The organism is Streptomyces sp. ADI95-16 (assembly GCF_003721495.1).
In the GTDB taxonomy this organism is placed as follows: domain Bacteria; phylum Actinomycetota; class Actinomycetes; order Streptomycetales; family Streptomycetaceae; genus Streptomyces; species Streptomyces goshikiensis.
Genome location: NZ_CP033582.1, coordinates 54,966 through 110,887, shown reverse-complemented (window position 1 = coordinate 110,887; position 55,922 = coordinate 54,966). Strand labels below are relative to the sequence as shown.

Below are 55,922 nucleotides of genomic sequence, written 5' to 3'. Positions count from 1 at the left end.
GTCCCCGCAAGCCGATTGGCGCTGTCCGACTCCCGGCCCCGGCCCCAGCGACTCCAACGGACACCCTTCTTCGGACAGATGCTGCGGCGATCCTCCACCGCTTCACTCTCGCGCTGTCCTCGCTCCGGCATCTGGGCCAACCGGACCTGCCCCACCATGACGCCTCCTGCCTGGCCTACGCCCACCATGTTCTGCAGCTTGCCTCGGCGGACGGAAGCCCCTCCGCCGAGGAACCCGCGTTCCTGGGCGAAGTAGAGCCGCCCGCAGGTGGTTCCACCCCGCATTACCTGGTGGCCGCGAGCACTCTGTTGCTTGAATGCGCTCTGCTCCAGGTGACGGAGACTGGTATCGCAGACAGCCGCGCCTCGATGGAGTGCGGGGTGGCCGTCGTCCGGAGACTTGGTCACGTCATGCGCGCCATGGAGTTTGGCCGGTGGAATGGCGACCCAGGCTGGAGCGACCGCCGCCGACTTGCTCGCTGGCTCCATGACGAGCTAGGCAACACTCTGGCCGTGGCACTGCACCGCATCGAACTGGGTGAGGGCGACCCCAGCCGGGCCGCCCCCCATCTCGCCGTCGCCAGGAAAGCCCTCGGCGAGGCCGCCCGCGAGAACCGGATCCTGATCGGCGCCTTGCACCGTAGCTCACATACACCTCCGGTCCGTGAGGCCTTGCAGCACTGGCTGGCCGACATGGAGCCGCAGGCCTTGGTCACCATCAAGGTGACGGGCGACGAGACGCTGGCCCCCGAGCTCTGCCGCCGCGAGCTGTTACTCGTCTTACGTGAGGCACTTCGCAACTGCCTCACGCACGCCGGGGCCGAGCGGATCGAGGTCACCGTACGCACCACCCGGCGTTGGCTGTACGCGCGGGTCCAGGACGACGGGGTCGGCTTCGTGGCCGAGCGTGACGTGAGGGAGACGAGCGGCGGACACGGCCTGCAGGGGATGGAGGGACGAATCGAGGACCTGGGGGGCCGGCTGCGCATCGGGAGCAGTCCGGGTGAGGGCACGTACGTCGAGATCCATCTGCCCCTCAGCGTCCGAATATGACAAGGACTCCCGCCATGACCCCCGCCCGCATCGTCCTGGCCGATGACCACAATCTGTTCCGAGAGACACTCGGTGACCTGCTCGAAGCGCAACCCGCCCTCACCGTGGTGGGGCATGCTGCCGACGGGGCCGCGGCCGTGCGGTGTGCCGCCGCCGAGCGCCCCGACCTGTTACTTTTGGACTTCCGCATGCCTCACAGCCGAGGGGCAGGCACGGTCCGCGACATCTTGGACATATCCCCGAGCACGCGGATCCTTTGCCTTTCCGCCTACGCGGAGCCGGGCCTCGTCCACGAGGTCCTGGCCGCCGGCGCCCGCGGCGTCCTGCACAAGGGCATCGACCGGGAAGCACTTCTTATGGCGATAGAGCGGACTCTCGAGGAGGCCGCGCACACCACTGTCCTGGTGCCCAGTCCGGCTGCGGAGGGTTCCGACAGAGAGGCCCTCTCCTCGCGGGAGCGTCAGGTCCTGGTCAGCGTGGCCGCAGCGATGAGCAACCGCCAGATCGCCGACAGTCTCCGCATCACCGAGGGAACGGTCAAACGGCACCTGAACAGCGTCTTCCGAAAGCTCGGAGCCGTGTCGAGGCTCGACGCGGTCAACAAGGCGGTACAAGCGCACATCATTCCATCGCCGACCCTGCCGACGGCGGTGCGCAGTGGTCACTGGGGCCCTGACGCACGGAGCACCACGTCCCCATGACCACTGCGCACACCGGCTTCCCGACCGAGGGGTCAGGCTGAGGGTACGGGCCGCCTGACCACGGCCGCCGCGACTGATCCATCGTGCCCGACGGAAGTGATCAGACCGCAGCTGCCGGATGTCCTCGGCTCGCCACTTGGAGCGTCGGCTTCCCAGTACCCGAGCAGAGCGGCCAACTGGAGTGCGCCGCTCGCACTGTGGGACTCACCCAGCACCTCCTGTACGCGCAGGACATCCGGGTCGTAGCCGGCGAGAGCCCGGCCCCGGCCCCGGGACTCCACCGCAGCCCAGCCCGGCCGGCTGCTCGATCCGCAGGACACGACGCTGATGTCCGCGGGCGTGCACCCGCTCGCGGACAGAGCGTCCCCGATGCAGCGCGCGAGTGCCGCCGAAACAGCCAGCGGTCCCTCGCCCAGCGGGCTGAAAGAGACCTCGCAGGCGGCGAGTTCGGCCAGGTGGGCCGAGCTCCCTGTACCGCCTTCGAGTACGAACACGGCACTGCCCTCACCCACCGAGGCACCTTCGGGAAGGTCACCGCTTCGATACCAGGCCCAGGCGGACTGGGCGCTGAGTTCCTCCACGGCACCGGTCAGAAGGCGCGAGGCCCGACCGGTGGTCAGGGCGTTGCGGGCGTAGCGCAGTGCGGACAGAGCGGAGACGTGTCCGCCGGCCAGCGAGGCATTGAGACCGGTGAAGGAGTGTCGCATGGCCACTTGGCTGGCGCAGTGGTTGAGCAGCAGGCCTGGAAAGAGCGCCGGGCTGACCAGGTAGGGCCGCTCCAACTCGTAGGTATCCCGGAAGAACTCCGAGAACGCCTGCGCGCTGCCGGTGCTGCTGCCGAGCACGACCCCGGTATCCGCGCGCTCCGACTCCCCGACCGGTTCCGGAAGGGCGTCCAGGGCCAGCTCCGAGGCCGTCATTCCCAGGGTGCTGGTCCGGCTCAAGACGCTGAGCCCTTTGCGGCCCAGGTGCTCTCGAGGATTGAAGTCCGGTACGGGAAGTAGCCGCACCGGCGGTGCGGGCTGTCCGGCCAGTACCTCGGCCGCGTCGTCACCCAGTGGCAGCTCCCCGGACCGGACTGCCTCGTACAGCGCCTTGCCACCGATGCCTGCGGCGCTCAGAACGCCGTAGCCAGTGATCCGCACCGCGGGCGCGGCGGTTCTGTTCATTCGGGCCTCCCCAGCATCACGATGGCGTTGTTCCCGCCGAACGCGAACCCATGGTTCTCCACGATCTTCGGATGGGCAGGGCGGGCCTGCCCGGGCACGCAGTCCAGGCCGGGGCCGAGGGCAGGGTCCACCGTCCGGACCGTCGAGGTCGGCGGCAGGAAGCCCTCGTACAGGGCCATGCAACACGCCAGCGCACCGAAGCCGCTGGCCGCGCCCATGGTGTGACCGAGCATCGACTTGATCGAGCTGATCGCGGGAATGCGGTCGCCGAACACCTCGCGGACGGCCGCCACCTCAGTGGAGTCGTTGGCGGATGTCCCCGTGCCGTGGGCGCACACGTAGTCGACCTCGTCCGGCTTCACGCCGGCATCCCGGTGGGCGCGCCGGATGCACTCGGCGATCCCGTCCTGATCGGGCTGCGTGGGGTGTTTGGCATCGCAGGTGATGCCGTAGCCCAACACCTCGGCGTAAATCCGGGCACCGCGGGAGACCGCACTGTCCCACGACTCCAGGATCAGCGCGGCGCCTCCCTCCGCGGTCATGATGCCGCCCCGGTGTTCGTCGAACGGGCGGCACAGGTCCGCGGCGATGGCGCCCAGCCGATGGAAGCCGGCGTGCGTGGCGCGGTTCACCGCGTCGGCACCGCCGACCACCATGACGTCCGCCGCACCACTGCGGATGACGTCGAAGCCGTAGCCGATCGCGTAGTTGCTCGCGGAACAAGCCGTGCCGAAGGTCTGGGCCTCACCGTGCAGGCCCAGCTCCGTGTTGACGGCCGCCGCGATCCGGTCGGCGGAGGCCCGGGAGACGAGCTCTCCGTCGATCCCCTCCAGCCCTCGCTCCAGCCACTGCTCGGTCAGCTCCTGGAAGACCTGAGCCTCTCCGTTGGTGGTGCCCATCGCGCTGCCCGCCCGCGCGGTGGCCAGGGCGTCCGGTTCCCAGCCCGCGTCCTGCGCGGCGAGCCGGGCCGCCGCCGCCGCGAACTGGCTGCTACGGCCCCACTGCGCGGGCTCCAGCACCCTCAGGTGCTCCTCCGGCCGGAAGTCGTGCACCTCGCCGGCCTGCGTGTGGTTGAACCCGGCGCTGTCGAACGACCGGATCTGCGAGATTCCGCTGCGTCCCTCGCGTATGGCCTCGGTGAACGCCCAGGCTCCGATGCCCAGGCTGCTCACCGCTCCGAGGCCGGTGACCGCAACGCGACGCAGCTGTGTCTCAGACACCCGTCGGCTCGGTGACGTGACGCGCTATCAGGGCGTAGGCCGTACCGAGGCTGTCAAGGTCGACGAGCTCCTCCTGCGGAATCTCGATGTGCAGCTGCCGCTCGAAGCGGGAGAACATCTCGATGACGAGCAGAGAGTCGGCCTCGAAGTCCTCGGCGAAGCTGTGCTCCTCCCGGATCTCCTCGGGGCCCACCTCCAGGACGTCCGCGATGATCTCGCGGATGCGGTTGCGAAGCTCCGGGGCAAGTTCCACGGCCAGGTTGCCGGACATGTGAATTCCTTTGCTTTTGAATTCTCGATCGACCAGATGGTTCGGATAGTTCCTTCGGGAAAGGATGCTGCCACAGACTGAGCTGCGGAGAGAAGTCCGTTCGATCGGTTTGCATACAACTTTCATGCCGGTTTGACGTGCATTCGATTTCGGCTGGAAAGAATCAGGTGTCGGGGGGCGGGACCGTCCCGCTGCCGAAACCAGAGGGAGCTCCTCGCATGAGAATGCCCGTGCCCGTAGGTATTGCCTCGGTGGCCCTGTGGCTGCCGGAGCATCAGGACACCGCAGCGAGCGCCGTGGCCGAGCGGAGGGTCGAGGCACGCACAGCCAAAGACCTGGGGAACCCGCGACTCCCTGTCGCCGGGGACATCGCGCCCCCGGAGATGGCTGTGCTGGCAGCTCAGGAAGCCTTGCACGATGCCGGAGTACCGGCGGCCGAGCTGTCGCTGCTGCTGCACGCCTGGATGTACTACCAGGGCCACGACCTGTGGTCACCGCCGCACTACATCGCCCACCAGCTGGGCGCGCATACAGCCGTTCCTGTCGGGATCCAGCAGATCTGCAACGGCGGGGCGGCGGCGCTGGAGCTGGCGGCTGCCCGGATGACGGCCGGGGAAGGGCGGGAATCGGCTCCCCGGCACGCCCTGGTCACGACGGCCGACCGCTTCGCCATGCCCGGCTTCGACCGGTGGCGCAGCGACTACGGCGCCGCCTACGGGGACGCCGCCACAGCGGTGCTGCTGCGCTGGCCGGCCGGCCCGGACGACCTCGTGTTGCGCGCCCTGCACACCGACGCCGCCCCGCATCTGGAGATGATGCACCGGGGTGCGGACCCATTCGCGCACCTGCCCCGCGAGAACTCCGCGGTGGTCGACATGCGCCGGACCAAGCGGGTCTACCTGCGCGAGCACGGCGTCGAGCCGTTCAAGAAGACCAACCGGGAGATGATCCGGCACGTGGTGGCGGGCGCGCTGCGCGACGCCGGGCTCGACGCCGGTGATCCGCGGATCCGTTTCGTGGTGCTTCCCCGGCTGGCTCGCAAGACCCTGGACGACGCGTGGATCCCCTTGCTGCGGGAACTTTTCGACGCGCCTGCCGTGGACTGGGGCTGCGAGACCGGTCACCTGGGTACGGGTGATCTCGCGGCCGGTCTCCACGAGGTGTCGGGCCGTTCCGCCCTCGGCGCCGGAGAGTTCGCACTGCTGCTCAACGCCGGCGCGGGTTTCACCTGGTCGTGCGCCGTGGTCGAGGCGCCGACGCGGCACTGATACGCCGCATGCACAAGGGGCCTGGGGCCGTCCCGAACCTGATCAGGTTCGGGACGGCCCCAGGCCCCTGCGGTCGAACATCCGGGCAGCGCTACTGCGGATAGGTGCGCCACGCTCCGGCCGGGCGGTGCGGCCCCGTACGCCGCCAGCCCGGCGAGGGCGCGGCCGGGAACGCGTCCGCGTGCTCGGCCGGTCCGCTGGGTACCGTCGCCGCGAGACGCAGCAGAATAGCGGTCACCGCGGCGATCTCCTCGGGGGTGGGCTCACCTCGCACCACGCACAGTTGCGGCGCGGGCCTGGCAGTTCTTTGTGTGTCCATGGTCGTTTCCCCTGTCACATCGGCGGGTTGCCGTGCTTGCGCGGGACGAGCTGCTCCTGCTTGGTGCGCAGGACCCGCAAGGCCTCCGCCAGCACGGCGCGGGTCGTACGCGGATCGATCACGTCGTCGACCAGGCCGCGCTCCGCCGCGTAGTACGGATGCATCAGCGCCTCCTTGTACTCCTCGGTCAGCTCGCGCCGTGCCGCCTCCGGGTCGTCGGCTGCGGCGACCGCGCGACGGTGGATGACGTTGACCGCGCCCTCCGCGCCCATCACCGCGATTTCGTTCGTCGGCCACGCGTAGGAGAGATCGCACCCGATCGACCGGGAGTCCATGACGATGTACGCGCCGCCGTACGCCTTGCGCAGAATGACTTGGACCCGGGGAACGGTCGCGTTGCAGTACGCGTACAGCATCTTGGCGCCGTGCCGGATGATGCCGCCGCTTTCCTGGTCGGTGCCCGGCAGGAAGCCGGGCACGTCCACGAGAGTCACCAGCGGGATGTTGAAAGCGTCGCAGGTCTGGATGAAGGAGGCACCCTTCTGGGACGCCTCGATGTCCAGGACGCCCGCCAGGTGCCGCGGCTGGTTCGCGACCACCCCGACGGTCTGGCCGTCGATGCGTGCCAGTACACACAGCAGGTTCGGGGCCCACCGCTCGTGGACCTCCAGGACTTCCCCGTCGTCGACCAGGCGCGCGATCACCTCACGCATGTCGTAAGGCTGGTTGGGGTCGGCCGGCACCAGACGCAGCAGTTCTTCGTCCGGGGTACCCAGGTCCACCGCCGGCTCGGCCGTGGGCGGCAGCTCGCGGTTGTTGGCGGGCAGCAAGGAGATCAGGTACCGCACGTCCTCCAGGCACGAGGCCTCGTCGTCATAGGCGAAGGCCGCCGCACCCGAGACCGCTGCGTGCAGGTCCGCCCCGCCCAGCTCTTCCTGGGTGACCCGCTCGCCTGTGACGGCCTCAACCACGTCGGGTCCGGTGATGAACATCTGCGAGATGCCGCGCACCATGAACACGAAGTCGGTCAGTGCGGGCGAGTAGGTGGCGCCACCGGCACAGGGCCCCAGCATCACGCTGATCTGCGGGATCACTCCTGATGCCCGCACATTGCGGCGGAAGATGCCGCCGTAGCCGGCCAGCGCGGAGACGCCTTCCTGGATACGGGCCCCGGCCCCGTCGTTGAGGCTGACCAGCGGCGCGCCGGCCGCCTCGGCCATGTCCATGATTTTGTGGATCTTCTCGGCGTGGGACTCACCCAGTGACCCGCCGAAGATCCGGAAGTCGTGCCCGAAGGCGAAGACCGTGCGGCCGTGGATCCGCCCCCAGCCGATGACGACGCCATCGGTGTGAGGGCGGCGGTCCTCCAGTCCGAAGCCGACGGCCCGGTGCCGCCGCAGCCCCTCGATCTCCACGAACGTTCCTTCGTCGAAGAGAAGCTCCATACGTTCGTAGACCGTCATCTTGCCGCGGGCGTGCTGTGCCTCGGTGGCGTGCGCCCCGGGACCGCTGCGCACCGCCTGGCCCAGGCGCAGCAGTTCGGCCGTCCGCGCCTCCATGCCGGGCCGTGACGGCTGCGGTATCACCGGAGCCGTGGTGATCGGGCGATCATCCAAAGCGGTCATTGAAAAGCACTCCCATACATTGATGATTTCCGTCGGGGACAGAATGTGCGGCCGCCATCGAAGTTGACTAAAAGGCCGTGATTCCGCACCGTTCGATGCGGATTTCATGGAGCTTCCATGTCGAATGTGAATGATGACCTCAGCCCACCGGACTGAGGAGTTCTCCGCATGACAACGCCGCTCGATGCCGTTCCATCGGCATCCGATCCCGTGCTGACATACATGAGCACCATTGACCGTTCGCTGGTGCACAGAGCAGCCGTCTCGGAGGTGCTCGTCACGGATCTGGTGGCGACCGGAGACGAGACATTCGCGGCCGGGGCGCAGCTTCCGCTTGGCCACGCCTACTTCGGGGACCACCTGAGGGACCCGGTGTCCTACGACTTTCTCCTGCTGCTGGAGGCCGCCCGCCAGGCCGGGGTCGCCGCATCGCACCGGCAGCTGAGCGTCTCCCGTGAAACCGCCTTCCTCGTCCACAACTGGTCGATCGAGCTCGACGACCTCGACGCCCTTACTCCCGGGAGCCGACCTGGCGAGCTGGAGCTGACGGGCACGGTCATTCCGTCGGCGGGCCGCAACGGCCAACTGCGCGGTGTCGGCTCCTCGGTCGCCCTTTCCATCGCCGGGCGCCCCGTCGGCCGCACGCGGATCGACGTGGGCGCGGCCAAGAGCGCGGACTACGGCAAACTCCGTTTCCTCCAGCGCCGGTCGGTACCGCCCCTCACCGCTGAACTCGGCGTGGTGCCGCGGCCGCGGGCGGCAGACACGGCCGGCGTGGGGCGCCGGAGCCCGCTCAATGTCGTGCTGGGCGAGCCGGTTCGCGCGGGTGACACCGTCTCGGCGCTGGTGGAGCCGAGGTTCGAGAACGCCAGCCTCTTCGACCACACCTACGACCACATCCCCGCGATGGTCATCACCGAGGGCGCCCGGCAGCTGGCCCACCTGGCGGGCGCGGCGACCGGCGCCGCCGTCACCCGCTGCGCCGCGGAGTTCACGCGCTTCGCCGAGCTCGACTCCCCCATGATGGCCACCGCCACGTTCGAGCCGGTCGCCGGCACCGCCCACCCCACGGACTACCACGTCGAGTTCCACCAGGAGGACACGGTGGTGGCGCGTGTCTCGCTGTCCTTCGCCCCGGTGTCCTCCTCCGTCACCGCGGAGGCGCTGTGAGCGGCCGCCTGCCTGCCGTGCGCGCGGTGTGGACCGACTTCGGCGGTGTCCTGACCCCGCCGATCAGCCAGGACCTGGAGACCTTCTGCCGCCGTACCAAGATCCCCGCCGGAGCCATGCGCGCGGCCATGACCGCGGTGGCCAAGCCTTTCGGCGGCGACCTGATGGCCCCGCTGGACACTCCACTGATCAGCGAGGACGAGTGGGCCGCGCGGATGAACGCCGAGCTGCTGGGGCGGGGTGTCGACACTGACCTGACTGGCTTCGGCAAGCACTGGTTCGAGGGTCGCGAGACCAACGAGCCGTGGCGTGCCCACCTCGCTGAAGTACGCGCGGCCGGCATCTACGTCGGCATGCTCTCGAACATGCCGCCCGCCTGGGACCCCCTGTGGCGGCAGATGATCTGCCCCGGCGGGTCGGAGACCCTGTTCGACGGACTGGCGCTGTCCTTCGAGATCGGGGCGCGCAAGCCGGACCGGCGGATCTTCAACGTGGCCGCCGAGCTCGCCGGGGTCGCCCCCGAGCAATGCCTCCTGGTCGACGACATCGAGCGCAACTGCGCCGGAGCCGAGGCAGCGGGCTGGCAGTCCATCCACTTCACCACCGCCGAAGCGGCGGCGGAGCAACTCGCCCGCTGTCTGCCGCCGCAGACCACCGCCGGTCCCGCGGCCACCTGAACAGGAGAGTACATGTCACGCACCGTTCTGATCACCGGTGGAAACAGGGGAATCGGACTCAGCATCGCCCGCGCCTTCGCCGACAACGGCGACAAGGTCGCCGTCACCTCCCGCAGCGGCGAAGCCCCCGAGGGCCTGTTCGGTGTCCGCTGCGACGTCACGGACGCCGAATCCGCGCGCCGCGCCGTGGCCGAGGTGGAGGCCCTGTACGGGCCGGTCGCCGTGCTGGTCTCCAACGCCGGCATCACCCGGGACGCCCTCGCCCCGGTGATGAGTGAGGAGGACTTCGAGGACGTTCTCCAGACCAACCTCGTGGGCTCTTTCCGTATGGCCCGCCTGGTGTCCCGCTCCATGATCAGCGCCAAATGGGGACGGATCGTCTTCATCTCGTCGATCATGGGCTTCCTGGGCTCACCCGGCCAGTCCAACTACGCGGCCTCCAAGTCCGGGATGCTCGGCCTGACCCGTTCGCTTGCCTGGGAGCTGGGTTCGCGCAACGTCACCGTCAACATGGTCACCCCCGGCCTCATCGAGACCGAGATGATTGAGAAGGTCACCGACAAGCGCCGCGCGCAGCTGCTCGCCCAGACTCCGCTGCGTCGCACGGGTGCCCCGGAAGAAGTCGCAGAGGTCGTCAAGTTCCTCGCGAGCGACGGCGCGGCCTACGTCACAGGGTCCGCGATCCCGATCGGCGGCGGCATCGGCATGGGGCAGTGAGCTTCGGCCGTCCCCCTGGTTTTCCCACCCCTTCCACCCCTTCCGCTGTTTTCCCAATGAGAGAGGACTCCGTCATGACGGACGAAGAAGTACTGCAGATCGCCGTGGACATGGGCAAGATCTTCAACGACGGGGACGACGAGGTCGCCCGCCGCCTGGTGGCCGCGGACTTCATCGACCACGAGGCCCCGGAGGGCTCGCCGCGCGGCCCCGAGGCGTACGCGAACACCGCGCGCTGGATGCGCAGCGTGTGGGAGAACGCCCGCTGGGAGATCGTCGACTCCTTCGCCAAGGGTGACAAGGCGCTGCTGCGCCTCGTCTTCACCGGCCGGCACGTCACCGACTTCATGGGTGTGCCCGCGACGGGCAAGGAGGTGCGTGTGCAGCACCTGCACGTGTACCGCATAGCCGACGGCCAGGTGGCGGAGCATTGGGCGGTCCGTGACGACCTGGAGCTCTTCCGCCAGATCGGTGCCTGGACCAAGCCGCTGAAGGGGGCTCCCAAGCCCGTTCCGACGGTCTGACCAGCGACTGAACGAGAGGGCGGCATCCGCGTTTGCGCGGATGCCGCCCTCTCGTGTTTTCCGGGGTCAGAAGCGCTTCGGGCCGAGGCCGTTGAGCAGTGCGTCCACCACCGCGGCCGCGAGCGTGTCCGGGTCGGCGGAACTCTCCGCCTGTTCGAGGATCGCCTGCTCGATCAGCGCGTGGTAGACCCGGCGGGCCCAGCCCAGATCGGCGTCCGGCCGCAGCAGGCCTGCCTGCTGCGCCCGCCGCATGAGCAGGTTGCCCTTGGCGAAGATGCGCTCGTGCGCGGCGATGGCGGACGGGTCCCGCAGCTGGGGCTGGCCGACGGTGTACCGCCAGCCGCTCTTGATCTGGATGACGTTCGCGGTGATCTGGTGCAGCGCCACCAGCGGAGGTGCGGTCTCCGGGCGGCCGATGTCGATCGCCTCCTCGACCTGGCGGAAGGCATGGGCGGCCATGGCGTCGATGAGCGCCTCGCGGGATGCGAAGCGACGGTGGACCGTGGTGCGAGCGACGCCGGCGGCCGCCGCGATCTGTCCCAGGCTCGCGGTCGGATCGTCGCCGAGGACGCGCTCGGCCACTTCCAGGATCGTCCGCACGGTGCGCTCAGCGTCCGCGCGCAGCGGGCGCTCTCTCGTTGTCTCCGTCATCTCGTGAACAGCCTCTCCGTCGTCGCCTGCCGTCTCTGGATGCATCTTCTCGGCCAGTCTAGGTGACACCAAAGTGGCAAGACAATGAGAAATTGCATCACGAGTGTTGCATCTAGAGAGTTTCTTGATACTTTTAAGTCGCGAGTCAACGGGAAGTCGCGTCTATCAAGGAGTGGTTGGCATGTCGGAGAACCAGCAGAACTGGACCGAGACGTACGAGTTCGTCGAAGGTTTCCGGGCCTCCGGTCCGACCCACCTGCAGAAGGTCGGCGTACTCAAGACCGGGCCTGCGGACGCCCGCCGTGTTCTGGTTCTGCTGGGTGGCCGCGAGGGCGCTGCGGGCGTCTTCCGGCACACGGCACGCAGCCTCGTCCAGGCCGCTGACGACCTTCAGGTGTGGGCCGTCGACCCCCGCGAACAGAACCTCGCCGACCTCTCCGCCTTCGCCGGCAGCCCCGAGCAGGCCACCGAGTACTACCTGGGCGGCCACTACCAGGTACAGCAAGCCTCCGACTCGCTCTTCGCCGCGCATTGGGGCCTCGAAGTCCTCTTGGAGGACGTACGCCGAGTGGTCCTCGCCGCCTCGGACGGCGGACGGCGCGACGTCGTACTGGGCGGCGTGTCCGTCGGTGCGAGCGCCGCGCTCCTCTACGCGGCCTGGGACTTCGACGGAGCACCTGGCTACCGTGACCTCGCCGGCCTGGCCGTCGTCGACGGCGGGGTGCACAACGCGTACGCCGGCGCCGGCATGGAGTTCGCGCTGCCCCTCGAAGCCGCCAAGGGCTGGCTCGGCGCGATCGAGAGCGGCGCCGTGTTCGAGAACTTCACCAGCAGCACCCTCAGCCTCGGCGACCAGCCCGAATCGGCCGCCATCTGGTTCCAGCTCGCGGCCCAGCACGCGCTCGCCGACCCCGACGCCCCGGCCGTTCTCGCCGACCAGCTGCCCGAGGCGGTCCGCACCGACCGCAAGCTCACCAACGCCGGACTGCTCGGCTGGCTCGTCGATGCCCAGCATGTGCACCCCTCGTACTCGGTGCACGCGGGCCGGCTGGAAGGCACGGGCGCCTGGGTCAATGACGGCCACACGGACCTGAAGACCGTCGTCGAGGCCTTCGCCGGCCCCCGTCCCGGTGCCTGGGTCTGGTACACGCTCAACCGCGTCATGCTCGACCTGGTCGCCGCGATCGACTTCGCCGAGACCGACGTCACCCGCATGCTCGGACTGCGCCTGCCGCACGGCCGGGCCATCGACGTGCCGCTGTACACCTTCCAGTCCGGCCTGACCAACGGCACCACCGGCCAGGCCGCCGCGACCGTCACCGCGAACAGCCGCATCCCCGAGATGTCCCTGCACGCCGACAACGCCCTCACCCACCAGGACGTCGTGTACGCCCGGTGGGAGGACAACCGCTTCCTGCAGACCCTCTCGCAGTTCCTCCGGGAGCTCCCGCGGCGCGCCCACTGATCAGGCGCCCCGCCCCAGATCGGGGCGGCAGGGGCACATCCCCCGCGACCCCTGCCGCCCCTTCCCGACCACCGTGACCAAGGAGAGCTCCGATGGCCGCCGTCGCCACCCCGATCCCGGAGGCACCGCCACGCGCGGGCCTCACCATCCTCGCCCTATGCCTGGCAGTTTTCATCGTCCCGTACGGCCTGAGCAGCGCACCGGTCGCGCTCCCCGCGATCGGTGGGGACCTCGACGCCGGGGTCGTACCGCTCCAGTGGGTCGTCAACGCCTACAACGTGACGGCGGCCAGCTTCATGATGGCGGCCGGTTCGACCGCCGACCGGATCGGCCGCAAGAAAGTGTTCGCCTTCGGCGTGGGCCTCTACGGAGTCTCCGCACTGATGGGCGCGCTCGCGACGAACATCCTGATGCTGAACGTCGCACGAGGCGTCGCCGGCGTTGCCGCGGCCGCCATGATGACCGCCGGTGTTTCCGTCATGGCCAACATGTTCCATGGTCCCGCCCGCGCCAAGGCCTTCGCTTTCGTCGGCGTCACCATCGGAGCCGGGCTCGCACTCGGCCCGACCACCTCGGGTCTCCTCGTCTCCGGTCTGGGCTGGCGCTCCATCTTCTGGGTCCAGTTCGCCATCGCCGCCGCGTCCATGGTCGGCCTCAAGCTCATCCAGGAATCCAAGGACCCCGACGCCAATGCCGTCGACTGGGCCGGCACCGTCACCTTCACCCTCGCCCTGTTCTGCTTCACCCTCGCCATCATCGAAGGTCCGCAGTGGGGCTGGGGCAGCACCGCCGTCCTCGGCTTGCTCGGTGCGTGTGTGCTCCTCCTAGCCGCCTTCGCCGTCGTCGAGCGCCGGCAGCAACACCCCATGTTCGACCTCTCGCTCTTCGCCGAACCCCGCTTCATGGCCGTCAACCTTCTGGCCACGGCCGTCTCCTTCGGTTTCGTCGGCCTGATGGTGCTGCTGCCCTCGTACCTCGTCGGCGCCAACGGCCTCAGCAGCAGTGCGACCGGCCTGACCATGCTCTTGCTCACCGCCCCGGTACTGGCCTTCCCCCTGGTCGCCGGACGGCTGGTCCAAGCCGGCGTCTCGATGCGGCCCATTCTCAGCGGCAGCCTCGCCCTGGTCGCCGCGGGACTGGCGTGGCTGACCCTCGTCCACCCGGGTATCAGCCTGCTCGGCCTGGCCGGGCCCCTGCTCCTGATCGGCATCGGTATCGGCCTCATCTACGGGCTGATGGACGGTGCGGCCGTCAGCACGGTCGCGCCCGCCAAGGTCGGCATGGCGAGTGGCATGTTCAACACCATCCGGCTCGCCTCCGAAGCAGTCGCCGTGGCCGGCATGGTCGCAGCCCTGGTCTCCCTGGTGCAGTCCCGCATCAGCGACGGCCTGGACCGGTTCGCACAGGGAACCGACCTCGACGCCCGCGGTGTCACCGACAGCGTCACCAGCGGAAACCTCGACGGCCCGGTCGCCCAGGTACCGACAGCCTCCCGTGACGCCTTCACCGACTTCCTCGGTCAGGGCTACACCGGCGGCTTCCAGACCGTCCTGTGGGCCACAGTGGCGATCTGCCTCGTCAGCGCCGTCGTCCTGCACCTCATCCTCACCGACCGCCCGGCCGACGAGCCCCCGGCCGCCGTCGACGAACACGCCACCAGGCGCACGGCGGAGCAGGCGCCGGTCTGACAGCCGCACGCCCCAGCCACTGGAACCGCTCGATCGCCCGGTGCGCCCGCACCGGGCGATCCGCGGTCCGGCCCCACGGACCGGACCCACCCAGGAGAAGCCATGCAGCGCACCCCGCAGAGACCCCTCGCCGCCGCCGTCGTCCAGCTCCCCCTGCCCGATACCGCGATCGCCCTGTTCCCGGCAACCCCCGGCGCCGCAGCATCACTGCACGAAGAGGAGCGCCGGCTCCTGCCCCGCCTGCCGTCGGCACGGCGCCCCGGCTTCGTTGCCGGACGCGCGGCGGCGGGCCGCGCCCTCGAACTCCTCGACGTCCAGGGCCCGGTCCTCCGCGACGGGCGACGCCCCCTGTTCCCCCCGGGCGCGCAGGGATCCATCAGCCACGCCACCGGCCCCATCGGGGCATCCATCGCCAGTACGCACCCGGACGTGATCGCCGTCGGGATCGACCTGGAGCGCACGGACCGGCTCGGACGCGGCGCCGACCGGCTGGTCTGCACGATGCGCGAGCGCTCCTGGGTCGCTCGGGCACGCCGGCCCGAAAGCCGCCTCTCCGTCCTATTCTCCGCCAAGGAAGCCATCTACAAAGCCCTGCACGGGATCAGCACCCGGCCACCCGTCTTCCATGACGTGGAGATAGGGCTGGAAGGAGACCGGCTGGACATTCGGCTCGCCCCGGAACTCCTCCAGGAAAACCGTCGGATCGATGGCTGGTTTCAGCTTCTGCCCGGGAAATACGTCCTGGCATCGGTCGCCGTGATATCCGCCACCGGGACGGAATGAAGAATTCCATCCATCATGTCTACATCGTTCGATCGGGTTGAATCAACCTTCGAGTCATTTTCTTGTCATCAAGCCGCAAGGCGTGGAAGTGTTGTCCAAGTATCTGGAGGATAGTCGGTTCACCTGGGGGAATAATGCTTCAATTCAACGTTCTCGGACCACTCGCGATAAAACGCGATGGCCGGGAGATTGCCGTACCGCGGGGCCCGAAAGTCCGACAGTTGCTTTCACTTCTGGTCCTGCATCCCGGAACGGTGGTCTCCCATGAATCTCTCGTCGATGAGCTTTGGAGCAAGGAGCCTCCCAAAACCGCCCTCTCGACGCTCCGCACCCATGTCTATCACCTGCGGAAGATTCTCAGGGAGGAAGGTGGGGGCACCGCCCTTCCGGGACTCCTCCACACCTGGTCCGCCGGCTACGTACTACGGGCAGCCCCGGATCAGGTCGACGCGGAGACCTTCCGCCGGTTCGCCCGAGAGGGAGAAGCACTGCTCAACGCCGGTGAACTGGAAGAGGGCGCGCGCGTGCTCGCCCGCGCGCTGGACCTATGGAGCGGGGGAGTGCTGACGGACGTCATGTGCGGCCCTGTGCTGACCCAGTACGTCCAGCACCTCGAAGAGGTACACATGCGCGTGCTCCAGCAGCGGATCGGCGCCGAAATGCAGCTCGGTCACCACGGCCATCTCGCGGCAGAACTGAAAAGCCTCGTCACCCGGCACCCCCTCAATGAATGGCTGCACGGCCAGCTCATCACCGCGCTCTACCGGAGCGGCCGCAGAGGAGACGCCCTGCAGGCCTATCAGAAGTTGCGGGGAATACTGCAGGAAGAACTCGGACTCGACCCTTCCCGTGCCTTGCAGCATATGCAGCGTGTCATTCTCTCCGGGGTCGACGGTGAAACTATCGCAATGATTCAGAACGGGACACAGCGGTCCTCGTCGACCCTATCCCGCCTACCCCAAGCCGGCTGAGGGAGCCATCGTGCGCAAGGTGCTCATCGCCAACCGTGGCGAAATCGCTGTCCGCGTTGCCCGGGCCTGCCGGGACGCCGGGATCGCCAGCGTAGCCGTCTACGCCGATCCGGACCGGGACGCTCTGCACGTCCGCGCGGCCGACGAAGCTTTCGCGTTGGGCGGTGACACCCCGGCCGCGAGTTACCTGGACATCGCGAAGGTCCTTCAGGCCGCGGCCGATTCGGGTGCCGACGCCATTCACCCCGGATACGGGTTCCTGTCGGAGAACGCCGAATTCGCGCAGGCCGTCCTCGACGCGGGCCTGACCTGGATCGGCCCGCCGCCGCAGGCCATCCGCGACCTCGGTGACAAGGTCGCCGCCCGTCACATCGCGCAGCGCGCCGGCGCCCCGCTGGTCGCCGGCACCCCGGACCCGGTCTCGGGTGCGGAGGAGGTCGTGGCCTTCGCGAAGGAGCACGGCCTGCCCATCGCGATCAAGGCCGCCTTCGGTGGTGGCGGCCGTGGCCTCAAGGTCGCCCGCACCCTCGAAGAGGTGCCCGAGCTCTACGACTCCGCCGTGCGCGAGGCCGTGGCCGCCTTCGGCCGCGGCGAGTGCTTCGTCGAGCGCTACCTCGACAGGCCGCGGCACGTCGAGACCCAGTGCCTGGCCGACTCCCACGGCAACGTGGTCGTCGTCTCCACGCGTGACTGCTCGCTGCAGCGGCGCCACCAGAAGCTGGTGGAGGAGGCTCCCGCGCCGTTCCTGACGGAGGAGCAGAACGCGGAGCTGTACGCCGCGTCGAAGGCGATCCTGAAGGAAGCCGGCTACGTCGGCGCCGGCACCGTCGAGTTCCTCGTCGGCACCGACGGCACGATCTCCTTCCTGGAGGTCAACACCCGCCTCCAGGTCGAGCACCCGGTCACCGAAGAGGTCACCGGCATCGACCTGGTCCGCGAGATGTTCCGCATCGCCGACGGCGAGGAGCTCGGCTACGGGGACCCCGTGCTGCGCGGTCACTCGTTCGAGTTCCGCATCAACGGCGAGGACCCGGGCCGCGGCTTCCTGCCCGCCCCGGGCACCGTCACCCGGTTCGCCCCGCCGTCGGGTCCGGGTGTCCGCCTCGACGCGGGCGTCGAGTCCGGCTCCGTGATCGGCCCGGCGTGGGACTCGCTCCTCGCCAAGCTGATCGTCACGGGCGCCACCCGCGAGCAGGCCCTGCAGCGCGCGGCCCGCGCGCTGGCCGAGTTCGAGATCGAGGGCATGGCCACCGCCGTGCCGTTCCACCGCGCGGTCGTCGTCGACCCGGCGTTCACCTCGGACCCCTTCCGGGTCCACACCCGGTGGATCGAGACCGAGTTCGTCAACGAGATCCCGGCGTTCGCGGCTCCCGCCGTGGACGACGCGGAGGACGAGCCGGGCCGCGAGACGGTCGTCGTCGAGGTCGGCGGCAAGCGCCTCGAAGTCTCCCTGCCGTCCTCGCTCGGCATGACCCTGGCCCGTACGGCCGCCGCCGGCGGCGCCAAGCCGAAGCGCCGCGCCGCGAAGAAGTCCGGCCCGGCCGCGTCGGGCGACACGCTCGCCTCGCCGATGCAGGGCACGATCGTCAAGGTCGCGGTCGAGGAGGGCCAGCAGGTGGCCGCGGGCGACCTGATCGTCGTCCTGGAGGCCATGAAGATGGAGCAGCCCCTGAACGCGCACCGCGCGGGCACCATCGTGGGTCTCACCGCCGAGGTCGGCGCGAGCCTCACCTCGGGCGCCACGATCTGCGAGATCAAGGACTGACACTACCGTCCGGCTAGTAGCCCTAGCCCCACAGCACCCTGTTGGTCTCATTCAGAGGAGCATCATGCCCAGTCACTCCCACAAGGCCGTCCTCCCGGGCCTCCTGGCCCTCGCGACCGCCGCCGTCATGCTGGCGCCCACCGCCACCACCGCGCACGCCGAGCAGAACGCACCCGCCGCCTCGGCCACCACCGCACTGCCCGCCCTGATTCAGGGACCCGGCGAGGCCATTCACCCAGAGGGCTTCACCTGGGACCCGACCCGCAAGACCTTCCTGATCGGCTCCCTGCGCCACGGCACGATCTCCGTGGTCGGCGCCGACGGCATACCCCACACCCTCGTCAGCGACCCCAGCCTTATCGCCACCGGCGGGATCCGCGTCGACGCGGCCCGCAACCGCCTGCTGGCCACCTACGGCGACGTCTACGCCGGCCCGAACGCGCTCCTCAGCGACGGCTCCACCCCCGAGACCCGAGGACGCTACGGCGGCGTCGCCATCTTCAACCTGACCACCGGTGTGCTGGAGAAGCGCGTCGAGCTCAGCCAGTCGCCAGGCCTGCACCTCGCCAACGACCTGGCCCTCGACCCCCAGGGCAACGCCTACGCCACCGACTCGTTCACCGGCACGATCTACAAGGTGACCCCCTCCGGCACCGGCTCCGTCTTCCTGCAGGCCCCGGCCCTCGACGCCGGCTACGAGAACGGCCTGCCCAACGTCGGCGTCAACGGCATCGTGTACCACCCCTCGGGCGCGCTCATCGTGGTCCGATACGACTCTGGTGCCCTCTTCAGGATCCCCCTGAGCAACCCTGAGAACTTCCGCGAGATCAGCCTCAAGGAGCGTATCCCCGGCGCCGACGGTATCGCGCTCGGATCGGACGGCACCCTCTACGCGGCCACCAACACCATCCGATCGAACGGCATCGACGGCCTGTTCAAGCTCCGCTCCCCGGACGGCTGGCGCAGCGCCCAGATCGTGAGCAAGGCCGTCTCCCCCGAGGCTGCCCCGACGACCGTCACCCTCACCCCCTCGGGCGCGTACGTCCTCAGCAGCAATGTCCACATCCTCTTCGGCAGCGGTGGCACGCAGACCCGCGATGGCTTCGCCCTGCGCCGCTTCTGATGGCGCTCGACCTCGGCTTCGAGGGACGGAGCCATCCGCCCACCTCACCCTACGAAGTGGGGCGGGAGAAGATCCGCGAGTTCGCCGAGGCTGTGGGGGACCTCCACCCCGTGTACACCGACACGGAGGCGGCGAGGGCGCTCGGCCACCCCGACGTGATCGGGCCGCCGACCTTCGCGTTCATCCTCACCTTCAAGGCCGTGCGGCGCATCGTCGACGACCCTGAACTCGGCTTCGACTACAGCCGGGTGGTCCACAGCGCGCAGCGGTTCGAGTACACCCGGCCCGTGAGGGCCGGGGACTCCCTCACGGTTACCTCGACCGTCGAGTCGGTCAGAACCCTGGCCGGCAACGACGTCGTGGAGATCCGCGGCGACGTCCACGACGGGGCCGGCGAGCACGTGGTGACCGCCTGGACCAAGCTCGTCTCGCGCGCGACCGACGAGGAGGGATAGACCGTGCGTTCCAAGATCCGCTACGCGGACGTCGAGGCCGGCACCGAACTGCCCCGTCAGACCTTCCACGTGCAGCGCAGCACGCTCGTCCGCTACGCGGGCGCCTCTGGAGACTTCAACCCCATCCACTGGAACGCCCGGTTCGCGGCCGAAGCGGGCCTGCCCGACGTCATCGCGCACGGGATGTTCACCATGGCCGAGGCGGCACGCGTCGTCACCGACTGGGCCGGTGATCCAGGTGCCCTCGTCTCTTACACCGTGCGCTACATCAAACCCGTCGTCGTCCCCGACGACGCCACAGGCGCGCTGATGGAGGTGCGGGCCACTGCCGCGGAGAAGCTCGACGACGAGGCGCGCACCGTACGGGTCGACATCACGGCGACGAGCCAGGGCCACAAGGTCCTCGGCATGGCTCGTGCCGTGGTGCGCCTTGCCTGAGACCGAAGACAACACTGAACGGAGCAGCATGCAACAGCGCCGGCTTGCCGACCGCCTCGAAGTCTCAGCCCTCAGCCTCGGCTGCATGGGCATGAGCGACCACTATGGCCCGGGAGACGACACCGAGTCGACCGCGACGATCCACCACGCGCTCGATCGCGGCATCACCATGCTGGACACGGCCGACATGTACGGCCCGTTCCACAATGAACGCCTCGTCGGGCAGGCGATAGCCGGCCGCCGCGACGACGTGGTCCTGGCCACCAAGTTCGGCATCGAACGCCTACCGGATGGCACCGCCAAGGGCATCAACGGTCGGCCCGACTACGTCCGGGCCGCCTGCAATGCCTCGCTTCAGCGCCTTGGCGTCGACCACATCGACCTGTACTACCAGCACCGCATTGACCCCGCAGTCCCCATCGAGGAGACCTGGGGCGCGATGTCCGAACTGGTGGCCGCCGGAAAGGTCCGGCACCTGGGAATCTCCGAGGCAGCTCCCTCCACCGTGCGCCGGGCCCACGCCGTACACCCGATCACGGCGGGCCAGTACGAGTACTCGCTCTTCACCCGGGATATCGAAACCGAGCTCCTGCCCACCCTGCGCGAACTGGGCATCGGACTCGTCGCCTACGCCCCCATGGGACGCGGACTGCTCACCGGCACCGTCACCGGCCCGGACCAGTTCCCCGCCGACGACGTACGCCGCTTCGCCCCTCGCTTCCAGGAGAGCAGCCTCGCCACCAACCTCGCGCTGGTGGACCGTCTGCGCGGCCTGGCGGTGGTACTCGGGGCCACCCCTGCCCAGCTCGCACTCGCCTGGCTGCTCAACAGGGCGGCCGACATCGTCCCCATCCCTGGGACCAAGCGGCGCACGTACCTGCACGAGAACCTCTCCGCCGCCGATCTGTCCCTCACCGGCGACCATCTCGAACTGATCGAGGAATCGATCCCGGCCGGGGCCGTCGTCGGCGAGCGCTACGACCCTCCCCGCATGGCCGTCGTCAACCTCTGACGTCTGACCTCCGACCTCTCTGCCGAAAGCAGCACACATGTACATCACCGTCCTCGGCGCCACGGGCCGCACCGGGCGCATCGTGGTCGAACGGCTCCTTGCCCAAGGGCACTCCGTACGCGCCGCCGTCCGCAAGTCGAAGAACGCCGCGGGGCTCAACGCCGACCTGGTGACCTTCGATCTTACCTCGTCCGACCCGGACCGCTTCGCAGCGGTCTTCGCCGGGACCGACGCCGTCATCAACGCCGCCGCCACGAGCAGCATGATGAAGAAGCAGGCGGACCTGGTCGACCGGGCAGGTGTCATCGCCGCCATCGACGCCGCCGCGGCCCTCGGCGTGAAACGCTGGATCCAGGTATCGATGATGGGCAGCGGGGAGAGCGGCCGGGTACCCGTCTACCTGCGCGCCATCGGCCAGGCCAAGCACGCCGCGGACACCCACCTCGCCGCCTCGGGGATGGCGTGGACCGTCGTCCGTCCACCCTGGCTCACGGACGGCCCGGCCGCGGGCCTGGTCACCGTCGGCGAACGGGTCCCGGAGGGCTCCCTCACCCGCGCCGACCTCGCGGCAGTCGCCGTCGAGTGCCTGGATGCCACCACCACGCACGACCGCATGCTGGAGGTCACCTCCGGAGACCTCCCCATCCGTGAGGCCCTTCGCTCCCTCATCTGAGAATGCCGGGCTTCCGCTCCGTGCCGGGCACCGCAGTCGGCCGCCCCTGCACGGCGCGCAGTGCGACCGGGCGGTCCATGGAGCAGCGGCTCGCTCGCATTTGGGACGGACGGGCGCTGTCGACGAACGAAAGGCCCGGCGGATTCCTCGACGCTGTTGGTTGCCCTCGCTGTTTCGTTCGTGTGGGGCCGGGTTCTGACGCTGAGAGACCTCACCGATCCGGGAGCGACTGGTCGTTCTGAAGGAGCATGCGGCCGCTCTGGCCATCATGCGCCGCACGCTCACAGATCTCCTCGAGGCTGGAGCGGTAGCCGGTGAGCCGCCGGCCGATGCCGCCTCCGGAAACGGCGAGCGGCCGTCACCCGCCGGCGCGTCCGCCGGCCCGCAGCAGGGGGAGCAGGGCCGGCCTGCGAGGCAGCCCAAGGGATCTGTCAGCCGCGGATCGTGACTCTGGTGGCGAGTGCGGACCGCCCGATGCGCGCGAGAGACGCGGTCCTGGCCCAGCTCACCGAGCCGGCGCTCCTCGGCGAGCCTCCGATGAGCGCCGACGAGCTCTCACCCGGGCCCGACGGCACCCGCCTGGCACATGTTGCGAGATCGCAGGAGCCTGCCTCCACGCCTGCGGTCTCCGCAGCATGCCCGCGATCCCGGTCAGACGGTGACCGTCTGACCGGGATCGCGTGAACCCTTCGCGAGCTGTATATGAAACGGCGGAGTCACTCTGCGGGCGCTGCCTCTCTAGCCAGAGCCGCGGGCCAAGCGGGCAAGATGGCGTTCCCTCACACGCCCCGCCTTGGCGTCATTGACTGCCCGGATCAGGCGCTCACCGACTTCCTGAGCATCAGTTCCCGCGGGGAGGAAGCGGGCGAGGCGGAAGGCCAGGTCGTAGCAAGACCCGTCCATGGGGATCACCTGGCCTGACAAATACCTGTTCACGGCAAGAGTCATGCGCCCGAAGACGAGCCATGCTTCGTCTTCCAGCCCGGTCTCCTCGATCAAACGCTTCAGCTCGGCAATGAAGCGCTGCTGCTCCTCGGGGACGTCGATGACAACAGAAGCCGCCTTGAATCTGAGCTCCCTCTCCCCGTCGACCTTCCTGACCAGGCGGTGGTACCTCGTCCGCCCGCCGCTTGTCTTCCTTCACGCGGGCCGCATGCTCTTGCCAGGCCTGGATCGGGCTCAACTCGGCACAGACACGGGGCTCCAGGGCCTTCGCCCAGTTCGACCCTCGGTACCAGTCTCCGGGCCGCCCCGTCACCCGCGAAACCATCGCCCACGCGATGACTGCCCTAACGGAAATGGCAGCGGTATGGGAGCAGCGCGATCTCCCGTGAGCTCCACGCGCTTGACCCCATAGCGCCCTCTGGGGGCAACACCGAAACGCGTTGGCCCCCAGAGGCGCTGTGCCTCACCGGGCCCGGTCACGCCCGGCTGCGTCGGTGACGACCTCAGTTTCCGGCAACTGACCTGCCATCCCGGCCGCACTCTGGTCGTTGCCCAGGCTGGCCTGGGCTGTCGCGGAGCTGATAGGAGTCCCAGACTCGTTCTTGGAGCTCCTCGATGCAGGGGCCGCAGGCGTACATCGGCGCCTGGCCTCCAGCGACGCTGACCGGGCCGATCCACAGAACGCGGGTCCGGCGCCGTCCGCAGTACAGCCAGCAAGTGCCGTCGACCCAGTGGTTGCCGTCGTCGGTGGTCGCCGGGATCGGCAGGCCGCCGCGCGCGAACTGAGCGATGCCGGGGATCACCGGTTCGCACGGAAGACCCAACCCAGGCAGCACCAGCTCACGCCTCCTGTCCACTGTCAGCGTCAGGGGCGGCCAAGCCCTCCGGAACTCCGTCAACGGTTCCCGCCTCCAGGGCGTCGATTGGTGTCCACTCGTGCCCCAGGATCGAGTCTCGCCAGGCTCCGTGAACGAAGACGTGATCGCGGATCCGCCCGTCCTCGGTCATGCCCGCTCGCAGAAGCGTGCGCGCGGATGCCTCGTTGAGTGGCGAGCGTGCAGCCCAGATGCGGTGCAGGCCCAGGACCTTGAAGCCGAGCGCACAGAGCAGGTGGACGGTCTCCGTGCCGAGGCCCTTGCCCCACTCCTCCGGATTCAAGGCGAAGCCGATGGTGGCCGCCTGCTGCGGTTCGGTCGCCAGGCGCGCGTAGCCGATCAGCTGGTGTTCACCGAGCCGGGTGATGGCAAGGCAGTACTCGGTTCGCGGGGTGTCCTTCGCAGAGGTGATGGACCGGTCGACGATCCCCTGGGCCTGGTCGCGGGTGCGGGGCTCGAAGCTGAGGTGCTGGGTGGCCTCGGGGTCCCCATAGATGGCCAGGAGGGCAGTGGTGTCCTCGGGTTCGACTTCGCGCAGCGCCAGGCGGGGGCCGGCCAGGTGGACTGGGGTCATGCCTTCGGAGCCTAACGGCGGGATCATCGGACGAGGACCGACGTCGGGGTGGCCGTGAAGGCTTCGATCTCCTCGCGCAGGCGGGCTGCCGTGCCCCGGCATCGCCGACCTTCGGCCTGTAGTGCGGCGTGGACCCTCTGGGCGCTGCTGGTGATGCCGAAGTTTCGCTGCTCGATGGGGAGGTCGAGCACAGGCTGCACCGCCTCGATGGCGCCCTCGATTTCTCCTCGGGCGATGCGGGCGAGGGCGAGGTCGGTCTGCGCGCCGGCCTCGTCACCGAAGGCCCATTCCGGGCGAGCAGAAGAGAGCCGAGCGTGAGGCCGCCCGCCCCGTCTGCGCCGGCTGCGGGACGAAGTTCGACAACGACCGATGGTCGAACGCCGCAGCCAGCCGGGAGCCGGGCAACCGGTGGCACCCGACGCTGTGCGAGACGAGCGAGACGTGCGAGGAGAGGGCGGTCGCGGCAGCGGACCAGGCCGAGCGCGACCGCTCGGAGGCGGAGGCCGCAGCGACCGCTGAGAAACGCCCGCGGCTGGCGGTCGCGCTTCCGCCGCGGGTAAGCCTGCGGCTGGCGGCGTTGGGCCCTGCGCCGCATCTGAGGTCAGGACGAGGGGGTGGGGCCCGGTACCGGGGTATCGGCGGACCAGAAGTCGGAGCGGACGTTGGGGGTGGGGATGTCGCCTTCGTAGGTGCGGCCGTTCGCCACCTTCGTGGGCGCGGCCACCTTCGACTCGTGCACGCAGGGGCTGGTGACTTCGAAGAAGGCCTGCCCAGCGTGACCGAACATGACCATGATGCCGAAGCCGTCCGGGGAGGTGGCGACGATCTCCGGCATGTCCTTGTCCGGATTCACTGTCTTGATCCGGTAGCCGCTCGCCTTCCAGAAGTTCTCGACCACACCGAGGAAGTTGCCGCGGCGCTGCTCGGAGACGACCGTCATCACGGTCCAGTAGCGGGTTACGTCGCAGCTGCCGGTCGTCGTCGTGGCGTGGACCCATTCGATCTCCGGCTTGATCGCCCCGACCGTCGCGTAGAACATCGCATCGCCGCGCTCCGCCGCTCCCTGCATGTCCATGCCTGCAACTGCCTCTTTCCCGTTCTTGGTGTCGCCCAACAGCCCGCACCCGGCGAGCAACGCGCCGGCCACGGCCATCGCACAGGCCAGGCGAATGGTCCGTGTGGTGCGCTTCATCGGTGCTTCTCCCTCACGATGCTCTCAGGATGTCCGGCGACGATCTTGGCGATGTTGTTCGCCGAGGTTTGGTCCTTCTCCGGAGTGAAGTATTGGGAGTGGGCGTCGAACCCTCCGCCGTCGAATATCATCCTGGGCCCGTCGTCGACCAAGAAGCGCTGTGCCCCGAAGGCCTTGCTCGCGGGGTCCTTGCCGAAGTACACGTCGTCGTTGCCGATGTCGAAGAGGTCGCGTCCGACCCGGACCCCCACCGGGCCTCCCAGCACCCAGCCGAGTGCCGCCTCGCTCTTCGAGGGCAGGTGGGTGACCGGGTCGTTGTCGGCTGCGCCGACGAACACATGATCCTTGCCCACGCCGAGCTCCGTCGCCTTCTGCGCGTCCACGCCGGGGCTGCCGAGCAGGATCACGTCGTCCACGCCAGGGATCCCGCCGGACTGCTTGGCGGCCGTGCCCACGGTGAGCGAGCCGTAGGAATGCCCGATCGCCGTCACGTGCGGGTCCTTGTTCTCGTTCGTCGCCGAGATGCCCGCCATGAACTCGTTGTAGACCGGGGCGCCCCGCTGCGCATCGCCCTTCGACATCACGTCCACGTTCTGCGGGGCGTCGTAGCCCAACCAGACGATCGAGGCACTGGACGGGTCCACGCGCCGGGCGCCGATGGCGGTGTCCTGGGCCCGCTTCATCGTGCCCGTGACGAACTCGTCGTTGAGCTTGGTACTGAGACCGGGGACGTAGGCCGAGACGTTCTTGGAGGTGTCGGGGTTGCCATAGGAGACGATCGCGCGTCCGTTGCCCTCGTCTCCGATGCCCAGGAGGAACATGGGCGGGCGACTCGGCTCGTGCAGCTTGTCCTGGATCATGCGGAGGGCATCGAGCTTGGTCTTCGCGTCATCGCCGCCCCGGTGCGCCAAGTTGTCGATGAGGACCGGCAGGTAGTTGCGGTTCGCCTCGTCGCGGGAGACCGCCGGTATGCCGTCCAAGCCGCCGATCAGGTCTGGTGCGATCTCCAGGTACTCCTGGCGCTGTTCATCGGTCAGGCCGTCCCACCACTGCTTTCGCTCGGCGGGGTTTTCGTCCTGTGGGATGCCTTTGCCGAGGTACGTGGCGGCGGCGGAACGGACGTCGGAGGTGTCCCGGAAGACGTCTTTCAGCGTGGCCTCGGTGACATCAAGGCCCTTCTCCGCCTTCAGACCGCCGAGGGTCTTGGCGTACCGGGCATCTATCTCCCGGGCGGACCGCATGGCCCGGGCGATACGGTCGGCCACCTCCTGTGCCTTGGCCGCGTTCGGGTTCAGTGGCTTGAAGCCCGAGTAGCCAGGGTAGAGCGGCGACTGCCCCTGCGCGCCGAGGCCGGGCGGTTCCAGCGCGAGGCGGGAGCTGCCCTGGACCTTGCTGCCCGGGGCCTGTTTCTTCGCCCCGGTCAGGTCCTCGACCTCGGTGGCCGGGTAGCTGACCGAACCGTCCTCGTGGACGGTGAAGTTCAGGGCGGCGGCATCCGCGAGGGCCTGCTTCAACTGGGTCTGGGGCTCGGCGAGATCGCCGGCAAGCCCGTTGAGGGCGGTACGGATGAGCCCGCATTCGGTGTGCAGGTACTGGAAGTTGCGGCTCAGACGCTGAAGCTTGCCGAGGGCCGCCGCCGCCGAATCGCTCTTCTGGGTCTCGCGGAGCTTCGCGGACATTGCGCTGTCAACCCGTGCCCGGTCGGAGTCCGAGCGGTTCGAGACCTCGTGCCACTTGTCTCCCGCTTCCGTGAACTCGGAGGTCTTGAGGTCGCGCAGCTGCTGCCAGGTGAAGGTGCCGGTCATCGCTGCCCATCAGCCTTGGCGCCGCCGTTGACGCCCTTGAAGGACGTCTCGATGGCGGTGTCCGTCTCACCCATCTCCTTGGCGACCGTCAGCAAGGTCCCCTTGAGCTGCTTGCACTCGTCCCGCACCGCCTGAAGGCGTTCATCCCAGGACGTCAGCACGCTCTTGAGGGCCGCGACGGAGCTGAGACCCGCGGCTCCCGCCTCGATGCCCTCGTGGCCAGGGCCGAGCGCAGAGCGGCTGGTCTCCGTGCTGGTGCGTAGGTCGCCGGCGGTGCCGGAGGCGCTGGTCCAGGGGCCATGGCTGTGCTCGAGGTCTCCGGCCCCACCCCCGCCGCTCCCGGAGTCAGGGGCCGCTGAGGCGAGCCTCATCGCGGGCCCGCCGTCAGCCGGTCCGAATATCTCCTGCCAGCGCTCCGAATAGGACACGCTTTCCCCCGTCTACGTCTGACTTCCGCTTCCGCGCCCAGAGAGACTAACCCAGGTACCCCCACGAGCAGCGGCGATGCCCACCGCATCCCGACCTCGGACAACTGCTCCGCTCGCTCCGCGGACAGCGGGGCGGCCCTGCTCCGCTGGTTGTTGACCCATGCCCCAGACGAAACCGGAGTTCCCCGCCGTCCTTGGAGAGCACGGTCTCGACGTGCGCCCGCTCGGGATCGAGGCCGAGCCAGCCTGCTGTACTACGAGCCCATACGTAACCTGGGGGCCTGTCCTCCTCGTTCGTTCCCGATCCATCCTCGACGACCTTCGAGTCCAGACAGTCGTCGCTTTTGACAGCTTGGTTGCCGTTCGCAGCATCGACGTCCGTGGGGTCGATCCGTCCCTTGCCGCCTCTACGGCAGCCCTGCGGCACGCCGCTGCTCGATCCCTGCGCCTTCCGCACGTTGCCCGGGTGCCGGGGGAGGCGCGGCCGGACGGATCTCCAGGCGTTCGGGCGGAATCATTCCGCCGCCTTCGCACTGTCCGTGCTGTCCCTGTTCGAGACGTTCCAGTGCGCGGTCGAGTTCTTCGAGGTGCTCGCGTGCCCTGTGCCATCAGGGTCAGAAGTCGGTGCTGCCTCCCTCGTGAGCGTGCTTGCCGTCAATGGCGGCCAGGGCGTTCGCCACGACGATTCCATCGAAGCCGCTTCTCAGCGCGGCCGCCCGCGCGAGGGCATCGGCACGGTCGGCCGCGAGGCGTTCACGGGCGGCCACGAGGGTGGGAGGGGCGTCGTCCTTGGCCTGGGTCACGTCCGGTCCGGCGCCTCCATGAGGTCGTCGCGAGTCTGGCTGCCGGTGGTGAATCCTTTCCGGCCCTGCCCGCCTCTTTCCAGTCCGTCACGATTTCCCGAGGCGGGCACCGCTGGTACGCCTCCGTTCTGTGCAAGGTGACCACCAGCCTCCCCACCACCCCCACCCGCCGCCAGGCCGCGGCCGGGACCGTGGGAGTCGACCTCGCACCCCTCAACTCCCACAACCCAGAAAGTGCGTTCGTCGAGAACCCCCGCCACCTTCGAACCGCTATGAAGCGGCTACAGAAGGCGCAGCAGGCACTCGCCCGGACGCAGAAGGGATCTGCCCGCCGGCACAAGGCTGTGCAGCGCGTGGGGCGTCTTCACCACGTGGTCGCCGAACGCGGCCGCGCTCGGCACATCACCGCGTCGGGGCGTCGTCAGCAACGGTAGCCGTTTGGGACCTGGAGGAGAGCCACGAAGATCCATACCATGACTGCGGCGCCGACCGTGCCGCCCAGGAGGGCGACCGTGAGGTTCCAGCGTCCTACATACCCGATGAGCACCCCCCACCACACCGCTGCCGTGATCGCGAGCAGGGCTCCGTAGAAGGTCAGCGCGAGCCCGTTGGCCGCGCCGTTCACCCCTACATCGCACGACCGCCAGGCGGCTGCCAGTAGCACCGACCCGAGCACGCCGGTGGCCAGACCGGCCGCGGGCGCGATCGCACAGCCCCACTGCCCCCGCGTCACTTCCGGGTCCTGACCTGCGGGACGTTCTCGCCATTGCGATGTGCCTGCTCCATTTGGTCCATCGCGTCGTTGATTCCTTGTCGGAGCTGTTCCTCGGTCAGGTTGTCGCCGTACTTGTCGTACAGGTCGATGCCGACGCGCATCGTGATCTGATCGCCTTGGTCGTCGTCCCCGGTGAGCAGCGTTTCTCCAAGTGAGGCGCCCTTGATCAAGGTGTCCGCGTCGAAGCCGGCTGCTCGGCCGACGTATCCGTAGTGGACGTTGGAATAGATGTCGTAGAAGACTTCGCGGTTCGTTCCAGGCTGCTTGAAGTAGTAGTCGTCAAGCGTTTGGAGGTCGTACCGCTCCTGGAGCTGCGGCTTGTGGTCCCAGTCCTGCCCCGGAGCCACCTTCACGCCCCACATCGTCAGCGCCGTGTTGATATCGGAACCGTAGTTGCGCCCGAATTCGTACCACTCGGGTTCGTCCAGCAGGGACCGTATATGCCCGACTGTGTCCGACTTCGCGTTCCGCTTCATCTCCTCGAAGATCCACTTCTCGGCGTCGGTAAACTTCTGCTCACTCCGCGCCGACCCCGTAGGCGGGATGACGGGACTGGCCGAGGCGTTGAACCCCCCGATGGTGCCGTCGAGGATGTTCCCGTCCACGACCACGGCTTCGAGTGCCTGCTTGACGGCCTTGTCGAACTCGTCCATGGCCCTCACCGCCGCGGCGATGTGCGCGGTCCAGGACTCCTCCACGCTCTTCAGGTCCGGGTCGCGCCGCAGTGTCCGTTCCTGCGCCGGGTCCTGGACCCGCGTGAAGTCGAAGGTCGCGCGTCCCGCTGCCGAGACCGCCATGCCCGCGGCCACGGCGTCGTCCCGCGCCGATTCGACCTTCTTCTTCAGGTCCGCGAAACCGGTGTGCGCATCCCTCAGAAGCTTGGCTACCGCCTTCGCCTCGGTCTGCGCGGACTTGTACTCACGCCGAGTCGTCGCGAACTTCGTCTGCGCCGCTTCCACGCTGAACCCGAGCCAGTTCTGGCCCAGGGTGATCTTCTGGACCGTCTCCCCGTAACGCTCCTCTACCTTCGACAGATCAGCGGCCATGGATTGCCACTGTTCGGCAGCTGTCGTCAGGACGCCGAGATCGGTCGTCATGACTTCCTGGTATGTCAACACGCGCCCGATCCCCCCTACAGTCCTTCGAGCTTGGATTTCGGGCCCAGCGCGCGGAGTTCGTCACCCGTCCGTACGTCGTTCTGTACGAACAAGCCCGAGGTGCCACGCAGGGAGGTCTTTTCGGCGCTCACGCGTCCCATTAACATCTTCACCTGCTGGTCCCAGGTCTCCGTTACCTTCTTCAGGCCGGAAGCCGTCTCCCAGCCGTCAAGGGTCCTTGCTGCTGCGCTCGTGTTCTCCTTCGCCCCGTCCGCGGCCTTCTTCGTGTTGGGCTCCAGCTCGGTCTCGATGGTGTTCGCCGCAGCCTTCTTCTCCGCCGGCGTCGAGCCGAACACGCTTCCGCCTCCCTGAGCCAGGGGGCCGGCCGGTACACCATCCACGCCGTTCAGCCTGGTTCCCGTGCTGTTTGCGTCTCCTGACATGCTCATCCTCCCCTGTTCCCCTGGTTTGGATCATATGTGGCGGCTCCCGCGCCGCAGCCAGGATCACGATCAGAGGTGTCCGTAAACAGCTGTCGGGCGCCCCAGCACCCCCGAACGTGGATGCAGCACCGGACGCCGCCCTCCAAGCCCGCGGTCGCCATGGCGCTCACCGCCCAGCTGCCCGTGCAGAGGCGGCGGCCCTGGCTGAGGTAGAGCGCCAGGCCGCGGCGGTCGCGCTCCAGGTCCTGCCGTGCGAGGACTGCGGCCAGGAGCAGGCGGGTGGGCTGTGCGAGGTGTGCGGGTACCGGCGCCAGACGGGGGCCCTGACGGTGGAGGCCGGGCTCGTTGCGGCCGCCTGGTCCGCCGACCTGGACGACTCGGGGGCCGTCGCCGCAGTTCTCGTCCACGTCCGGGCAACACTGCAGGCGGCAGTCCGGAAGGTGCAGGACGACTTCCTGGGGTCGGCGGAGTCGGGTGAGGTGGACGCTGATCCGCTGGGCACGGCGTCCGTGCTGGCGTTCGGCGCGCTCCAGGCCGTGCAGGAGGCGGTCCCGGCGTATCGCCGCCGCGCCCTGGCGATGCTGGGTCGGAGCGATGAGGCCGAGGCCGAGGCCGAGGCCCGGCGGGCGTACCGGACCGAGCAGGGACGGCGCTGGTTCCGACACAACCCGAACGGCGCGGACGCCCTCGCCGCGGCGACGAAGGCCGCCGACGCGGCGAGGGAGCGCACCGCGCAGTTCCTGCTGGCGGCGCGGGTGGAGTGGTTGCGCGAGCAGGCCGCCGCCCGGGCGGAGCAGGCCGCGGCCGCGCCGTGGACAGACCGGCTGCCTGAGCTCGCCGCCCGCCCGCTGGACGGCGCCGCCGCCGGGGCGGTGATCGCATGGCCACCGAGCTGAGCGGCGTGGATCTCGCGCGCCAGGCCCTGGTCGCGGCCCGGGAGGCGGCGAGGAAGAACGGCGCCACCAGCAAGAAGCCGAAGCGGCGTACCACCGCCGTGGTAGGCCGTGGCGGCCGCGAGCCGCTCGGGCTGGGCAGCGCGATCAGCCGGATGATGTGACCGAGCGAGGGATGGTCGCCCCGGCCGCCGGCGGAAGCGTCCTCGCCCGCTTCGACACCATCCTCGCCGCGGCCGTGCCTGATCTCGTCGGGCGCGTCCAAGGCGTGGCGTTCGACGTGGACACCGGCCGCCTGGACGTCGTCCCCGACGCCCCTGCGGTCGGCACGAAGCTGCGCTGGAGCGCACCGAAGCTGATCGAGGCCGCCAACGAGACGGGCCCGGCGCAGACGTCCGCACCCTGCACATCCTGGCGCCGACGGCTGTGAAGGTCAACGCCGCCACAGCGGCCGCCGAATCGGCCTCGCAGCCAACCATGCCGGTCCTGCCAGTGGAGCGCCGGATGCCGCCGGAGGGCTATCGCCGTGCGATCGAGGCGCACCGCCGGGCCGCGCCGTCGTCCCGGGTGGACCCGGGCATCGCACAGGCAGTGGAGCGACAGAACGCCCTGATGCGCAAGCTCAGCCAGCAGGCGTTCCCGATCTGGAGGAGCTCGCCGACGAGCAGCCGGAACCGATCGACAGCGCCGTCCTGCATCGGCGCCGCCAGCTCTCCGAAGGTGAGGCGGGCGCCGGAGACCAGGGCCTCCAGCACGGGGCGCACGGACGGGTGGAGCTCCCATTCGTGTTCGGCGGCGCGCAGCACGACGGCCTCGTCGGCGCCCTCCAGCGCGGCCCGGGCGGTCGTGAGGGCCAGGACCAGGCCGGGGTCGGCGGGGACGTCCCGATGTACGGGAGAGAAGGGGCCGGGCGGCCGGGATCGCGGGCGTCCAGACAGGCGGCGAACTCCGACACGATGTGGGGGTGGAGGGCCTCGGACACCTTCTTGCGCAGCTGCTCGGCGTACGCGGTGCGCTCGGCGGGGCCGGCCACCGTGGGCACGTTCGCGGGCAGGGTGGGGGAGCGGAGGAGCCGGCCGGAGTACGTCCACGGGCAGCGGCCGGTGTGCTGCTGCCGTCGAGCCCGCGCAATCCGCCGGTGCACCGGAACGCCGGTCGGCGTCAGGCGGGACGCGGCGGCCGCCGCGGTTCGGCGGCGCAGCGGACACAGGTGGTCGTAGTCAGTCCCAGCCAATGGCGCCGCCATCACCAAAGTCTCGACACACCCACGAGCAGGCCTGAGGCACGGAGGCCGCCGGGCCTCCGCACCGTGCGGCCGCACACGAGTGCCGGGCCGGCAGCATCAGCGCCACCCGGGAGCAGCTGCCGGAACATCACCGCGCCACCCAAGTTCCTTGGGGCAGTAGTGGTGGTGGTTTGACCACGCAGGCGAAGCCAGCGGTCGCCTCGCGCCAGCAGGAGAGGCCCCTCTGCAACCGTGCCGACCAGCGGTGTCCCTCGGCCGACTGTGGTGATGCTGGCCACCGCAGTCTCCGTGGAAGGATGCGGCCGGCAACTGCCCGGCAGGCACCGACGTCGCAGGTCAGTAGCCCTGCGCTGCGTTCATCTGCGCCGGTCGCACCCTCTGGTGTTGTTCGACGTTCAACCTGTATGTTGAACGCCGCCAGCTCCCGGCGTCAGTGTGAGAACCCCACTTCACCGCACCAAGTTGGGGCTCCCCTCATCTCTTTCCACAGGAGCAATGGATGACCATGCCCACCCCTGCCCCCGGCACCCCCCAGCAGCCGGACGGCGCTCCCGTCCCCCAAGCCCCGGCGGTCGGCTTTCCCCTCCCTGCGCAGTCGGAAGGCGGCGCCGACAAGCCCGCCGGTCAGCTCAACGCCAAGCACAAGACCGTTCTCGGCTGCGGAGGCATGGTCGCCCTCTTCCTCATAGTCACGATGATCGCCGCGGTTGTGTCGCCCTCCGAGGCAAAGCCCCCCGAGGCGAAGCCCGCCCCCACCGTCACGGTCACCGTCACCGCGACTCTCACGGTCACCGCGCCCCCGCCGGTAGCGGCTAAGGCACCCGAAGCGTCGCCGACGCCGGAAGCTGCACCGCAAACGGCGGAAGTCCCGGATATGACCGGCAAGTCGGGCGATCTCCTCGTGGAGGCCCTCAAGACGGCAGGGTTTGCCGACGGCTACAAGGCCACCTCGTTCCACGACGTCAGCGGCCAGGGACGCACGGTACTGCTCCTGACGAACTGGAAGATCTGCGATCAGGACCCCAAGAACAAGGCCATACCTGTCACGGAGAAGATCTCGGTCGGCGTCGTCAAGTTCGGCGAGAGCTGCCCTTAACGCCAACGCTCGCGGCCAGGCTCTGCGAAGCGCGGAGCGGACGACTTCACCTCCCCCCGGGCACAAATGCTCGCGAACGAGGCGGACACCGTCGTGTGCCGTGACCCGTCCTGCGCGCCCAGGAGCAGGATCTGAGCCTTGGAGCGGGTCGTGCCTAGGGGCACCCATTCAGCGGACAGGCCGTCGTACAGCGCACCGGCGGCCCCGCCAGTCCGCGCCGTCGAGGCCGTCGCTGCGCTGGAGACCATCCGCCAGGCGGTCGAGAACGCGTATCGGCCTTCCATCAGCGCCCCGACGACCAAGGCTGCCGGCCCGCAGCACGCCCTGGCCGCGCTGCTGATGCTCCACGAGGTCCGCGAGCAGCTCAGCGGCTGGTCCAGACGGCCCGCGGCCAGGGCACGAGTTGGGCCGAGCTCGCCGGGCCGCTCGGGGTCGCCAGCCGCCAGGCCGCCGAACACCGCTACCTCTGCCTGCGCCCCGGTGCCGCGGGGATGACCCCGGCGCCACGTTGCGCGGGCTACCGCCGCGCGCTCGCCTGCCAGCCCCTCCCGATACCCATGTGACGCAGATCACTGTCATTTTGTGATCTGGGGAAGCGCTCAACTCCCTTTTGAGGAACCCATGTTGTCCTGGCAGGCGCCGCCCCCAGCGGACAGGTCAACGGCGGGTGGCGTGACGCCCGACCTGCCGGGCGACGTCCGGGTCGGTGAGGACGAGCGGCCGTACGCGCAGGAGTCCGCCGGCTCCCGGGTCGGGCTCTCCGCGCGGGAGCAGCCCGGCCTCCTGGGCCACGCCGTCGACCCACTGCCCGTCCGAGCCGGGGCGTCCCTGCAGCTGACGCACGACCGGGGCGGCGCCGAGGTAGACGACCCGGCGCCGGGCCCGCTGGTAGGCGCGGAGGATCGCCCGCAGCTCGCCCCGGGACTTGGGGGTGAGCTCCACCTCGACAGCGACCACGGGGCCACCGGGCGGCACCAGGACCAGGTCCGGCCAGTGCACCGCCTGGGCACAGGCCGGGACCGCGAGGAGTTCCGCCGGTCGCCCGGGCACCGCCTCGGCGGAGCGGGCCTCGCGCTAGGGTCTGTGTGATGTCGTGATCATTCGGCGGTCTTCAGGAGGTCGTCGATCCAGATCATTGCGGCGCGGAGGTGGAGGCCGGCGAGGTAGCTGTCCGGGGTCTTGTCGTATCGGGTGGCGATGCCTCGCCAGGCTTTCAGTTTGTTGATCAGGCGTTCGACGGTGTTCCGTTCCTTGTAGAGGTCGGCGTCGTGGCTGACGGGGCGGCCGCCTCGGGCGCCCTTCTTCTTCCGGTTGGCGGCTTGGTCCCGCTTTTCCGGGATGACGGCCTTGATTCCGCGTTTGCGCAGGTAGGCGCGGTTGCCGCGGGACGAGTAGGCCTTGTCTGCGGCGACCGCGCCGGGCGTCGTGCGGGGGCGGCCGACGGGCAGGCGAACTCTAACCTTGGCGAGCACGGGGATGAACTGCGGGCTGTCCCCGGCCTGCCCGGCGGTCAGGACCAGCGCGAGCGGACGGCACCTGCGGTCCGCAGCGAGATGAATCTTGCTGGTCAGTCCGCCCCTGGACCTTCCGAGCAGGGCTTCCTTCAGGCGGAGCTTACGTCTGCGCCGGATGGCCCGACGCTCGGCCTGTCCGTTCTGTTCCTCCGGTCCGCCCCTTTTTGCCGGGCTGCCTCCTGCTCCTGCACGGCTTCTTCCAGGGCCTCCATGAGGTGCTTGCTGACGCGCATTCCTGCGGAGTCTTGGTGGGCACGGACCGTGGTGGAGTCCACGCTGACCAGCGACAAGTCTGTTCTTCCCACGCGGGCACCCTCAGCGATCAGGCCTTCCAGCAGGGCAGTGAAGACACCGGCGTCCCGCCAGACGCGGAAGCGTCCGTAGACGGTGGCCCAGGGGCCGAACTCGGCAGGCATCTCCCGCCACTGGGCACTGGAGCGGAACCGCCAGATCACACCCTCGAACTGCTCCCGCAACCGCTCCGGGTACGGGCCGTACCTACCGATCGGCAGGTACGGCTCGATGAACTTCCACTGAGCATTGGTGAGTTGCCTACGCGTCACGACCACAGTCCTACCGGATTCCACCCCACGAAGAGGGAAGAACTCAGAAGCTGATCACGACATCACACAGGCCCTAGGTGAGTATCGTTCGCCCTGCCGCCTCCAGGGCGAGGCCGACGTCGGCGAGGGCCAGGCGGTGCAGCAGCCGCTCGCCCGGGCGGGAGGGTGCCGACAGGCCGGTACTCGCGATGCGCGCTCCGCGTTCGGTGGGCCACACGACGGTGCCCGCCCATCGCATCCCCGCAGAGCGGTGCAGCTGCCCGGGTTCCGCCATCACCCGTATCCGCAGACGCGGGGTTTCGAGCCTCCCGCCCCAGCACGCGGTGGCCGCCTGCGGCAGGTCAGTGTCCCGTACCGCGTTGCCGACATCGTATGCAGCACTGTCGGCGGGTCAGCTGAGCTGGAACGCGCCTTGCGGAGCATCCTCGAAGAGCTTGATGATCTTCTCTCGGAGAAGCAGCAAGCTGTCGAGCCTGGCCATGAAGCTTGTTGACAGCCACGACTCACGGTACATCCGGCGTCGCTCAGCGACGGCGGCAGTACTGAGAGCCTGGCCCCAGCCGAGGGCCTGGTCTCCGAGAATCTTCTCTGCATTGTTGAACTCCAACGGCGCCGTCCGCTTGGTTACGTTCCCGGTACCCAGCAGCTCACTGATCCTCCGCAGCTCCGCGACGGCCATCTGGACAGCGAGTTCAGGTGGCAGACGTACTGTGTGCGGCGCGGGGCAGACCCCGGGAAACGCCGCGATGTCGTCCGCGAACTCCTCCAACTGCAGCTTCTCGCGGTGGACCGCGTCCAGAGCTGCGAGCAAGGCCTCGCTCGGGACCTTCGCCCACACAAAGCGGGAATCCTCCGGCATCGGACGGACAGCCAGCATGTGCTGGTTATGCACCACACGGGCTGATCTCGTCCAGGAGACCGTGTTCGGTGCCGTGGCCTGGCGGAACCCGGCTGTCATGTCCAGGGCTGAACTTACGGACGAAAGGAGAGTGTTCTGGTACTGACCAAGAAGCTCATCGAGCACGTCCTCAGTCTCGGCGTCGAAGTCTTCGTATTCATCACGCACCGGACTTCGCCTCCTTCTTCAGTTCCAGAATGCTGACCAGCCTCTTCCGTGCCCGCAGATAGGCCTGCCGCACCGCTGCAGGATCCTTCCCGAGAGCCTGGGCGGCGTCCTGATGCGTGAACCCGTCGAGTTTCCACGCCATCGCCTCCCGCTCCGCTGGCGACAACTGGCCAAGGGCATCCCGGACTGTAGTCTCCTGCTCGGTGAGCAGGACTAGGTCCACCGGACACGTACCACCGGGACGCTCCGGAACAGGATCCAACGGCTGGGTACGGCTGGTGGCCTGCTGCAAGTATTTCCGATAGGCGACCGTCCGGAGCCACGCCCTGGGGTACTCGATCTCCCTCCATCGATCCGGGAGCAAGGTCAGGAAGGCCTCGTGCGCGGCGTCCGCCGCCTCGTAGACGCTAGCCCCCAGATTGAGAAGGAAGACCGTCATCCTCGGCATCTCAGCTCGGTAGAAGGCCTCCAGTTCGTCCGGCTCCTGTTGCTGGGGCTCGAGGAAGCGTGACCGCGTAGTCATTGCCACGTTCACCGCGGGCAGGGCTGGCACCTCGGTCACTAGCGCCCCACCCCGGCGCTGTCAGCGGCACCAACCAGAATCTCAACAGAGCGTTCGGACGACTTCTCCGACAGCCGACTGCCGGGCGGCAGCGACCTCACCCGTTCCGAAAGGCCCTGCTGGGCAAGCTCAGCGCGGCGTACCTCAGCCCTGTCCCGGGCCGCCCAGTCGCCAGCCTTGCGATGAGCCCGAGCAGCGAGGTCGCCCCCGCCACGATCACCGTCATCAGTGTTGGATCCACGACCACCCCTTGACCGTGCAGTGCGCTGTGCGCTGCATCTGAGTCTTAGAGGTCCTAACAAAGGCGTTGGACGTGGCGGTGGGTGATGAGGCAGGTGGCGAGACCGAGGAAGGCTTCGTGGATGTCGTCGCGTCGTTCCCATCGAATCCGTAGCCGGCGGAAGCCGTGGAACCATGCGATGGTCCGCTCCACGACCCACCGGTGGACTCCGAGGCCGGAACCGTGCGGGACGCCGCGGCGGGCGATCACCGGTTTGATGCCCAGCGCCCAGGCGAGACGGCGGTATTTGTCGTGGTCGTAGCCGCGGTCGCCGAGCAGGCTGTCGGGTCGTTTGCGTGGCCGTCCGACCAGGCCGGCGACCGAGGGGATCTTCTTCAGCAGGGGTATCAGCTGGGTGACGTCGTTGCGGTTGCCGCCAGTCAGAGAGACGGCGAGTGGGATGCCCTGGCCGTCGACGATGAGGTGGTGCTTGCTGCCCGGACGTGCTCTGTCGACCGGGCTCGGCCCACTTTTGGGCCCCGCCGAGCGGCCCTGACGTGGGAGGAGTCGATCACCGCCCGCGACCAGTCCAGCTTCTTCGCGACCCGCAGCTTCTTCAGCAGCACCACGTGCAGTTGATCCCAGACACCGGCGTCGTTCCACGCGGCCAGACGCCGCCAGCAGGTCATGCCTGATCCGAAGCCCAGCTCCTGCGGCAGGTACTCCCACTGGATCCCGGTATGCAGCACGAACAGGATCCCGCAGAGTGCCTGCCGGTCCGGCACCCGAGGGCGTCCCTCGACCTGCTTCGGCGCTGGCTCAGGCAGTAACGGCTCGATGAGCGACCACAGTTCATCCGACACGATCCACGGCCGCGGCTGACGTTTCCCCACGGCCAGACCAACGACCATCCGAACCGAAAGTCACATGATCAACAGCTTCTGTTAGGAACTCTTAAAGCATCGAGCGACGCCGAGTGTGACATCCGCAGAAGAGAATCTTTGCCGAACTCACTGACCAGCTATCTGATGCGGGCGGTCCTTGCTCTTGGCATTGGCCACAGAAGGTGCGCCCATGCGACGCAAGCGGCCGAGGGACGACTCACGGGAGCCAGCGGGCGTAGCCGTACGGAGTGCTGCCCCATCCTTCCCAGCCCAGGATGTGCGGGCCGCGGGTGATATTGCCCTGGTGGAGGTCGCCGTGGGCGGTGGTCCAGGTGAGGTCGTTGACTTGGTGGCCGGTGAACTCGGCGGTGACGCGGCGCAGGTACTCCTCGCGTACGGCCTCGCGGTCAGCCGACGGCGGGACGTTGGCGAGGGCGTCCAAGGCGGCGACCATCTCTTTCCACCACGTCTCGGGCAGGCCGGGGTCCTCGTCGATGGGTCCAGCCTGAGCGCTTCAAGCCAGCGGTCTTCGTTCGGATGGAGCAGTGCCATCGGTCGACTCGCGCGACATGCGGGGACCGATGACCGTAACGTCCATCAGGGCCTCAATGCGCTGGAGCAAGCCCTGAGACAATGCAGCGCGAGCGCTCATGACTGCGCTGAGGGCAGCGTGTATCGCATCCCGGTTGTGCGGCTGAATCGAGTGGTCCCCCCTGGGCGGTGTCATGACCAACGACTCACGCACGAGCTCAGTGGCATGATCCAAGGCGTCCATGATCAGCGGCTGGCCCGCCGGGTACCCATAACTCGTCTGCGGTATCCAGAGCCCCTCGTACAGGGCGTGATAGATGGCAGTGCGGGCCTCCCCTCGAAGGTTCATCACAGCCTGGTCGAAGGCGCCCAAGTCCACAGCAGGCCCGTACGAAATATCCTTCACCTTCTGGTCGAGTAGGTCGTGCCACGCGGCGGTTGACGTACGAACCAGAACAACGCGTGCCACTGCGGCTGTGCGCTGCTCCTGTAATCGCGCGGCCTCCAGTTCCCGCAGAGCGCTGTCTCTCTCCTCCTGCGCCAGGCGCTGAGCCTGCGATGACTGTTCGCGCTGTTCCCGCAGTGCCTGTCGCTGTACCCGCAGCGGGCCCCAAAAAGCGGCAGCGGCGGTGGAGAGTGACCCGCCTAACGCCCCGATCAGTCCATACATTGCATCTGACATGACAACATCTTGCTGTCTAGCTGCCTGCAGCGCACTCCCCTGATCGTGTGCCACCGAGGTGAACCGGACGGCGAAGACGTGGGCCGTGCTCCGTGCTGCCCGCCGGACCTTAAGCCTGATCCCCTCGTCAGGGAGCCGTCTGGTCAGCTGCCAGCCATAGAACCTGTCAGCCCCATTAAGGACAGCCGGCCGCCCCGGCGCGCCAGATGCGGTCCAGCCGCCGGCGCCGGGCGAGCTTCTCCTGGGCGTCGATGACGAGGTTGGTGGTCACCACGTAGATCCGTTCGTCGGCGCCCCGCTGACGGGCGAGGACCAGTTCGTTCGCGTCCTGGATGCGACGGGGCGCGTCGTCGTCGAAGTCGCGGGCCACGGAATCAGCGGGCGAACGATTCGGTCAGGCTAATGCGGTAGCCGTCCTCTTCCATCAGTACGACGGTGACGCCGAACGGGTTGGGGTGGTCCAGCTCGATCGGAGTGAAGGAGAAGTTCACCGCGGTCTGGATGGGTGGGACCAGCTCGCCGCCGGGCTGCGGCGCGGGGGCCGGCCTCCAGTCGGGGGCGACCGATGCCCAGCCCTCGGCGCTGCGGGACAGGAGCTGCTCGGCGTAGGGGAACTGGTGCAGGACGTGCCCGGCCTGGGTGGCGAGCACCATGTTCAGGCACGGTGCCGGGCCGACGATGGGCAGTTCGCAGGCGGTGGCGACGTCGTGGGTCTCCCACGCGAGAACGACTTCGTCCGCGTCGGCCGCGGCGGCGATGTTCGCGAGCTCTGCGATCCCGGCGAGCGCGTCCTGGCCGACATGGAGCGGCAGAGAAGTCAGAACGGTTCAGTAAGTGCCGACTCGGATCATTAGCTGACAAATAATCAGTAGGGAGTAATTTCCTGCAAGTCCACTATGTGCCCCTGAAATGATGCGCTGTCATATTCGTGCCAGATTGCCCCGCTCATCTCGTTGTACCCATCAGGGGGAAGGCAGGAAAATGGGCAGGTTCAGGAACGGGACCACGACGTTGGCCATCGCGCTGGCCGCCTTGGGAGCGCTCGCGGCCGCAGGAGGCACAGCTCACGCGGAAGCGGGCCAGGACACCATCAGCATGCTGAAGCAGGAGAAGACCCAGTGGTGCTGGGTCGCCTCCGGGCTGACCATCGCCAAGTTCCAGGGCTTCGGCTCCACACAGACGGACTTCTGCACCCGAGCCCAGCCGTACTACGGCTGCAACAACCAGCCCGCCACGCTCGACGACATGGCCAAGGGCTGGAGCAGCCTCGGCATGGCCCACACCGGCTCCGGCCTGAGCAGCGCGGCCACGTTCAACCAGGTGTACACCGACGTGAAGGCGGCTCGGCCGATCGGTGCCCGCATCGGGTGGACGTCCGGGGGCGGCCACATGAACGTGGTCTACGGCTTCGACACGTCGAACAACACGATTGCCGTGGCAGACCCGTGGCCGGACACCACCACGTACACGTGGTGGAACTACAACGACTACGTGAGCAACAGCTCGTCCAAGTGGACCCACTCCCGCATCGGTATCTCCCGCTAAGGCAGGCGACATGCGCGACACCAGCGGCACCAAAACGTCCAGCAAGCGGGCGGCCTCTCGCTCCTCCCGTCTGTCCCTCGTCATCGCAGTGAGTGCGTCCGCGCTGCTGTCCGTCGTCGGCCCGACGCACGCAGCTCCCGCCAAGGACCCTCTCCCGGCCGACATCCCCGACTACCAGGCCGCCCTCAACGCGGTGAAGTCCACCGAGGTCCGCAACACCGTCTGCCGCTTCCTGCGCACTCCGGTGCCCACCGACGGCGCCGGCGGGCCGGTGCAGACGATCCCCGAAACGGCCGAGCCCTGCCAGGGTCTCCCGGTCTTCACGATCAAAGACCCGGTGGCAGTGAACGAGATCACCCCCGGGTTCGTCGCGGGCACCGCCAAGCCACTGCCCACCGAGGCGATCAAGCTGACACAGCTGGTCTCCTCGCTCAGCACCACCGTCAACGGCCGCAACGCCACCGTCATGCTCGCCCCCACCCAGGGCGGCGGCTGGCACCTGGCAGCCGTGCGCGACGGCGACAGCGACGCCACATACGCCAGCAAAGCCACCCTGGGCACGCTGGTCTTCACCGAGCCGCAGATCCGCGGCTGGTACCAGCTCAAGCTCACCACCGTCGAGCCCCTCAACGACCAGGCCCGGCAAGGACTCGGCGGCCAGGCATCGGTGTCACTCAGCGACTACCAGAAACTGGTCAAGGCCCGCTACGCCGACAAGCTGCCCGGCTCGAACTACGACACCACCGGCTACTCCAGCGGCTACAGCCTCCAGCGCACGCAGGGCGACGCCCCGTCCTCCACCCTGCTCCTTACCAGCGGTTCCAGCGCGGCACTCGCCCTCGCGGGCGGAGCCGTCGTGCTCCGCCGGCGCCGGCGCGCAAGCACCCACTGAGCCCAACCCCGGACCGCCACTCGCTTCTGCCCCGGCAACCAGCCGGGGCAGAGCGAGTGGGGGTCCGGCCATCGCGCTAGAGGTTGTGCCTGCCCCAGCGCGCCCTGATCGCCGTCTCCGGCCGTACGGACGACGTCGCGGATGATCACCCGCTGCCTCGCCACATTCGCCCACAGCGGCTTCCAGACCCTCGGCGGGTCCACGGTGGCCCGCCAAGCCCCCCGCGACGTCCGCCGCCCCGCTGCGCTGGAAGTTCGGGGAGGCGTGCATCCGGCTCGGAATGGTGAACCAGCTGCCGACGTGGAGCTGAGTAATCAGGACGAGCGAGCTGTCGTGTTCGCGCAGCCAGGCAACGAGTCGGAGCGCCGTGCCGACCTCGCGCCGGACGACTTTCGCCTGGCCGTCGCTGATCGGCTGGCGGGCGGAGTTCCGCCGCAGGCGGCGCAGGTGGTGCCACTGGGCGATTCCGCTGACGATGCCGCGAGCTGGGACTGCTCGACAGCTGACCGTCGAAGCTGTCTTCACGGCCAGAGCCGTCTCTCGGGCTGGAGTACACCGAGGACCTCCAGCAGGCCGGGCAGTCCGCCTGGGACAAGATCCGCACCCATCAGGACGGCGCCGCCGCGTGAGCCTGACGGCCGTCTTCGACCACACCGCCCTGGTCGCCCTCTACTGGGCCGACCCGTTCTTCACCGGCCTCTACATCGAATCCTCCCGGGGCACCGGCCGCGTCCTGATCCCGGCGCTGTCCGTCCTCGCCGCCGAACGCGCGACCCCCGGAGCCGGCTCTCACGCCGCCCGGCTGCGCTTCGCCGAATCCGTGCCCTTCACTACCGCCCACGCACTGGACGCCGGCTCCTGGACTGCCACCGACTGGGCGGTCACCCACCCGGCGGCCATCGCCTGGCAGGCCGCCAAGACCGGTGAGCCCGTCACCGTCCTCTCCCTGACCCCCGAGGCGTACGAGGGCACCGGCATCTACCCCCTCGACCCCACCTAGCCAGGACGGCCGCAATGCCGGAAGTCACGCAGAAGCCCGACCACGGCTTCGGGATCATCAAGTCCGGCCTGGCAGCGGTCAGCTTGCAGATCGGCAACCTCGCCCAGAAGATCGACCGCAACACCAGGCCCAGATCATCGAGCTGCTCACCCAGCTCGTGGGGCAGCGCCCCGACGCCGGCTGACCACCTCCTGGGCTTGATGCCCGACCTCTTCACGGCCCCGACCAGCGCTCCGGTTCGGGGCCGCCGTATGTACGGGGGCGTTGGCCTGTCCGGGTCCTCAGCGCTTTTCGGGGGACTGTAAAAGTAACGGCTCTGTCTCACATCCGGTGGTAACGGAGAGTTGTGTTATCCGAGGAGGATGCGGTGGCGGAGCAGGGTGAAGCCTGCTCGTCCGTGCATCTGGCGGGCCATCCGTTTGGTCTTGGTGTTGATTCCTTCGGTCGGGCCGTTGCTGTACGGAAGTGTGACCGCGGCGATCACGGCGTCGCGGTCGCGCTCGAGGCCGCGACTGAAGGCGTGCAGGTGCGGCAGGTCGGCAGTACGGACCTGGGTGATCCAGAGTTCGAGCGCGTCGGCGTTCTCGGGCTGAGGCTTCAGCAGCGGGGCGAAAGTCCGGACGGAGTTGGCCAGGTGGGTCATCTCGGGGCAGGCGGCGATGAGCTGGTCGAGGAGATCGCGATGTCCGGCCTGGAGGTTCTCGGGCCTGGTCAGGAGCATCCGGGCCAGCCTGCGCGGCGAGATGTGGCTGCGGTCGGCGTCCGCACGGCCTTGGTTGATGTACTTGTGCAGGAGGTTGAGGCAGCCGGTGAAGCCGAGGGTTTTGATCTCTTCGAAGAGGTGCTGGACGGGGACGGCGGGGTCTTCGGCCCGGCGTCTGCGCAGGTGCTCGCGGTGTGGATCGACGAGGCTGGACCGGTATTTTGGGACGCGGAGCATCCGCTCGGGCCGGGCATAGCGTTTGACGGTGTTCAGGGCCAGTTGCAGGCGGCGGCCGCATTCGAGGAGGCCCACGCCCTGGTTGAGCAGGTCGTGGACTTGATGCCAGCGCTCGAGCGTGGTCTGCGCGCGGGGGCCGTCATACAAGGGTGCGTCGAGCACGGTGGCCCAGCAGTTGCTGTGCGCCTTCACCTCGCTCAGGGCGGCTTCGCACAGGTTGTGCCACACATGCCAGCGGTCACTGACCTGCACGGCGTCCGGCAGGGCCCGGCGGATGGCTTCCGCGTAGGTCGTCGATCCGTCACGGCACACGACCTCAACGCCCGGATGAGCACGCAGCCACGCTTCCAGCGTGCCGGCCGTGCGGTCGGGCAGGACATCGATCCGTTCATGGGTCTCGGCGTCGATCACCACGGTGGCATAGCGGTGCCGCCGGCGAAGAGCGAAATCGTCGACGCCGACCACCCGAGGAATCCGGCTGGTCGGGAGAGGGATCCCCAGCAGGGCACGGAGGGCTGTATGACGGGAGAGGTCCATGGCAAGTGCTGCCAGCAGACGCACGCCCGCCCGGCCCGCTAACTCCTTCACCACTGCCTTGACCTGCCTGGTCAGACGGGTAGTGCGCCGCTGGTATCGCTCCAGCACTCCCGGCACTTGCTCCCGGAAGGTGTGGCGGCAGCCGTATGTGGGACAAACGAGCCGTCGCACTCGTACGCGGAGCACCGCCCGCCGGCCGTCGACCGGTACGTCGGCCACCTTGCGCCACTGGTAGCCGTGCACCTGTTCCGACGACGCCCCGCACACCGGGCAGGGCGCAGGCTCCTTCGGAGTCCGCGCCCTCACCACAACCCGGCCGCCCTCATCGGCCACCTCTTCAATGACCAGCGGAGATATGCCGAAATCTTTACAGACCCATGATCCCTAAGAAACGGCCTAGTACTCCAGCAGGATTTTGATGTCTGACCTGCGGGTTTCGCTGGGCGGCTGGAGTGTAGCGGGCTGCGGTGTGGTCAGGGACGGTCTTCGTCGGACGGTCCATCGATCGTGCGACAGCGCCGCAAGTAGTGGCAGTGGCGGGGCAGCTTCCCAAGGTGATCAGCGCGCGTGTTGGCGAGCAGTGGAACCTGGACCTAGACGACCTCTTCGTGACCATTGGCCATCGGTTCGGACGGGTGGAACTACGCCGTCGCATGCGCGACTACGTACGTGGCCTCCTCGCCCCGGTGGCCCGGAAGAACAGCTGGCAACTGGCCGAGCAGGCAGGCCACGCAACCCCCGACGGTCTGCAGCACCTACTCGCCGGAGCGAAGTGGAATCCCGACGACATCCGCGATGACCTGCAGGAATACGTCGCTGACAAGCTCGGCGAGAGCGATGGCGTCCTCATCATCGACGACACCGGGTTCATCAAGAAGGGCACCACATCCGCCGGGGTCCAGCGCCAATACTCCGGAACCGCCGGCCGCACCGAGAACTGCCAGATCGGCGTCTTCGCCGCCTACGCCACCACCTTGGGCCGGGCCCTGGTCGACCGTGAGCTCTACCTGCCCAAGAGCTGGACCGAGGACCGCGAACGCTGCCGGGCGGCCCGCGTTCCCGACGAGCGGGAGTTCGCCACCAAGGGTGAACTGGCCCGCCGCATCGTGCTGAGGTCTCTCGCCTCGCCGCTGCCCATCTCCTGGGTCACCGCGGACTCCGCCTATGGACAGGAGAGCCGCTTTCGCCGACTGCTGGAACAGTCCGGCGTCGGCTACGTGCTGGCCGTGCCCAAGTCCCAGTTCACCGTGGGCTGCCCCCGCATCGACGGCCTGTTCGCGCAGGCCCCGGCCGAGGCATGGGAGAAAATCTCGTGCGGTGACGGCGCGAAAGGTCCTCGCGTCTACCACTGGGCGGCGGTGCGGCTGCCGGCCGTCGAGGAGTTCGACTACCAGGGCGAGGCCCCCCACCGGATGCGGTGGGCACTGGCCCGCCGCAGCATCCGCAAGCCCGACGAGATCGCCTACTACCTCGCCTACGCGCCCTTGGAGACCACTGTTCAGGAGCTGGTGCGGATCGCCGGGACACGCTGGGCGATCGAGGAGTGCTTCCAGGCCGCGAAGAACGAGTGCGGCCTGGACCAGTACGAAGTCCGTCGCTACGTCGGCTGGTACCGGCACATCACCCTCGCCATGCTCGCCCACGCCTTCCTGGCCTCCACGGCGCGCGAGCTCCGGGAAAAGGGGGTGGCACCGATGAGGCAGCAGGGGCAATCGAGTTCACAGTGGCGGAGGTTCGGCGACTCCTGGCAGCTTGTCGGCCCCGGCCCCCACACCTCCGTGGCCACCGAGGACGACACCACGCGCTGAGCTGGTCGAAATGGCGCCGCCAGCGCCAAGCAGTCGCCCGCCACTGCCACTACTTGCGGCGCTGTCGCACGATCGATGGACCGTCCGACGAAGACCGTCCCTGACCACACCGCAGCCCGCTACACTCCAGCCGCCCAGCGAAACCCGCAGGTCAGACATCAAAATCCTGCTGGAGTACTAGGTGTCCGCAGGGGATGAGGGCTTGATGCGCGGTGGCGGGGGTGACGTCGGTCAGGTGGACTCGGATCTGGGAGGAGAACTCGTCGGCGATGTCCTCCTCGATCCCGTAGGCGGCGAGGTAGGCGGCGACCGTGTGGTCGGTGGTGTAGCGGGTGAGGAGCTGGAGCTGGGGGTCCCATCCGTAGGCGCGGGCATCACCGGCCCAGGCCAGCGTGGTGGGTTCGCCGGCCTGGACTCGGGCGACGACGGCGACGGCGCTCGGACGTGCGCCGTCGTGTCCGGGGTCGCAGGTCAGCAGACCGGCGGTGAGCAGGCCGGCGAGCGGCCATCTGATCGCCGCCGTGCGCGCGGCGGCGATTGCGAGGACGGGGACAAGGGCATGGAGCTGGTCGGAGTGGCTGATCCCGTCGATGACGGCGGCGCCGACCGCCCCGGTCGATGCGTGAAAGGCGTGGGCGGCGTCGGCGTTCGTTCCGTCGGTACCGGTGCGCGAGGCGACACCGACGGCCGGGACGGTGCACGCGGGCATGCTGATGGCCACGGAAACTCCAGATCGTGAGGCGTGAAGATCGTCTGCGAGGCCCGGCCAAGACCACAACGAGCATCCCGTACACCGAAGACCACGCGGCGGGGCCGGTGTGAGCTGACTGTGAGCTTGGCGTGAGTTCCGGGAAGGGATCCAGGCCATACCGCGAAGCCGGTCAAGGTCCGGTGAGGATGTCGTGGGTGCCGATGCGACGCCAGACGATGTGCTGCTCGCCGTGGACTATCTCTTAGCGGTGACGATCTCGGTCATGGCACCGACCCAGACGAGGCTGGGTTCCTGCGCGGTGAAGTCGCGCTGGACGCAGTCCGGTGCGGCCTGCCGCCTTCCCTGCCTGGTCAGACCCCTGCGGTGCGGGAGACTCAATCCGCTCGCCGCGCCGAGTGTGTAGCGGAGCGGAGCGGCCCCCACGACACCGCAAGACAAAGATTCGGTCCTCCTTGGTCCCCGAAACCATCCTTCAGGTGCTCTGAACGTGGGACGATAGTAAGGAAGGACGGGGTCTAAATCGCCCCGATGCGGGGGCAGTCGTGGGTGGGGAGCGGCTCGTTGCCGCACTGGGGGTAGGAGGGGGTGCGTCCATGAGTGTTCTCAGTCTCGTTGGTGCCGGGGTATTCGGGCTGGTGGTCGGCTGGATCACCTACCGCACTCTGCGCAGGGCCCGAGACGGAGCCCATATAGCTGATCTGGCGGCGGTCGTCGCCGCTGTCGGGGGCGGTGCTGTCGTGAACGCCCAGCTCGCCGAGCCAGATCTGTTCGCGGCGTACGGGATCGGACTCGGAGTCGGGTTCTTCTCCTACCTGGCGATCAGCCTGAAGCTGGAGGGACGCGAAGTCGTCGCCGGCCCCGATGGCTTCCTGGGCGGGCGCGAGCACACGGCACTGAGGTCCACCGCTGAAGAGGCGCAGAGGTCACCCGGAGGAGACGACGAGGTTGCTTCGCCTGGGCGACCGTCCAGCTCCGGCTTCCTCGGTGGGCGCAAGACCTCCTGACCGGAGGCCGACACTCACGGGCCGACAGGAACTGACGGCTCTGCTGTGCCGTCAGACGGGTCGGGCTTCACCACAGCCAGTCGTTGCCGGAGCGCACATCACGGGCGCCGCCTCACGGGAGCGGGGGATACGACATGGAAGTTACCCTGGGTGATGTGCTGCCCACCCCTTGGACGCAGCAGGGGGCACGCTTCGACGTGGACGAGTTCCTCACCGCACTGGAACCGTCCGGCCCGCACAGCTCGGCCGCTAGAGAGCTGCTGCTTGCCTTGCGCCACGCCCGCGCGCGGGTGGAGGGATCGGGCGCGCCCAGCACCGGGACGGCGGCGGACATCGCCCGAGCCGTCCTGGAAATCGCCGTTGAATGGCGGATGCCCGTCGTCGAGCGCTGGGCGGTGGCCTGGCTGTGCGCATGGGGGGACACGTTTCTGCGCCTGCGCTGGTCCTCGCGTTCCCGGGACGGCCGGTTCCGCCGTGAAGGACGCGCCTTAGGCAGCGTCAGCGTGATCCTCGGCACCCGGGCGGCCACGGTCCTGGGCACCAAGTCCGGGACAGTGCAGCAGTGGACGCCCGAGGAGGGCCTGACGACGCTTGCCCGCCTCGACGCGGGCCCGGTGCGGGCACTGGCCGTTCGCGGCGACTGGATGTTCGCCGGTGGCCAGCACTCCTCGTTCACCACGGTCGGCATGGACCATCCGCCTCCCGCGCTGGAGCGCCGCGCCGCCATCACAGCCGCCGCGATCGGCTCGCAGGGCTGGATCGGCTGCGGAGACGAGTTGGGGCGTGTCCTGGTGTACCGGCCTGGCACGGATGGATGGCTTCCGCTGCCCGCGTCGGCCAGCACCGACGGGCAGGTCATGGCGCTGGCCTTCCGCGGAGACGAGGCGCTCCGTGCGGTCTGGGGTGACGGCACGGCAGCGGAATGGACATTTGGAGACCCGGGTGCCGATGCGGCCGGGGCCTGGCGGACGCTGGCACCGGCTACGGCGTGGTTGGCCGCGGCCGCATGGGACGAGGACGGAGAACGGCTGGCCGTCGCGACGGTCAGCGGAGATGTCCGCGTCCTGGGTGAGGAAGGGCCTGCCTGGTCGCACCTGGGCGCGCGGGCCGTTGCGTGGTCATTCGACGGTCGCCTCGCCTCCGCCAGTCGGGACAGGGTCCTCGTCGGTGAGCCGGGGGAGGAGGCGTTCGAGGACAGGCTGACGGGGGATGACATGGTCGAGCACCTCGCCTTTCTCGGCTCCCGGTATCTCATCACCACTCGGGGAACGGAAGTCGTGCAGTGGGACCTGTCGCACACGGGGAGTGAGCTACCCGCCAGCGGGGTACCGGTGGCGCTCATGGGCGGCGACGTCGTTACCGCGGTGGCCACCGATGAACGCGGCCGGGCCGCCGCGGGAACCGCTCTCGGACACCTGCGCGAGTACGACGGCCGCGGTACCACCACGGCTCAGGCCGCTCTGAGGCTGACCGGAAGCCGGATCTACCACCTGGTCCCCCACGGCAGGGACTGGCTGGTCGCCAGTCACGTCGGGGCGTTCCTCTGGTCTCCGAACGCGGCGGCTGACGCTGTAACACGGTTGAGCACCGCCCTCTGCACCGCTGTGGCAGTTTGCGGGGAGCGGCGCGCCCACGCGGAGGGAAGCACCGTCGTGCTCTCCTGCGGGGACACCCAACACGTTCTGCGCCTGCCGAATACCGTGGCCGACATCTGTTTCGCGGCCGACGGTACGATCGCCGCGCTTGACGACGCGGGCAACATCCTGGTCCGGGGATCCGAGGGCGGCCCCGGCTTTGCCGCCCTGCTGACGGCCGGATCGCGACTGCTGGGGTTCGGGGCCACCGGCCCGCTCGTCCGCGAGCCCTCGGGTACCGTGCGGGAACTTGCGACCGGCCAGGGCCTCCAGGATCCGAGCACCACCCTTCCGGCAGGATCCGGACCGGCCGCGAGATATGACGAGGACCGGTTGGCGGTCGCCCACCCCGACCGGGGAGTGGTGCTGCACTCCGCCGGACCGCGGCCCCCGGTTATCGCCGCGGGTCAGGCGGAGCGCGTGGCGGCCGGGGACCGGCGCATCGTGGCCGCCGCCGATACCCGGGTCGTCGGCTACGACGTACTGGATCCGGCTGCCGGTCGCGAGGGAGTCGTACAGCTACGTATCCAGGCCACCGACAGCGGTTACGACCTGGCCCTTCCGAGCGGGTCGCACCTTCAGCTGTCCAAGCGCGAGTTCGGCGACATCGACACCCGGGCCGCCCAGTCCGTCGACAGCCTCTCCCGCGTCGTCTTCGCCGCCGGTCTTGTGGGCGAGCGGGTGTGGCAGGCGGGATTCGATCTCGCACTGGACGCCGCCCGGGGCCCGTTCCCGGACCGACCCGTGCGGATCGAGCTGGACGCTGACAGCGAGACCGACAACTTGCCCTGGGAACTCCTGCACGCGGCGAACGCCCCCTTGGGATGGTTCAACCGCCCGCCGGTGACGATCGTGCGCACCGTCCGCCCGCAAAGGAGTCCCACGAACAGTCCGGGCCAGCCCCGTCGGCCCACCATGTTGGTGGTCCGGGGTACCGACCACAGCGGCCCCGGCGGCAGTGACCTGCTGAGAAGTGTCGACGAGGCATACGACCTGATGCAGCGCCGCACCCGGCGCAGCAACGTCCGCCTGGCCGAGCCGCAGCCCGTCGCCATTGAGCAACAGGAACAGTTCGAGTCCGCCCTGGCGAATCCGGTGGACCTGCTGCAACTCTGGGCGCACTGCGAGCCCGACCGTGTCCGATTCTCCCGGCGCTTCCCCCCGTTGAGCACCGAGCTGGTCGCCGAGACCATCGCCGGAGCACGCCCACGTCTGGTGGTGATCGTCGGCTGCCGGTCGGGAACTCTGGGCCGCCGACTCGTCCAGCTCGGCGTCCCGTGCGTGGTCGCCATGCGTTCAGAGGTGTACAGCCACACCGTGCAGCCGCTGGTCGAGGACTTCACGGCGCTGACCCTGGAGGGTGCTGCGGTGGATCTGGCCTTCGCCGACGCCCTGCACCGCTATGTGCTGACCGGACAACCCGGAGCAGCCGCCGTACCCATGCTCTATCTCGCCACTGACGCGAACCCGGTGCTCTTTCCCGCGCCCCGCCCGGCCGAACCACCCTCATAGTCCCGGAGGCACTGCATGCACCAGCCCCTGGTCTTCCTGGAGTCCTTCGACTCCACCAGAGCGACGGCCAACGACCGCGAGCACCATCCCAACCGAGCCCAGGCCCAGACCGAGGCGCTGCTGTATCTGCTCCTCGGTCACTCGCTCGCCGTCAACAACACCTACGGCATGGACTCCGTGAGCGTCCTGGAGCTGGTCGACGCGCTGCTGTCGACGCGGTCCGAGGCACTGAACAGAGGCAAGGACCGCACCGCCCGGGCCAGACTGGCCCGGGCCCGCCCGGTCCTCGTCTCCTGGTTCGGGGCCGACAACCTCCTGTCGGCTTGTGCCGGACAGTTCCTGCGGGTCGAACCGGGTGCCAAGTTCCGCCTCTCCGGGTGGGCACCGATCGATGACGACCACGAGGCGCGCAAGGAACTCGCAACCGTCTTGACCAGAAACCAGGGGGACCCGCGACAGCTCCCCGACTCGCCCGCCTGGCTGGGGCGCGACTACCCCAAACTGGCAGAACGCTTCGACATCCTGCTCCGGCTCGCGGAGTACAGCGGCCGCCGCGATGCCGGCTACGCCTCGGGGGCGGCCCACGTCCAGCTTGGCGACTATCTCGACCACTTCACCGGCCTGGAGAACAGGACAGTGGAGGAACTCGCCCGGCGTCGGCACTGCCCGGGCGACATCGCGCTCAGGATCCGCCAGGAAATCAGTTGCCGGCAGGGCCTCGTCGACCTCGGGAAACGGGGCTGGGCGCACGACCTCGTCGCGAACTCCTCCCCGGACGACCTGCGGAACCACGAACAGATTCGCGAGTTCGTGGACACCCTCTACAACGCCGTCCTCGCGGACTCGGCCGGGGCCCAGGCAGGCTTCATGTCCTCCGTGCCACGAGTGGACGCCCGCGACGAGCTCAAGCAGGTCAACGCCCTGGCCCTGGAGACGATCCGGAGCCGCCGGGGACTCGTGCCCGCCCAGCTCGGCCCGCAGCGGGCCGAGGCCGCAATTCCCACGGTCTCCGGGGTCTTCACGGCAGCCGAGACGCTCCCTGGGCTGCCCGTGAGCGCGCTGCGCCAGCTATTCACGACCTACTGGGAGCTGATCGCCGACCACGACCGGTGGCCGTCGTGGCAGGACAGCTGCGTCCGGTTGAACGCGCTCCTGGAGGAAACCACGAGGCAGCGCACCCAGACCGTCGAGCTGCCGAACCGGCCGCCGGGCGGCAGCCCGGTCACCAGCAGGCTGCGGGAGGCGTGGGCAGGGCACCTGGCCGTGCTCCAGGGATTACTTCCGGACACCCTGCGCGCGGACGACGGAGCCCTGGTCCTGGCAGCCCGGCACGGCGGCACCGACTACGCACAGCTCCTCCAGATGGAAGACCTCGCGCCCGACGTCCGCGCCAACGCCCTCGCAGTCGGCGAACACCTTACGGGCCTGGCCACAGCCGTGGCCGAGTGACCGGGCCCCAAGGGATCGGAAACCCGGATGACCGCACACGACCTCGGCGAACTCCTCAACCCGTCTCGGCGACCGCAGGCGCCGCCCCCCACCCTGCTGCCCTGGCTGGCTCGTTGGGCCGACCCGGCCGATCTGCCGAGCCTGGCGCGCGCCGCTGCCGCACTCGCCGACACCGTCGATCCGGGGTGGCCGCCCATCGCCGATGCGGTCGCCGAGATACTGGCCAAACGGGCCGACGCCTGCGCGCAGCTCGCCACACTGGTCGAAGCCCTGCCTCCGCTGGCCGGTCATCTCAGCCCCGAGGCGGCCGCCGCCCTGAACCCATCGGATGACCGGCCCGAGATTCTGGTCTACCGAGCGATGGCTGCCCGGCAGTCCCTGAACGCAGCCGCAGCCCCTGGCGACAGCCCGCCCGGGGCGCCGGCCGACGATGCCTGGGAACAGCTACGGGCACTGGCCCGCTTCGCCCCCGCGGACGTCCCGCCCCTGGCCAATGTCCCCCTCCTGGCCGCGCTGCTCACCGGTCGCGCGGAGCAGCACGGCACGCTCGAAGACAGCGAGACGGTGTACCTGCTGCCCTACCTCGACCCGCGGACTCTAAGGGGACGCGTCGAGCTGGCGCTCGACCTCGTCGAGGAGGCACTGGACAGCGAAGCCGAGTGGTACGCGGCGGCGCTGGCTGTCCGTGCCGTACCGTACCTCGACGCGCGGCAGCGCGACCGGCTCCGCGACATCGCCGACGGCGCTGTCGGGCCCTGGCAGGGACACTTGCGGGCGCTCGCGGCGACCGCGCGCCTGCCGTGGCCGTCCGTACGCGCCGAGCTGGCCGCCGCGCACCCCGGGCTCGCGGAACTGGACCGAGCCGCGGAAGCAACCGAGTCGGCCTCCCTGAGGCTCCTCTGCCGACAGGTCATCGCGGGCATCGGGGCCCGTTACGGCGCCTCCCGAGGGTGGCGGGCCTCGCCCGGGGACTGGTGGCCGGACATCCGACCGGTACAGACCACCGCCGGGAGCGGACTCGGAGCAGACAGGGGGCCCTCGCCAGGTCCTCAAGCCGCTCCAACGGGGCTGATCACCATGTCCTCGGCCGGAGCACCCGCCGGACAGCCCAGATACGTCAACACGCACATCGTGTACCGAAACGACCCCTTCACCTTCGTCGACCGGTACCAGCCGCTTCTGGCGGACACCTGCTACGCGCTGCGGGTCGGTATCGGCGAGTGGGCCGCCGACTCGCTGATCGACCACCCGCAAGCAGTGCCGGAGGAACTGCTTCCACAGACGTTGGAAGGGCACTGGCTGGAGGTGGCAGCAGCCGGTGACGACATCGAGGTCGACCAGGCCGCAGCCGCGCTCTTCCTGCCGCACCAGGGCGAGGCATGGGCGTGCTCCTGCCCGCCCGGAGTGCAGCCACACCGCTGCCATCCGTTCGACCGGACGCCGTACATCTTGCTGCCACTACGCTCGCCGAGCACCCCCGGAAGGGGCCGCCTGCGGGTGACCGTCCACTACCAGGGTCACCTGCTGCAGGCCTTCCAGCTCTCCATCGTGACCGGCACGGAGCCTGTGGCCGCGCCATACGATCCGGTCCTGTACGGCTGGACGGACTACACCGCCACCGAGGCCCTCACCGACCTCGACGCCCAGGCTCCCCGCACGCTCAGCGTCCTGACCGACGCGGCGGACGACGGCACCTGCCGGATCTACTGGAAGGCGGGCCCGGAGAGCGGACTGAAGGTCGTCGCCGCCGAGGCCCAACTCGGCCGGGCCATGGGGCTCTTCCGCCAGAGACTGCGGAGCGCCCACATCGTCAAGGGCCAAGGTGGGGAGATGAACGCCTACGGCGGCGACAACAGCAAGGACCGGCGGCGATACCTCTCCGATCTGGCGCGGCTGGCCACCCTCGGCCGGACCCTGCGCAACAGTCTCAGAGCCATGGTGGGCCAGGAGCTACCGGTGGCCGACGACCAGCCGTCCACCATCCAGATCGCACGGGTCCGCAACTCCACTTACGTCTTCCCGTGGCCCGTCCTCTACGACCTGCACCTGAACGATCCCCCGTTCGGTGTCGAGGACAGCGACTGGTACCAGCCTTGCCCGGTCATCGACCACTGGCAGCGGGACGTCATCGAGGCGGGCTACCCGCACGCGTGTCCGTACGGCTCGGGCCATCGGGTGGACACCCTGTGCCCCTACGGGTTCTGGGGGTTCCGCCACGCCATCGAAGTCCCGCCGTCCGCTCGGCCGGGCATCCCGATGCGGCGCGAGATCCCGTACCGGGATGCCGCCCGAATGGTCGTCGGGCAGACCCTCGACGACCAGCTGGACCTCGGGGCGATCTCGGCCCACCTCACCCGGATCGAACGCGACCTCCAAGTCCAGGCGGCTGCCAGGCAGACCAGCACTGCCGGCTTCGGTGCGGCTCTCGCTGCCCCGGAGCTGCAGTTCGTCTACTTCTTCTGCCACGGACTGCGCGAGTCGCAGCGCGACCCGTGCATCGGGCCAGTAGTCGAGATCGGCGTGCACGACGAAATCAGCACCCACCAGATCGCCACCTGGGACGCAACCCTGTGGACGCCGCGACAGGAGCACTGGCGGTCGGCCGCTCCGCTGGTTGTCATCAACGGATGCCGCACCGTCGAAATTTCCCCTGAGGCCCTCGTGTCGTTCGTCGATGCCTTCACTCATGCGTCGAGCGCAGGAGTGATCGGCACCGAGGTGATGCTGCACCAGAAGGTGGCCGCGGAGGCCGCAGAGCGCTTCTTCGGTCATTTCGCCGACCCCGAGGGCCTTGACGCAGGAGAGGCGATCCGGCGCATGCGACTGGACCTGCTAGGCAAGGGCAACGTCATGGGTCTGGCCTACACGCCCTACTGCTCCGCGGAGCTGCGCCTGCTCCGGATCCCGCCCGGCTCCGAACGAGGGGCGTGAACCGGTTCACGGGGGATGCCGATGGGC

58 protein-coding genes and 2 pseudogenes (1 of these 60 only partly in view) are annotated in these 55,922 nt (G+C 68.9%); 31 read left to right on the top strand and 29 right to left on the bottom strand.

Annotated features, from left to right (window positions below; genetic code table 11):
* Together EES41_RS44295 and EES41_RS37385 are read left to right on the top strand one after the other, a co-directional pair.
* Nucleotides 1-1,052 carry the 3' portion of a sensor histidine kinase gene (locus EES41_RS44295; RefSeq protein WP_123083011.1) on the top strand. The gene continues 103 nt to the left of window position 1, outside the view, so 1,052 of the gene's 1,155 nt are visible here — the last part of the coding sequence; its start codon lies beyond the left edge, outside the window; the stop codon is at nt 1,050-1,052.
* 14 nt (nt 1,053-1,066) lie between these two features.
* Nucleotides 1,067-1,753, top strand: a complete 687-nt coding sequence (locus tag EES41_RS37385) for a response regulator transcription factor (protein ID WP_174261870.1) — start codon at nt 1,067-1,069, stop codon at nt 1,751-1,753.
* 32 nt (nt 1,754-1,785) lie between these two features.
* Here EES41_RS37385 and EES41_RS37380 read toward each other — a convergent pair whose 3' ends face one another.
* The 3 genes from EES41_RS37380 to EES41_RS37370 are packed head-to-tail and all read right to left on the bottom strand — an operon-like array spanning nt 1,786 to nt 4,413.
* Nucleotides 1,786-2,922 carry a beta-ketoacyl synthase N-terminal-like domain-containing protein gene (locus tag EES41_RS37380; RefSeq protein ID WP_123083009.1) on the bottom strand — a complete coding sequence of 379 codons (1,137 nt, stop codon included), beginning with the start codon at nt 2,920-2,922 and terminating at the stop codon, nt 1,786-1,788.
* Nucleotides 2,919-4,127, bottom strand: a complete 1,209-nt coding sequence (locus tag EES41_RS37375; RefSeq protein ID WP_123083393.1) for a beta-ketoacyl synthase — start codon at nt 4,125-4,127, stop codon at nt 2,919-2,921. Before EES41_RS37375 ends, EES41_RS37380 begins: the two co-directional genes overlap by 4 nt.
* Nucleotides 4,128-4,134: 7 nt before the next feature.
* Nucleotides 4,135-4,413: an acyl carrier protein gene (locus tag EES41_RS37370; protein WP_123083008.1), complete on the bottom strand. Its 279-nt coding sequence runs from the start codon at nt 4,411-4,413 to the stop codon at nt 4,135-4,137.
* Between the two features lie 218 nt (nt 4,414-4,631).
* On the opposite strand from EES41_RS37370, the gene EES41_RS37365 reads away from it, so the two are divergent.
* Entirely contained in the window at nt 4,632-5,681 is a 1,050-nt protein-coding gene (locus tag EES41_RS37365; RefSeq protein ID WP_123083007.1) for a ketoacyl-ACP synthase III family protein, read from the top strand.
* A 91-nt stretch (nt 5,682-5,772) separates the two neighbouring features.
* Here the strand turns inward: EES41_RS37365 and EES41_RS37360 are convergent, their stop codons facing one another.
* Together EES41_RS37360 and EES41_RS37355 are read right to left on the bottom strand one after the other, a co-directional pair.
* On the bottom strand, nt 5,773-6,000 hold the full coding sequence (locus tag EES41_RS37360) for an acyl-CoA carboxylase subunit epsilon (RefSeq protein WP_123083006.1): 228 nt from the start codon (nt 5,998-6,000) through the stop codon (nt 5,773-5,775).
* Nucleotides 6,001-6,014: 14 nt separating this feature from the next.
* Nucleotides 6,015-7,559, bottom strand: a complete 1,545-nt coding sequence (locus tag EES41_RS37355; RefSeq protein ID WP_254211912.1) for an acyl-CoA carboxylase subunit beta — start codon at nt 7,557-7,559, stop codon at nt 6,015-6,017.
* Nucleotides 7,560-7,847: 288 nt separating this feature from the next.
* On the opposite strand from EES41_RS37355, the gene EES41_RS37350 reads away from it, so the two are divergent.
* From EES41_RS37350 to EES41_RS37335, 4 genes are all read left to right on the top strand, one after another.
* Nucleotides 7,848-8,795, top strand: coding sequence for an AfsA-related hotdog domain-containing protein (locus tag EES41_RS37350; protein ID WP_164496176.1), 948 nt, complete (start codon nt 7,848-7,850; stop codon nt 8,793-8,795).
* A complete protein-coding gene (locus EES41_RS37345; RefSeq protein WP_254211853.1) occupies nt 8,792-9,472 on the top strand; it encodes an HAD family phosphatase in 681 nt (226 codons plus the stop codon). Before EES41_RS37350 ends, EES41_RS37345 begins: the two co-directional genes overlap by 4 nt.
* A 12-nt stretch (nt 9,473-9,484) precedes the next feature.
* Nucleotides 9,485-10,189: a 3-oxoacyl-ACP reductase FabG gene (gene fabG, locus EES41_RS37340; RefSeq protein WP_123083003.1), complete on the top strand. Its 705-nt coding sequence runs from the start codon at nt 9,485-9,487 to the stop codon at nt 10,187-10,189.
* Nucleotides 10,190-10,263: 74 nt separating this feature from the next.
* Nucleotides 10,264-10,713, top strand: coding sequence for an ester cyclase (locus EES41_RS37335; protein ID WP_214352250.1), 450 nt, complete (start codon nt 10,264-10,266; stop codon nt 10,711-10,713).
* A 66-nt stretch (nt 10,714-10,779) separates the two neighbouring features.
* Here EES41_RS37335 and EES41_RS37330 read toward each other — a convergent pair whose 3' ends face one another.
* Nucleotides 10,780-11,364 carry a TetR/AcrR family transcriptional regulator gene (locus EES41_RS37330; RefSeq protein WP_123083002.1) on the bottom strand — a complete coding sequence of 195 codons (585 nt, stop codon included), beginning with the start codon at nt 11,362-11,364 and terminating at the stop codon, nt 10,780-10,782.
* 181 nt (nt 11,365-11,545) lie between these two features.
* Between EES41_RS37330 and EES41_RS37325 the strand changes: the two genes are divergently transcribed.
* From EES41_RS37325 to EES41_RS37280, 10 genes are all read left to right on the top strand, one after another.
* Nucleotides 11,546-12,829 carry an alpha/beta hydrolase gene (locus tag EES41_RS37325; RefSeq protein WP_123083001.1) on the top strand — a complete coding sequence of 428 codons (1,284 nt, stop codon included), beginning with the start codon at nt 11,546-11,548 and terminating at the stop codon, nt 12,827-12,829.
* A gap of 92 nt (nt 12,830-12,921) precedes the next feature.
* Complete coding sequence (locus tag EES41_RS37320; RefSeq protein WP_123083000.1) at nt 12,922-14,517, top strand: MFS transporter; 1,596 nt, start codon at nt 12,922-12,924, stop codon at nt 14,515-14,517.
* Nucleotides 14,518-14,619: 102 nt separating this feature from the next.
* Complete coding sequence (locus EES41_RS37315) at nt 14,620-15,300, top strand: 4'-phosphopantetheinyl transferase superfamily protein (RefSeq protein ID WP_123082999.1); 681 nt, start codon at nt 14,620-14,622, stop codon at nt 15,298-15,300.
* A 134-nt stretch (nt 15,301-15,434) separates the two neighbouring features.
* Nucleotides 15,435-16,271: an AfsR/SARP family transcriptional regulator gene (locus EES41_RS37310; RefSeq protein WP_123082998.1), complete on the top strand. Its 837-nt coding sequence runs from the start codon at nt 15,435-15,437 to the stop codon at nt 16,269-16,271.
* A 10-nt stretch (nt 16,272-16,281) separates the two neighbouring features.
* Nucleotides 16,282-18,036, top strand: a complete 1,755-nt coding sequence (locus EES41_RS37305) for a biotin carboxylase N-terminal domain-containing protein (RefSeq protein WP_123080072.1) — start codon at nt 16,282-16,284, stop codon at nt 18,034-18,036.
* A 64-nt stretch (nt 18,037-18,100) separates the two neighbouring features.
* Nucleotides 18,101-19,159: a hypothetical protein gene (locus EES41_RS37300; protein ID WP_123082997.1), complete on the top strand. Its 1,059-nt coding sequence runs from the start codon at nt 18,101-18,103 to the stop codon at nt 19,157-19,159.
* Nucleotides 19,159-19,614 carry a MaoC family dehydratase N-terminal domain-containing protein gene (locus tag EES41_RS37295; RefSeq protein WP_123082996.1) on the top strand — a complete coding sequence of 152 codons (456 nt, stop codon included), beginning with the start codon at nt 19,159-19,161 and terminating at the stop codon, nt 19,612-19,614. The genes EES41_RS37300 and EES41_RS37295 overlap by 1 nt, the downstream gene beginning before the upstream one ends.
* Before the next feature lie 3 nt (nt 19,615-19,617).
* On the top strand, nt 19,618-20,052 hold the full coding sequence (locus EES41_RS37290; protein WP_123082995.1) for a MaoC family dehydratase: 435 nt from the start codon (nt 19,618-19,620) through the stop codon (nt 20,050-20,052).
* Between the two features lie 28 nt (nt 20,053-20,080).
* Nucleotides 20,081-21,064: an aldo/keto reductase gene (locus EES41_RS37285; RefSeq protein ID WP_123082994.1), complete on the top strand. Its 984-nt coding sequence runs from the start codon at nt 20,081-20,083 to the stop codon at nt 21,062-21,064.
* Nucleotides 21,065-21,101: 37 nt separating this feature from the next.
* Nucleotides 21,102-21,737, top strand: coding sequence for an SDR family oxidoreductase (locus EES41_RS37280; RefSeq protein WP_123082993.1), 636 nt, complete (start codon nt 21,102-21,104; stop codon nt 21,735-21,737).
* A 738-nt stretch (nt 21,738-22,475) separates the two neighbouring features.
* On the opposite strand, the gene EES41_RS37275 is transcribed toward EES41_RS37280, so the two are convergent.
* From EES41_RS37275 to EES41_RS44290, 7 genes are all read right to left on the bottom strand, one after another.
* A complete protein-coding gene (locus EES41_RS37275) occupies nt 22,476-22,736 on the bottom strand; it encodes a hypothetical protein (protein WP_123082992.1) in 261 nt (86 codons plus the stop codon).
* A gap of 786 nt (nt 22,737-23,522) precedes the next feature.
* Complete coding sequence (locus EES41_RS37260) at nt 23,523-24,131, bottom strand: GNAT family N-acetyltransferase (protein ID WP_250569963.1); 609 nt, start codon at nt 24,129-24,131, stop codon at nt 23,523-23,525.
* 23 nt (nt 24,132-24,154) lie between these two features.
* Entirely contained in the window at nt 24,155-24,331 is a 177-nt protein-coding gene (locus EES41_RS41875; protein ID WP_164496174.1) for a hypothetical protein, read from the bottom strand.
* A 401-nt stretch (nt 24,332-24,732) separates the two neighbouring features.
* Nucleotides 24,733-25,323 (bottom strand): hypothetical protein, encoded by a 591-nt coding sequence (locus EES41_RS37255; RefSeq protein ID WP_123082991.1) that lies wholly within the window; start codon nt 25,321-25,323, stop codon nt 24,733-24,735.
* Nucleotides 25,320-27,128 carry an alpha/beta hydrolase gene (locus EES41_RS37250; RefSeq protein WP_123082990.1) on the bottom strand — a complete coding sequence of 603 codons (1,809 nt, stop codon included), beginning with the start codon at nt 27,126-27,128 and terminating at the stop codon, nt 25,320-25,322. Before EES41_RS37250 ends, EES41_RS37255 begins: the two co-directional genes overlap by 4 nt.
* Nucleotides 27,125-27,556, bottom strand: a complete 432-nt coding sequence (locus EES41_RS37245) for a hypothetical protein (RefSeq protein ID WP_123082989.1) — start codon at nt 27,554-27,556, stop codon at nt 27,125-27,127. Before EES41_RS37245 ends, EES41_RS37250 begins: the two co-directional genes overlap by 4 nt.
* Before the next feature lie 614 nt (nt 27,557-28,170).
* On the bottom strand, nt 28,171-28,359 hold the full coding sequence (locus EES41_RS44290; protein ID WP_367995815.1) for a hypothetical protein: 189 nt from the start codon (nt 28,357-28,359) through the stop codon (nt 28,171-28,173).
* Between the two features lie 137 nt (nt 28,360-28,496).
* Here EES41_RS44290 and EES41_RS43960 point away from each other — a divergent pair, with 137 nt between their 5' ends.
* On the top strand, nt 28,497-28,793 hold the full coding sequence (locus tag EES41_RS43960) for a transposase (RefSeq protein WP_164496173.1): 297 nt from the start codon (nt 28,497-28,499) through the stop codon (nt 28,791-28,793).
* Here EES41_RS43960 and EES41_RS37225 read toward each other — a convergent pair.
* From EES41_RS37225 to EES41_RS37215, 3 genes are read right to left on the bottom strand one after another with little or no spacing between them, the layout of a single operon-like run.
* Entirely contained in the window at nt 28,781-29,092 is a 312-nt protein-coding gene (locus EES41_RS37225; RefSeq protein ID WP_123082988.1) for a hypothetical protein, read from the bottom strand. The two genes, EES41_RS43960 and EES41_RS37225, sit on opposite strands and share 13 nt — an antisense overlap.
* Nucleotides 29,089-30,231, bottom strand: a complete 1,143-nt coding sequence (locus EES41_RS37220; protein WP_250570267.1) for a polymorphic toxin type 44 domain-containing protein — start codon at nt 30,229-30,231, stop codon at nt 29,089-29,091. Before EES41_RS37220 ends, EES41_RS37225 begins: the two co-directional genes overlap by 4 nt.
* Before the next feature lie 35 nt (nt 30,232-30,266).
* Nucleotides 30,267-30,587 carry a hypothetical protein gene (locus EES41_RS37215; protein WP_254211852.1) on the bottom strand — a complete coding sequence of 107 codons (321 nt, stop codon included), beginning with the start codon at nt 30,585-30,587 and terminating at the stop codon, nt 30,267-30,269.
* 203 nt (nt 30,588-30,790) lie between these two features.
* On the opposite strand from EES41_RS37215, the gene EES41_RS43480 reads away from it, so the two are divergent.
* From EES41_RS43480 to EES41_RS42495, 3 genes are read left to right on the top strand one after another with little or no spacing between them, the layout of a single operon-like run.
* Nucleotides 30,791-31,570, top strand: coding sequence for a hypothetical protein (locus EES41_RS43480; protein ID WP_250570268.1), 780 nt, complete (start codon nt 30,791-30,793; stop codon nt 31,568-31,570).
* A complete protein-coding gene (locus EES41_RS42500; RefSeq protein WP_214354896.1) occupies nt 31,555-31,731 on the top strand; it encodes a hypothetical protein in 177 nt (58 codons plus the stop codon). The genes EES41_RS43480 and EES41_RS42500 overlap by 16 nt, the downstream gene beginning before the upstream one ends.
* Nucleotides 31,728-31,997, top strand: coding sequence for a hypothetical protein (locus EES41_RS42495; protein ID WP_214354897.1), 270 nt, complete (start codon nt 31,728-31,730; stop codon nt 31,995-31,997). The genes EES41_RS42500 and EES41_RS42495 overlap by 4 nt, the downstream gene beginning before the upstream one ends.
* A gap of 88 nt (nt 31,998-32,085) precedes the next feature.
* Here EES41_RS42495 and EES41_RS42490 read toward each other — a convergent pair whose 3' ends face one another.
* Entirely contained in the window at nt 32,086-32,373 is a 288-nt protein-coding gene (locus tag EES41_RS42490; protein ID WP_216827322.1) for a hypothetical protein, read from the bottom strand.
* A gap of 939 nt (nt 32,374-33,312) precedes the next feature.
* On the opposite strand from EES41_RS42490, the gene EES41_RS41870 reads away from it, so the two are divergent.
* Together EES41_RS41870 and EES41_RS43475 are read left to right on the top strand one after the other, a co-directional pair.
* Nucleotides 33,313-33,909, top strand: coding sequence for a hypothetical protein (locus EES41_RS41870; RefSeq protein ID WP_164496172.1), 597 nt, complete (start codon nt 33,313-33,315; stop codon nt 33,907-33,909).
* Nucleotides 33,910-34,146: 237 nt separating this feature from the next.
* Nucleotides 34,147-34,406: pseudogene (locus EES41_RS43475) on the top strand (HSP18 transcriptional regulator); the annotation flags it as partial.
* Nucleotides 34,407-34,566: 160 nt separating this feature from the next.
* On the opposite strand, the gene EES41_RS37190 reads toward EES41_RS43475, so the two are convergent.
* The 10 genes and pseudogenes from EES41_RS37190 to EES41_RS43470 all read right to left on the bottom strand — a co-directional run bounded on the left by EES41_RS37190 (nt 34,567) and on the right by EES41_RS43470 (nt 40,584).
* Nucleotides 34,567-34,959 (bottom strand): hypothetical protein, encoded by a 393-nt coding sequence (locus EES41_RS37190; protein WP_164496171.1) that lies wholly within the window; start codon nt 34,957-34,959, stop codon nt 34,567-34,569.
* A gap of 47 nt (nt 34,960-35,006) precedes the next feature.
* Nucleotides 35,007-35,986, bottom strand: a pseudogene (locus tag EES41_RS37185) (IS5 family transposase).
* A 73-nt stretch (nt 35,987-36,059) separates the two neighbouring features.
* Nucleotides 36,060-36,260, bottom strand: coding sequence for a hypothetical protein (locus EES41_RS37180; RefSeq protein ID WP_123082983.1), 201 nt, complete (start codon nt 36,258-36,260; stop codon nt 36,060-36,062).
* 117 nt (nt 36,261-36,377) lie between these two features.
* Nucleotides 36,378-37,052 carry a hypothetical protein gene (locus EES41_RS37175; RefSeq protein WP_123082982.1) on the bottom strand — a complete coding sequence of 225 codons (675 nt, stop codon included), beginning with the start codon at nt 37,050-37,052 and terminating at the stop codon, nt 36,378-36,380.
* A complete protein-coding gene (locus EES41_RS37170) occupies nt 37,045-37,614 on the bottom strand; it encodes an RNA polymerase sigma factor (protein WP_164496170.1) in 570 nt (189 codons plus the stop codon). The genes EES41_RS37175 and EES41_RS37170 overlap by 8 nt, the downstream gene beginning before the upstream one ends.
* A 295-nt stretch (nt 37,615-37,909) precedes the next feature.
* Nucleotides 37,910-38,745, bottom strand: a protein-coding gene (locus EES41_RS37165; protein WP_254211242.1) for an IS5 family transposase whose coding sequence is annotated in 2 segments (ribosomal slippage) — nt 37,910-38,376 and nt 38,376-38,745 — 837 coding nt in all. Because the reading frame shifts where the segments join, the coding sequence is not laid out codon by codon here.
* Nucleotides 38,746-38,935: 190 nt separating this feature from the next.
* Nucleotides 38,936-39,172 (bottom strand): hypothetical protein, encoded by a 237-nt coding sequence (locus EES41_RS37160; protein ID WP_123082980.1) that lies wholly within the window; start codon nt 39,170-39,172, stop codon nt 38,936-38,938.
* Nucleotides 39,173-39,232: 60 nt separating this feature from the next.
* Nucleotides 39,233-39,931, bottom strand: coding sequence for a hypothetical protein (locus EES41_RS37155; protein WP_164496169.1), 699 nt, complete (start codon nt 39,929-39,931; stop codon nt 39,233-39,235).
* Nucleotides 39,932-40,106: 175 nt separating this feature from the next.
* On the bottom strand, nt 40,107-40,301 hold the full coding sequence (locus EES41_RS37150) for a hypothetical protein (RefSeq protein ID WP_123082978.1): 195 nt from the start codon (nt 40,299-40,301) through the stop codon (nt 40,107-40,109).
* 4 nt (nt 40,302-40,305) lie between these two features.
* Nucleotides 40,306-40,584, bottom strand: coding sequence for a hypothetical protein (locus tag EES41_RS43470; protein WP_254211851.1), 279 nt, complete (start codon nt 40,582-40,584; stop codon nt 40,306-40,308).
* Between the two features lie 328 nt (nt 40,585-40,912).
* On the opposite strand from EES41_RS43470, the gene EES41_RS37140 reads away from it, so the two are divergent.
* From EES41_RS37140 to EES41_RS37130, 3 genes are all read left to right on the top strand, one after another.
* Nucleotides 40,913-41,476: a papain-like cysteine protease family protein gene (locus EES41_RS37140; RefSeq protein WP_037789487.1), complete on the top strand. Its 564-nt coding sequence runs from the start codon at nt 40,913-40,915 to the stop codon at nt 41,474-41,476.
* A gap of 10 nt (nt 41,477-41,486) precedes the next feature.
* Nucleotides 41,487-42,368: a hypothetical protein gene (locus EES41_RS37135; RefSeq protein WP_123082977.1), complete on the top strand. Its 882-nt coding sequence runs from the start codon at nt 41,487-41,489 to the stop codon at nt 42,366-42,368.
* Nucleotides 42,369-42,993: 625 nt separating this feature from the next.
* Nucleotides 42,994-43,368 carry a PIN domain-containing protein gene (locus EES41_RS37130; RefSeq protein ID WP_164496168.1) on the top strand — a complete coding sequence of 125 codons (375 nt, stop codon included), beginning with the start codon at nt 42,994-42,996 and terminating at the stop codon, nt 43,366-43,368.
* 349 nt (nt 43,369-43,717) lie between these two features.
* On the opposite strand, the gene EES41_RS37120 is transcribed toward EES41_RS37130, so the two are convergent.
* Nucleotides 43,718-45,202, bottom strand: coding sequence for an ISL3 family transposase (locus EES41_RS37120; RefSeq protein ID WP_123082975.1), 1,485 nt, complete (start codon nt 45,200-45,202; stop codon nt 43,718-43,720).
* A 230-nt stretch (nt 45,203-45,432) separates the two neighbouring features.
* Here EES41_RS37120 and EES41_RS37115 point away from each other — a divergent pair, with 230 nt between their 5' ends.
* Nucleotides 45,433-46,653, top strand: a complete 1,221-nt coding sequence (locus EES41_RS37115) for an IS701 family transposase (RefSeq protein ID WP_123082218.1) — start codon at nt 45,433-45,435, stop codon at nt 46,651-46,653.
* A 151-nt stretch (nt 46,654-46,804) separates the two neighbouring features.
* Here EES41_RS37115 and EES41_RS37110 read toward each other — a convergent pair whose 3' ends face one another.
* The gene (locus tag EES41_RS37110) at nt 46,805-47,374 is read right to left on the bottom strand and encodes a hypothetical protein (protein ID WP_123082974.1); all 570 of its coding nucleotides are present in this window, start codon (nt 47,372-47,374) and stop codon (nt 46,805-46,807) included.
* Nucleotides 47,375-47,958: 584 nt separating this feature from the next.
* Between EES41_RS37110 and EES41_RS41865 the strand changes: the two genes are divergently transcribed.
* The 4 genes from EES41_RS41865 to EES41_RS37085 all read left to right on the top strand — a co-directional run bounded on the left by EES41_RS41865 (nt 47,959) and on the right by EES41_RS37085 (nt 55,895).
* Nucleotides 47,959-48,369, top strand: coding sequence for a hypothetical protein (locus EES41_RS41865; protein ID WP_164496167.1), 411 nt, complete (start codon nt 47,959-47,961; stop codon nt 48,367-48,369).
* 83 nt (nt 48,370-48,452) lie between these two features.
* Nucleotides 48,453-51,515 carry a CHAT domain-containing protein gene (locus EES41_RS37095; protein ID WP_164496166.1) on the top strand — a complete coding sequence of 1,021 codons (3,063 nt, stop codon included), beginning with the start codon at nt 48,453-48,455 and terminating at the stop codon, nt 51,513-51,515.
* A gap of 15 nt (nt 51,516-51,530) precedes the next feature.
* Nucleotides 51,531-52,964 carry a hypothetical protein gene (locus EES41_RS37090; protein ID WP_123082970.1) on the top strand — a complete coding sequence of 478 codons (1,434 nt, stop codon included), beginning with the start codon at nt 51,531-51,533 and terminating at the stop codon, nt 52,962-52,964.
* 27 nt (nt 52,965-52,991) lie between these two features.
* Nucleotides 52,992-55,895: a CHAT domain-containing protein gene (locus EES41_RS37085; protein WP_123082969.1), complete on the top strand. Its 2,904-nt coding sequence runs from the start codon at nt 52,992-52,994 to the stop codon at nt 55,893-55,895.
* Nucleotides 55,896-55,922 lie beyond the last annotated feature (27 nt).

Bases quoted from the DNA above. Each gene is read 5' to 3' on its own strand.
- EES41_RS37280 (WP_123082993.1), top strand. From the start codon at position 21,102: ATGTACATCACCGTCCTCGGCGCCACGGGCCGCACCGGGCGCATCGTG.
- EES41_RS37355 (WP_254211912.1), bottom strand. From the start codon at position 7,559: ATGGAGGCGCGGACGGCCGAACTGCTGCGCCTGGGCCAGGCGGTGCGC.
- EES41_RS37295 (WP_123082996.1), top strand. From the start codon at position 19,159: ATGGCGCTCGACCTCGGCTTCGAGGGACGGAGCCATCCGCCCACCTCA.
- EES41_RS37335 (WP_214352250.1), top strand. From the start codon at position 10,264: ATGACGGACGAAGAAGTACTGCAGATCGCCGTGGACATGGGCAAGATC.
- EES41_RS37350 (WP_164496176.1), top strand. From the start codon at position 7,848: ATGAGCACCATTGACCGTTCGCTGGTGCACAGAGCAGCCGTCTCGGAG.
- EES41_RS37155 (WP_164496169.1), bottom strand. From the start codon at position 39,931: ATGTCAGATGCAATGTATGGACTGATCGGGGCGTTAGGCGGGTCACTC.
- EES41_RS37365 (WP_123083007.1), top strand. From the start codon at position 4,632: ATGAGAATGCCCGTGCCCGTAGGTATTGCCTCGGTGGCCCTGTGGCTG.
- EES41_RS42500 (WP_214354896.1), top strand. From the start codon at position 31,555: ATGGCCACCGAGCTGAGCGGCGTGGATCTCGCGCGCCAGGCCCTGGTC.
- EES41_RS37370 (WP_123083008.1), bottom strand. From the start codon at position 4,413: ATGTCCGGCAACCTGGCCGTGGAACTTGCCCCGGAGCTTCGCAACCGC.
- EES41_RS37260 (WP_250569963.1), bottom strand. From the start codon at position 24,131: ATGACCCCAGTCCACCTGGCCGGCCCCCGCCTGGCGCTGCGCGAAGTC.
- EES41_RS37360 (WP_123083006.1), bottom strand. From the start codon at position 6,000: ATGGACACACAAAGAACTGCCAGGCCCGCGCCGCAACTGTGCGTGGTG.
- EES41_RS37090 (WP_123082970.1), top strand. From the start codon at position 51,531: ATGCACCAGCCCCTGGTCTTCCTGGAGTCCTTCGACTCCACCAGAGCG.
- EES41_RS41865 (WP_164496167.1), top strand. From the start codon at position 47,959: ATGAGTGTTCTCAGTCTCGTTGGTGCCGGGGTATTCGGGCTGGTGGTC.
- EES41_RS37315 (WP_123082999.1), top strand. From the start codon at position 14,620: ATGCAGCGCACCCCGCAGAGACCCCTCGCCGCCGCCGTCGTCCAGCTC.
- fabG (WP_123083003.1), top strand. From the start codon at position 9,485: ATGTCACGCACCGTTCTGATCACCGGTGGAAACAGGGGAATCGGACTC.
- EES41_RS37180 (WP_123082983.1), bottom strand. From the start codon at position 36,260: ATGGCGGAACCCGGGCAGCTGCACCGCTCTGCGGGGATGCGATGGGCG.
- EES41_RS37325 (WP_123083001.1), top strand. From the start codon at position 11,546: ATGTCGGAGAACCAGCAGAACTGGACCGAGACGTACGAGTTCGTCGAA.
- EES41_RS37220 (WP_250570267.1), bottom strand. From the start codon at position 30,231: ATGACGACCGATCTCGGCGTCCTGACGACAGCTGCCGAACAGTGGCAA.
- EES41_RS37255 (WP_123082991.1), bottom strand. From the start codon at position 25,323: ATGAAGCGCACCACACGGACCATTCGCCTGGCCTGTGCGATGGCCGTG.
- EES41_RS37385 (WP_174261870.1), top strand. From the start codon at position 1,067: ATGACCCCCGCCCGCATCGTCCTGGCCGATGACCACAATCTGTTCCGA.
- EES41_RS37085 (WP_123082969.1), top strand. From the start codon at position 52,992: ATGACCGCACACGACCTCGGCGAACTCCTCAACCCGTCTCGGCGACCG.
- EES41_RS37135 (WP_123082977.1), top strand. From the start codon at position 41,487: ATGCGCGACACCAGCGGCACCAAAACGTCCAGCAAGCGGGCGGCCTCT.
- EES41_RS37380 (WP_123083009.1), bottom strand. From the start codon at position 2,922: ATGAACAGAACCGCCGCGCCCGCGGTGCGGATCACTGGCTACGGCGTT.
- EES41_RS37300 (WP_123082997.1), top strand. From the start codon at position 18,101: ATGCCCAGTCACTCCCACAAGGCCGTCCTCCCGGGCCTCCTGGCCCTC.
- EES41_RS43470 (WP_254211851.1), bottom strand. From the start codon at position 40,584: ATGGTGCTCGCCACCCAGGCCGGGCACGTCCTGCACCAGTTCCCCTAC.
- EES41_RS37250 (WP_123082990.1), bottom strand. From the start codon at position 27,128: ATGACCGGCACCTTCACCTGGCAGCAGCTGCGCGACCTCAAGACCTCC.
- EES41_RS41870 (WP_164496172.1), top strand. From the start codon at position 33,313: ATGACCATGCCCACCCCTGCCCCCGGCACCCCCCAGCAGCCGGACGGC.
- EES41_RS37285 (WP_123082994.1), top strand. From the start codon at position 20,081: ATGCAACAGCGCCGGCTTGCCGACCGCCTCGAAGTCTCAGCCCTCAGC.
- EES41_RS37330 (WP_123083002.1), bottom strand. From the start codon at position 11,364: ATGACGGAGACAACGAGAGAGCGCCCGCTGCGCGCGGACGCTGAGCGC.
- EES41_RS37320 (WP_123083000.1), top strand. From the start codon at position 12,922: ATGGCCGCCGTCGCCACCCCGATCCCGGAGGCACCGCCACGCGCGGGC.
- EES41_RS37140 (WP_037789487.1), top strand. From the start codon at position 40,913: ATGGGCAGGTTCAGGAACGGGACCACGACGTTGGCCATCGCGCTGGCC.
- EES41_RS37310 (WP_123082998.1), top strand. From the start codon at position 15,435: ATGCTTCAATTCAACGTTCTCGGACCACTCGCGATAAAACGCGATGGC.
- EES41_RS37160 (WP_123082980.1), bottom strand. From the start codon at position 39,172: ATGGTCGCCGCCTTGGACGCCCTCGCCAACGTCCCGCCGTCGGCTGAC.